Origin of the sequence: Caballeronia sp. LZ003, from assembly GCF_031451465.1 — a bacterium.
Lineage (GTDB): Bacteria > Pseudomonadota > Gammaproteobacteria > Burkholderiales > Burkholderiaceae > Caballeronia.
The window spans coordinates 317,723-374,119 of record NZ_JARUXJ010000003.1 but is presented as its reverse complement, the minus strand read 5'-3'; the positions used below and the strand labels follow the sequence as shown (position 1 = coordinate 374,119).

55 protein-coding genes and 1 pseudogene (1 of these 56 running past the window's edge) are annotated in these 56,397 nt (G+C 60.4%); 17 read left to right on the top strand and 39 right to left on the bottom strand.

The features are described from left to right. Window positions 1-163, top strand: the 3' portion of a protein-coding gene (locus tag QCE79_RS19745; RefSeq protein WP_309847156.1) for a helix-turn-helix transcriptional regulator. Its footprint begins 167 nt before the window's first position; 163 of the gene's 330 nt are visible here — the last part of the coding sequence; the start codon falls outside the window, past its left edge; it ends in the stop codon at window positions 161-163. 631 nt (window positions 164-794) lie between these two features. On the opposite strand, the gene QCE79_RS19735 is transcribed toward QCE79_RS19745, so the two are convergent. After that, window positions 795-1,601, bottom strand: coding sequence for a phytanoyl-CoA dioxygenase family protein (locus tag QCE79_RS19735; protein ID WP_309847153.1), 807 nt, complete (start codon window positions 1,599-1,601; stop codon window positions 795-797). A gap of 104 nt (window positions 1,602-1,705) precedes the next feature. On the opposite strand from QCE79_RS19735, the gene QCE79_RS19730 reads away from it, so the two are divergent. Next, a complete protein-coding gene (locus QCE79_RS19730) occupies window positions 1,706-2,614 on the top strand; it encodes a LysR substrate-binding domain-containing protein (RefSeq protein ID WP_309847150.1) in 909 nt (302 codons plus the stop codon). 488 nt (window positions 2,615-3,102) lie between these two features. Then, window positions 3,103-3,900, top strand: coding sequence for a PhzF family phenazine biosynthesis protein (locus tag QCE79_RS19725; protein ID WP_309847147.1), 798 nt, complete (start codon window positions 3,103-3,105; stop codon window positions 3,898-3,900). A gap of 339 nt (window positions 3,901-4,239) precedes the next feature. Here the strand turns inward: QCE79_RS19725 and QCE79_RS19720 are convergent, their stop codons facing one another. Then, window positions 4,240-5,313, bottom strand: coding sequence for a GlxA family transcriptional regulator (locus QCE79_RS19720; protein WP_250495225.1), 1,074 nt, complete (start codon window positions 5,311-5,313; stop codon window positions 4,240-4,242). Between the two features lie 200 nt (window positions 5,314-5,513). Between QCE79_RS19720 and QCE79_RS19715 the strand changes: the two genes are divergently transcribed. Genes QCE79_RS19715 through QCE79_RS19705 form a run of 3 tightly spaced genes read left to right on the top strand, consistent with a single transcriptional unit; the run spans window position 5,514 to window position 8,933 of the window. Beyond that, window positions 5,514-6,659 carry a branched-chain amino acid ABC transporter substrate-binding protein gene (locus QCE79_RS19715; protein WP_404989389.1) on the top strand — a complete coding sequence of 382 codons (1,146 nt, stop codon included), beginning with the start codon at window positions 5,514-5,516 and terminating at the stop codon, window positions 6,657-6,659. Window positions 6,660-6,690: 31 nt separating this feature from the next. After that, window positions 6,691-7,947 carry a D-amino acid dehydrogenase gene (locus tag QCE79_RS19710; RefSeq protein ID WP_309847141.1) on the top strand — a complete coding sequence of 419 codons (1,257 nt, stop codon included), beginning with the start codon at window positions 6,691-6,693 and terminating at the stop codon, window positions 7,945-7,947. After that, window positions 7,944-8,933, top strand: a complete 990-nt coding sequence (locus QCE79_RS19705) for an asparaginase (RefSeq protein ID WP_309847138.1) — start codon at window positions 7,944-7,946, stop codon at window positions 8,931-8,933. Before QCE79_RS19710 ends, QCE79_RS19705 begins: the two co-directional genes overlap by 4 nt. Window positions 8,934-8,973: 40 nt before the next feature. Here QCE79_RS19705 and QCE79_RS19700 read toward each other — a convergent pair whose 3' ends face one another. Beyond that, window positions 8,974-10,545 carry a DHA2 family efflux MFS transporter permease subunit gene (locus tag QCE79_RS19700; protein WP_250468313.1) on the bottom strand — a complete coding sequence of 524 codons (1,572 nt, stop codon included), beginning with the start codon at window positions 10,543-10,545 and terminating at the stop codon, window positions 8,974-8,976. A 425-nt stretch (window positions 10,546-10,970) separates the two neighbouring features. Between QCE79_RS19700 and QCE79_RS19695 the strand changes: the two genes are divergently transcribed. From QCE79_RS19695 to QCE79_RS19685, 3 genes are all read left to right on the top strand, one after another. After that, entirely contained in the window at window positions 10,971-11,771 is an 801-nt protein-coding gene (locus QCE79_RS19695; RefSeq protein ID WP_250468314.1) for an SDR family oxidoreductase, read from the top strand. A 38-nt stretch (window positions 11,772-11,809) separates the two neighbouring features. Then, window positions 11,810-12,742 (top strand): 3-keto-5-aminohexanoate cleavage protein, encoded by a 933-nt coding sequence (locus tag QCE79_RS19690; protein WP_309847133.1) that lies wholly within the window; start codon window positions 11,810-11,812, stop codon window positions 12,740-12,742. 166 nt (window positions 12,743-12,908) lie between these two features. Next, window positions 12,909-14,255, top strand: coding sequence for an MFS transporter (locus QCE79_RS19685; protein WP_250468315.1), 1,347 nt, complete (start codon window positions 12,909-12,911; stop codon window positions 14,253-14,255). Between the two features lie 225 nt (window positions 14,256-14,480). Here QCE79_RS19685 and QCE79_RS19680 read toward each other — a convergent pair whose 3' ends face one another. The 13 genes from QCE79_RS19680 to QCE79_RS19620 all read right to left on the bottom strand — a co-directional run bounded on the left by QCE79_RS19680 (window position 14,481) and on the right by QCE79_RS19620 (window position 27,201). After that, the gene (locus QCE79_RS19680) at window positions 14,481-15,095 is read right to left on the bottom strand and encodes an HD domain-containing protein (RefSeq protein ID WP_309847129.1); all 615 of its coding nucleotides are present in this window, start codon (window positions 15,093-15,095) and stop codon (window positions 14,481-14,483) included. A gap of 51 nt (window positions 15,096-15,146) precedes the next feature. Beyond that, on the bottom strand, window positions 15,147-15,992 hold the full coding sequence (locus tag QCE79_RS19675) for a BtpA/SgcQ family protein (RefSeq protein ID WP_250468316.1): 846 nt from the start codon (window positions 15,990-15,992) through the stop codon (window positions 15,147-15,149). Window positions 15,993-16,014: 22 nt separating this feature from the next. Continuing rightward, complete coding sequence (locus QCE79_RS19670) at window positions 16,015-16,920, bottom strand: ribokinase (protein WP_309847125.1); 906 nt, start codon at window positions 16,918-16,920, stop codon at window positions 16,015-16,017. Further along, window positions 16,917-17,057: a hypothetical protein gene (locus tag QCE79_RS19665; protein ID WP_309847122.1), complete on the bottom strand. Its 141-nt coding sequence runs from the start codon at window positions 17,055-17,057 to the stop codon at window positions 16,917-16,919. Before QCE79_RS19665 ends, QCE79_RS19670 begins: the two co-directional genes overlap by 4 nt. After that, window positions 17,054-17,818, bottom strand: a complete 765-nt coding sequence (locus QCE79_RS19660) for a glutamine amidotransferase (RefSeq protein ID WP_309847120.1) — start codon at window positions 17,816-17,818, stop codon at window positions 17,054-17,056. Before QCE79_RS19660 ends, QCE79_RS19665 begins: the two co-directional genes overlap by 4 nt. A gap of 2 nt (window positions 17,819-17,820) precedes the next feature. Further along, on the bottom strand, window positions 17,821-18,945 hold the full coding sequence (locus QCE79_RS19655) for a phosphotriesterase-related protein (RefSeq protein ID WP_309847118.1): 1,125 nt from the start codon (window positions 18,943-18,945) through the stop codon (window positions 17,821-17,823). Between the two features lie 2 nt (window positions 18,946-18,947). Further along, on the bottom strand, window positions 18,948-19,952 hold the full coding sequence (locus QCE79_RS19650; protein ID WP_244832415.1) for an ABC transporter permease: 1,005 nt from the start codon (window positions 19,950-19,952) through the stop codon (window positions 18,948-18,950). A 2-nt stretch (window positions 19,953-19,954) separates the two neighbouring features. After that, window positions 19,955-20,749 carry an ATP-binding cassette domain-containing protein gene (locus QCE79_RS19645; protein WP_250468321.1) on the bottom strand — a complete coding sequence of 265 codons (795 nt, stop codon included), beginning with the start codon at window positions 20,747-20,749 and terminating at the stop codon, window positions 19,955-19,957. A 25-nt stretch (window positions 20,750-20,774) separates the two neighbouring features. Beyond that, window positions 20,775-21,728 (bottom strand): substrate-binding domain-containing protein, encoded by a 954-nt coding sequence (locus tag QCE79_RS19640; protein ID WP_309847115.1) that lies wholly within the window; start codon window positions 21,726-21,728, stop codon window positions 20,775-20,777. Window positions 21,729-21,916: 188 nt separating this feature from the next. Next, on the bottom strand, window positions 21,917-22,930 hold the full coding sequence (locus tag QCE79_RS19635; RefSeq protein ID WP_250468323.1) for a LacI family DNA-binding transcriptional regulator: 1,014 nt from the start codon (window positions 22,928-22,930) through the stop codon (window positions 21,917-21,919). Between the two features lie 87 nt (window positions 22,931-23,017). After that, window positions 23,018-24,556: an efflux transporter outer membrane subunit gene (locus QCE79_RS19630; RefSeq protein ID WP_244832413.1), complete on the bottom strand. Its 1,539-nt coding sequence runs from the start codon at window positions 24,554-24,556 to the stop codon at window positions 23,018-23,020. Further along, window positions 24,546-26,075: a DHA2 family efflux MFS transporter permease subunit gene (locus tag QCE79_RS19625; protein ID WP_309847107.1), complete on the bottom strand. Its 1,530-nt coding sequence runs from the start codon at window positions 26,073-26,075 to the stop codon at window positions 24,546-24,548. Before QCE79_RS19625 ends, QCE79_RS19630 begins: the two co-directional genes overlap by 11 nt. A gap of 1 nt (window position 26,076) precedes the next feature. Beyond that, window positions 26,077-27,201, bottom strand: a complete 1,125-nt coding sequence (locus QCE79_RS19620; RefSeq protein WP_309847104.1) for an HlyD family secretion protein — start codon at window positions 27,199-27,201, stop codon at window positions 26,077-26,079. Window positions 27,202-27,376: 175 nt separating this feature from the next. Here QCE79_RS19620 and QCE79_RS19615 point away from each other — a divergent pair, with 175 nt between their 5' ends. Beyond that, complete coding sequence (locus tag QCE79_RS19615; protein ID WP_309847101.1) at window positions 27,377-28,033, top strand: TetR/AcrR family transcriptional regulator; 657 nt, start codon at window positions 27,377-27,379, stop codon at window positions 28,031-28,033. A gap of 149 nt (window positions 28,034-28,182) precedes the next feature. Here QCE79_RS19615 and QCE79_RS19610 read toward each other — a convergent pair whose 3' ends face one another. Further along, on the bottom strand, window positions 28,183-28,785 hold the full coding sequence (locus tag QCE79_RS19610; protein ID WP_309847099.1) for an NADPH-dependent F420 reductase: 603 nt from the start codon (window positions 28,783-28,785) through the stop codon (window positions 28,183-28,185). A 125-nt stretch (window positions 28,786-28,910) separates the two neighbouring features. Between QCE79_RS19610 and QCE79_RS19605 the strand changes: the two are divergent. Together QCE79_RS19605 and QCE79_RS19600 are read left to right on the top strand one after the other, a co-directional pair. Beyond that, a pseudogene (locus QCE79_RS19605) lies at window positions 28,911-29,093 on the top strand (LysR family transcriptional regulator); the annotation flags it as partial. Window positions 29,094-29,108: 15 nt separating this feature from the next. Continuing rightward, window positions 29,109-29,810 carry a substrate-binding domain-containing protein gene (locus QCE79_RS19600; RefSeq protein WP_309848249.1) on the top strand — a complete coding sequence of 234 codons (702 nt, stop codon included), beginning with the start codon at window positions 29,109-29,111 and terminating at the stop codon, window positions 29,808-29,810. Between the two features lie 24 nt (window positions 29,811-29,834). Here QCE79_RS19600 and csgH read toward each other — a convergent pair whose 3' ends face one another. The 6 genes from csgH to QCE79_RS19570 all read right to left on the bottom strand — a co-directional run bounded on the left by csgH (window position 29,835) and on the right by QCE79_RS19570 (window position 34,638). After that, window positions 29,835-30,167, bottom strand: coding sequence for a curli-like amyloid fiber formation chaperone CsgH (csgH, locus tag QCE79_RS19595; protein ID WP_250527847.1), 333 nt, complete (start codon window positions 30,165-30,167; stop codon window positions 29,835-29,837). Window positions 30,168-30,328: 161 nt separating this feature from the next. After that, window positions 30,329-31,663 (bottom strand): hypothetical protein, encoded by a 1,335-nt coding sequence (locus QCE79_RS19590; protein ID WP_309847094.1) that lies wholly within the window; start codon window positions 31,661-31,663, stop codon window positions 30,329-30,331. A 191-nt stretch (window positions 31,664-31,854) separates the two neighbouring features. Continuing rightward, window positions 31,855-32,328, bottom strand: a complete 474-nt coding sequence (locus QCE79_RS19585; protein ID WP_309847092.1) for a hypothetical protein — start codon at window positions 32,326-32,328, stop codon at window positions 31,855-31,857. 95 nt (window positions 32,329-32,423) lie between these two features. Then, window positions 32,424-33,344 (bottom strand): CsgG/HfaB family protein, encoded by a 921-nt coding sequence (locus QCE79_RS19580; protein WP_309847089.1) that lies wholly within the window; start codon window positions 33,342-33,344, stop codon window positions 32,424-32,426. 90 nt (window positions 33,345-33,434) lie between these two features. Beyond that, window positions 33,435-33,875 (bottom strand): curli assembly protein CsgF, encoded by a 441-nt coding sequence (locus tag QCE79_RS19575; RefSeq protein WP_244832457.1) that lies wholly within the window; start codon window positions 33,873-33,875, stop codon window positions 33,435-33,437. Between the two features lie 70 nt (window positions 33,876-33,945). Further along, window positions 33,946-34,638 carry a curli production assembly/transport protein CsgE gene (locus QCE79_RS19570; RefSeq protein WP_250495242.1) on the bottom strand — a complete coding sequence of 231 codons (693 nt, stop codon included), beginning with the start codon at window positions 34,636-34,638 and terminating at the stop codon, window positions 33,946-33,948. A gap of 462 nt (window positions 34,639-35,100) precedes the next feature. On the opposite strand from QCE79_RS19570, the gene QCE79_RS19565 reads away from it, so the two are divergent. Then, complete coding sequence (locus tag QCE79_RS19565) at window positions 35,101-35,769, top strand: LuxR C-terminal-related transcriptional regulator (RefSeq protein WP_309847085.1); 669 nt, start codon at window positions 35,101-35,103, stop codon at window positions 35,767-35,769. A gap of 99 nt (window positions 35,770-35,868) precedes the next feature. Here QCE79_RS19565 and QCE79_RS19560 read toward each other — a convergent pair whose 3' ends face one another. Beyond that, complete coding sequence (locus QCE79_RS19560) at window positions 35,869-36,960, bottom strand: lipopolysaccharide biosynthesis protein (protein WP_244832454.1); 1,092 nt, start codon at window positions 36,958-36,960, stop codon at window positions 35,869-35,871. A gap of 1,204 nt (window positions 36,961-38,164) precedes the next feature. Between QCE79_RS19560 and QCE79_RS19555 the strand changes: the two genes are divergently transcribed. Beyond that, window positions 38,165-38,596: an NUDIX domain-containing protein gene (locus tag QCE79_RS19555; RefSeq protein ID WP_309847081.1), complete on the top strand. Its 432-nt coding sequence runs from the start codon at window positions 38,165-38,167 to the stop codon at window positions 38,594-38,596. A 1-nt stretch (window position 38,597) separates the two neighbouring features. On the opposite strand, the gene QCE79_RS19550 is transcribed toward QCE79_RS19555, so the two are convergent. Then, on the bottom strand, window positions 38,598-40,142 hold the full coding sequence (locus QCE79_RS19550; protein WP_309847079.1) for an MFS transporter: 1,545 nt from the start codon (window positions 40,140-40,142) through the stop codon (window positions 38,598-38,600). 12 nt (window positions 40,143-40,154) lie between these two features. After that, entirely contained in the window at window positions 40,155-40,535 is a 381-nt protein-coding gene (locus tag QCE79_RS19545) for a tautomerase family protein (protein ID WP_309847075.1), read from the bottom strand. Between the two features lie 126 nt (window positions 40,536-40,661). Here QCE79_RS19545 and QCE79_RS19540 point away from each other — a divergent pair, with 126 nt between their 5' ends. Together QCE79_RS19540 and QCE79_RS19535 are read left to right on the top strand one after the other, a co-directional pair. Next, a complete protein-coding gene (locus QCE79_RS19540; RefSeq protein WP_250495247.1) occupies window positions 40,662-41,144 on the top strand; it encodes a MarR family winged helix-turn-helix transcriptional regulator in 483 nt (160 codons plus the stop codon). 29 nt (window positions 41,145-41,173) lie between these two features. Continuing rightward, window positions 41,174-41,623 (top strand): tautomerase family protein, encoded by a 450-nt coding sequence (locus QCE79_RS19535; protein WP_309847071.1) that lies wholly within the window; start codon window positions 41,174-41,176, stop codon window positions 41,621-41,623. Window positions 41,624-41,868: 245 nt separating this feature from the next. Here QCE79_RS19535 and QCE79_RS19530 read toward each other — a convergent pair whose 3' ends face one another. From QCE79_RS19530 to QCE79_RS19480, 11 genes are all read right to left on the bottom strand, one after another. Further along, window positions 41,869-42,348: a ribonuclease gene (locus QCE79_RS19530; protein ID WP_309847068.1), complete on the bottom strand. Its 480-nt coding sequence runs from the start codon at window positions 42,346-42,348 to the stop codon at window positions 41,869-41,871. 265 nt (window positions 42,349-42,613) lie between these two features. Then, window positions 42,614-42,832 carry a hypothetical protein gene (locus QCE79_RS19525; protein ID WP_250468339.1) on the bottom strand — a complete coding sequence of 73 codons (219 nt, stop codon included), beginning with the start codon at window positions 42,830-42,832 and terminating at the stop codon, window positions 42,614-42,616. A gap of 143 nt (window positions 42,833-42,975) precedes the next feature. Next, on the bottom strand, window positions 42,976-43,284 hold the full coding sequence (locus QCE79_RS19520; protein ID WP_250468340.1) for a hypothetical protein: 309 nt from the start codon (window positions 43,282-43,284) through the stop codon (window positions 42,976-42,978). A gap of 97 nt (window positions 43,285-43,381) precedes the next feature. Continuing rightward, window positions 43,382-44,233 (bottom strand): amidohydrolase family protein, encoded by an 852-nt coding sequence (locus tag QCE79_RS19515; RefSeq protein WP_309847065.1) that lies wholly within the window; start codon window positions 44,231-44,233, stop codon window positions 43,382-43,384. 25 nt (window positions 44,234-44,258) lie between these two features. After that, on the bottom strand, window positions 44,259-45,899 hold the full coding sequence (locus QCE79_RS19510; RefSeq protein WP_309847062.1) for a class I adenylate-forming enzyme family protein: 1,641 nt from the start codon (window positions 45,897-45,899) through the stop codon (window positions 44,259-44,261). A 57-nt stretch (window positions 45,900-45,956) separates the two neighbouring features. Further along, entirely contained in the window at window positions 45,957-47,051 is a 1,095-nt protein-coding gene (locus QCE79_RS19505) for an ABC transporter ATP-binding protein (protein ID WP_244832443.1), read from the bottom strand. A gap of 25 nt (window positions 47,052-47,076) precedes the next feature. Beyond that, the gene (locus QCE79_RS19500) at window positions 47,077-48,666 is read right to left on the bottom strand and encodes an NAD(P)/FAD-dependent oxidoreductase (RefSeq protein ID WP_309847056.1); all 1,590 of its coding nucleotides are present in this window, start codon (window positions 48,664-48,666) and stop codon (window positions 47,077-47,079) included. 19 nt (window positions 48,667-48,685) lie between these two features. Continuing rightward, on the bottom strand, window positions 48,686-49,537 hold the full coding sequence (locus QCE79_RS19495; RefSeq protein WP_309847054.1) for an ABC transporter permease: 852 nt from the start codon (window positions 49,535-49,537) through the stop codon (window positions 48,686-48,688). Beyond that, window positions 49,534-50,367: an ABC transporter permease gene (locus tag QCE79_RS19490; protein ID WP_250527861.1), complete on the bottom strand. Its 834-nt coding sequence runs from the start codon at window positions 50,365-50,367 to the stop codon at window positions 49,534-49,536. Before QCE79_RS19490 ends, QCE79_RS19495 begins: the two co-directional genes overlap by 4 nt. 25 nt (window positions 50,368-50,392) lie before the next feature. Further along, the gene (locus QCE79_RS19485) at window positions 50,393-51,469 is read right to left on the bottom strand and encodes an ABC transporter substrate-binding protein (RefSeq protein WP_309847049.1); all 1,077 of its coding nucleotides are present in this window, start codon (window positions 51,467-51,469) and stop codon (window positions 50,393-50,395) included. A gap of 31 nt (window positions 51,470-51,500) precedes the next feature. Next, window positions 51,501-52,994 (bottom strand): aldehyde dehydrogenase, encoded by a 1,494-nt coding sequence (locus QCE79_RS19480; protein ID WP_250495260.1) that lies wholly within the window; start codon window positions 52,992-52,994, stop codon window positions 51,501-51,503. A gap of 146 nt (window positions 52,995-53,140) precedes the next feature. Between QCE79_RS19480 and QCE79_RS19475 the strand changes: the two genes are divergently transcribed. Next, window positions 53,141-54,037, top strand: a complete 897-nt coding sequence (locus tag QCE79_RS19475; RefSeq protein WP_309847045.1) for a LysR substrate-binding domain-containing protein — start codon at window positions 53,141-53,143, stop codon at window positions 54,035-54,037. Between the two features lie 24 nt (window positions 54,038-54,061). On the opposite strand, the gene QCE79_RS19470 is transcribed toward QCE79_RS19475, so the two are convergent. Next, window positions 54,062-54,319, bottom strand: a complete 258-nt coding sequence (locus QCE79_RS19470; protein WP_309847042.1) for a hypothetical protein — start codon at window positions 54,317-54,319, stop codon at window positions 54,062-54,064. A 377-nt stretch (window positions 54,320-54,696) separates the two neighbouring features. Beyond that, window positions 54,697-55,881, bottom strand: a complete 1,185-nt coding sequence (locus QCE79_RS19465) for an acetyl-CoA C-acyltransferase (protein WP_309847040.1) — start codon at window positions 55,879-55,881, stop codon at window positions 54,697-54,699. Window positions 55,882-56,397 lie beyond the last annotated feature (516 nt).

The window sequence follows — 56,397 nt, the reverse complement described above, 5'->3', positions numbered from 1 at the left end:
GGATATCGATCCGTTCGACGTTCTCGCTTACGTCAACATCGAACGGTCACGCGACGAGACGCGCAAGGCACGCTGGGTGCATGCTTTGGAAAAATTTTCCAGGGGTTTTCGGTGGCTGGCGCTACCCGCTAACGCTTGTGGGGCTTGGCTCCCGCAGGTGTAACGCCAGCTGCAGTTAGCGAAACTTTTAGGATTATGTAAATTACCAAATGACCAATGTTCGTTGAACACAGCCCGACGGACTCTCGGTTAATCCAGAGCCACTAAACGGTGGCAAGCCGCGCTTTCAGTCAATCGCATACCTTCCCCTCGGCCCTCAAACGGCTTCCCGCCCGCACACATACAGCACCCGCTATTCGAGGCGGCGAAGGCACGCATTCTCGTGAAGGCGCGACGGCCGCTTTCCGGCGCCGCGGAACAACTGCTGAGTTGGATTCTTCAACGAATGAGCGTATTCGCGGCAAGCGCTTGAGGCCGCGCTCACACTTTCAGGACTGAGCGATGTCGCGAAGGATATGTTCACTTTCACTCTTGGCTTCCATCACGTATGAAATTCCGGAGGCCCGAAGCAGCCCACGCAGGTCTGCGTATGAGTCAAAAGTAATTGGACCGGGCGCACATTCCCTGTGCGTTGATGGATCAACGATGCCTTCATGCGAAGCGTTGTGCACGTGCCGCACGCGGCGGCGTCCAGTCCAGTTGATGCGATCCAACGATAGACCATGCGAGCATGCTGGCGCGTCGATAGACACGCTGCCACCTGCAGCCGACTCGGTAAAGTAAATCGATAGATTTCAGTCGATCTGAACTCTGTCGAGAATCTCGTCCGAACCTACCTCGAGAGGAGCGAAATTGGTCGAGCGCACATAATCCGGTCGCGGCTGCTTCACCTGTTCTGGCTTGTTCTCCACCTGGTTGTAGACAACATAGGCTTGCCATCGATCGTCACCTGAAAGGTTGTGACCGGATGAATGCACGATGTTTGCGTCGAAGAACACCACTGTTCCCGGTCGGCCGATGATAGGCACGGCCTTGGGATGGCTGGACAAGATATCGAGCATGGTCGGCTTGGGTACCACGTAAAAGCGATAACCGGTCGTCTCATCGAACGTTGGATCGAGTGAGCCTAGTTTGTGGCTTCCCGGAATAAAGTAGAGACATCCGCCCATTTCGGTCGGCTCATCGAGCATGACCAACGCGGTTGTCATATGCGGTTCTTTCACGCCGTCCATATGCCAGGTGCCGAAATCCTGGTGCCACTGCCAGACCGAACCGTCGATTGCCGTCTTCAAATTGCACTTTGTGTGATAGACGTAAAGTTGGGGATCGTTGATCAGTTGTTGTGCGGGTTCGAGCAATCTGGGCGAGCGCACTGCGGAGTGAAAAATCGGCGATGCCGTTGGACTGGCGGTCTCGTGAACTTTATAAATCGTTTTTGCAATGCCGCCCGTTTTTTCACGAACGAGATGGTCGGTGTCGATTTTTTGGATTCGGCGCAACTCGCTCTTCATATGCTCGACTTCTTCTTTCGAGAAAAGCTCTGGCAGAACCAAGAAGCCATCGCGCTCGTACGCTTCCAACTGCGACGTCGTAAGTTTCATGAGGGGATCTCCTGACTTGTTGGTGTGGTCTCATGATCCTAAAAGCGTTCGCATCCGATGTAAAAGATATAATAGGTTGCGTATCGATACTTAAAAGGTTCCAAATGGAACTGCGTCATCTCCGCTATTTTCTGACGGTGGCACGCACACTCAACTTCACGAAGGCGGCGGACGAACTGCACATGGCGCAGCCGCCGTTGAGCCGGCAGATACGGGAACTGGAAGAAGAAATCGGCGTAGCGCTTTTCGAGCGCCGAGGCAAACGCGTGTTTCTCTCATCGGCGGGCCAGGTCTTCGAGGAACGGGCCCGGCAGATTCTTAAGGACACGAACTCCGCAATCGTGGATTCGCAACGTGCGGCAAGAGGCGAAACCGGCCGGGTGGCGGTCGGGTTCTTCGAACACATTGCGTACACACTGCTGCCACCGCTCTTGCGTGATTTTCAACAGCGCTACCCTGCGGTGACCGTCGAGCTTCAATGGTTTTCCTCTGCGGAACAGATCAATGCCTTGAACCGAGGAGACGTCGATCTGGCTTTCGTCCGTTCGTTGCCGCCAAATAAGCAACTGAACAGTGTCTTGTTGCTCCAGGAGCCGTTTTACGTTGCCATCGCTAAAGACAATCCATTAGCAGCCAAACGACGCATTTCCATCAGGGACTGTAAGCAGTTGCGCGTCATTAATTATCGGAAGGATGTCGCGCCGGATTATCACGCCGCCATCAACCAGTTGTGCGCGCTTGCCGGATTTTCTCCCTCCACGAGCTTTGAAATGGGCCAGATCTACGCTTCCCTTGGCCTTGTAAGCGCCGGCTTTGGTGTGACGCTCGTACCGGCGTCGGTTCAACGAACGCACATGGAAAACGTCGTCTTTCGTCCTTTGCGCGAAGAGCACACGAAGAGCGAACTCTACCTTGCGTGGAAGGAGCCCAATTCGTCTGCTGCGCTAGGCGCTTTTGTCGAACTCGCGTGCAAGATAGCCGCGCATCCGCCGCGAAAAGCGAAGGTCGAGTAAGTGCAGCGGTACCGCTTCAATTGCGATCCAAAGCTTAGTTTGCAAGGCGAAACCGTCAGCAAACCCGAATGCGACCTTCTCGGAAAACTTCGCGAGAGCAAGACGTTCGTCACCTTTGGCGGTCGACATCGAGCTTCTCGCGTAATTCACAGTAAGTCCATCGGCGGCCATTACGTGGAGCACCACATTTGCATGGCTATCGGTCAAAGCCATCCGATCGTAAGTGGCAGCACCCTCACCCATGCTCAATGGCGTCCGCTGATGCGGTGATGGCAAACATGCGCCCTCTGCACTGAGTAGAAAGAAAAGATTTTTCGTGGACGGAACGACTATCCGGGGCACGGGTTTTGGCAAGTCGGGCGCGGCTACGCGATGGATTCGAGGCTGTCACTTTTCAGCGTGTCAGATGGAAACTGTGCATGTTCGCGAATCATTCAAGCCGATAGGATAGGAACGAACTAGCTCATCTCTCTTCGACTCTACCGCCCATGCAACTGAAGCTTTATCAGATAGACGCTTTCACCAGCGAAGTATTCAAGGGAAACTATGCGGCGGTCATTCCGCTCGACGCGTGGCTTCCCGCTTCGCTAATGCAAGCCATCGCCAGCGAAAACAACCTGTCGGAAACAGCGTTCATCGTGCGTCGAGACGATGGCGTTTTCGACATCCGGTGGTTCTCACCGATCAAGGAGATCGCCTTCTGCGGACACGCGACGCTGGCGAGCGCTTTCGTTCTGTTCAAACATCTCCCTCAAGACGATCTCCTCGTCTTTTATGCAGAAGCAACGGGCGCGTTCTCTGTTCATCGGCGCGAGCGGGGGCTGATCGAACTGAACTTTCCTCGACGACAAAGTGAACGGATTAAAGATATCCCGGACCAGCTCGCGTATGGTTTGTCGATCAAGCCAACGGCAGTCTTCATAAACCAGCAGTCATACATCGCCCTCTACGACACCGAAGCCGAGGTACGCGCCGTCGTGCCAAATCTGGAACTGCTCGCGCAACTTGGACCACTGGATGTCGCGATCACCGCTCCTGGCAACCAACACGACTTCGTCTCCCGATACTTTTGGCCAGCGAACGGCGGCGCCGAAGACCCGGTGACGGGGTCCATTCACGCGGCGCTTGCTCCGCTCTGGTCCGACATTCTTGGCAAGCCGAAGCTCGTCGCGTTACAGGCTTCCCAACGAAGCGGCGTTCTACATTGCGAGATCGAACCGGAGCGTGTGTTGATATCCGGTCACGCGGTTCAATATATGGAAGGAACCATCGAACTGCCCGAATAGCGCGCGCTTTACAATGCTGCGGCTCGACTGTGCGGAAACGGCAGCGCTGCCGCAGTTCAATACCCTCCAGAATCGAGGCGCGTTCCAGAGACTCGACTCAAGCACTTACTTCGCTACCTCAACCGGAATCATTCTTCTGCCGAAGTCCGGGCTCATCGTTTCCCAAGGCTGCGTCGTCGATTAGAAGTCACGCACGTCGGCCGGGCAACGCTGACGGGCGGCTGGATCGAAATGTTCATCTCGCGCGATGACTCACACTGAACTTTGCACGATTCATAGCAGACACAGCCAGCAACTAAGCGCACGTCAGAGTAAGCGAAGTCCAAATACCTCCGCACTTCACGTTCGGCTAAGCGACGCGCGCAGCTTACCCGGCGTCACACCGTACGCTTCGCGAAAGCCGCGAATGAAGTGCGCCGAATCCGCGAAGCCACATTCGTAGGCGATCGCGGTGACGCGCTTCGCCGAGTTCAAGAGTAGCCAGCGGGCGTATCGCAAGCGCATCGTCCGGTAGAACTCCTTCGGCGTCACGCCCATTTCAGACATGAACACGCGCTCCAGTTGCCGCGCATTTGAACCGGTCATCCTGGCAATCGCGGCGATCGTCAGCGGGGCTTCGAGATTCTCCTCCATCAGCACGATCGCGTGACGCAGCAAAAGACTATCGACGGCGAGGTAGCCGAGCGCACGGCGGCGTTCGACGAAGGACGTGCCGCTCTTGCGACTCACCGTCATCTGGTGAATGACCTTCGACGCGCGGTCGGCGCCGCAATGCACGGAAATCAACCGCGTGGCGAGTTCGATGGCCGACACGCCGCCCGCGCACGTAATGCGGTTGCCGTCGATCACGTAGTCGGCGTTCGTGACCACGCGCAGGCCAGGAAACATGGACTGATAATCGTCGTAGTGAAAGGAGTGCACGCACGCGACGCGGTCGTGCATGTAGCCCGCTTTCGCCAGCACGAAGCTGCCGGTGCACAGGCCGATGAGCGGCACGCCGGCTGCGTCGGCGTCGCGCAGCGCGTCCCAGTAGCGCGGGTCGACATGTTCGAGCCTGGGCAGCAAGCCGCCGATCACCACGAAGTAGTCGAATCGCGACGCCTTCCCGGAATACGCCCGAACTGGCACGCTCACGCCACAACTCGCTTCCACGGTGTCGTCCGTCGGCCCGAGCAAGGTCCACGTACACCGTAACTGGCGGCTCTGGTCGCCGAGATCCGCGGCGTGCCGCAGGCAGTCGCAGAAACTCGCGAGCGAAAGCAGCGGAAAGCTCGGCCAAAGTAGAAGGCCGACGCTGAGCTCGGCGCCCGCGCGTCGTGCAGATACCTTGCGATCCACGCCGTCCATGCGATCGAGCCGCTCGACAAGTCCGCGCCCGAGCGCCGCGGTATCGGACTTTTTTGCGTTCGCCATTGCCATCCATGCACTCCTTGAATGCAGTGAGGTCGTCGGCGCCAGTATAGGAGCGCCGAAAAGCGATCGGTGCGACTTGTCGCATTCGTTCTATTTTTCCGCGAGCGCGTGCAATGCCGGCCATTTCGTCGCCGTTACATTGAAGTCAGTTCCGGGGTGAAGACGGCCGGAAAGAACCGATTGAAAACAGGGAGTGCGTCATGTCAGCAGCGTTGCATCTGGCGGTTTGCGCCGCATTTGGAAGTGCGTTCGTCGTCCTGCATCCGGTCGAGGCGTGCGCCGATGAAGTAGTGAAGATCGGCCACGTCGCGCCTCTGACGGGGGCCAATGCGCACCTCGGCAAGGACACCGAGAACGGCGCACGGCTTGCCGTCGAGGAGATCAACAAGAAGGGCCTCGTGATCGGCGGACAGAAGATCACGCTTGCGCTGGATGCGCAGGACGACGCCTCCGATCCGCGCCAAGGCACACAGGTCGCGCAAAAGCTCGTGGACGACAAGGTGGCGGCCGTGGTCGGGCACATGAATTCCGGCACCTCCATTCCGGCCTCGAAAATTTATAGCGATGCCAACGTGCTGCAGATTTCGCCCTCGGCCACCAATCCGGTCTATACGCAGCAGGGGTTTCGCACGACGTATCGCGTGGTCGCCACCGACGCGCAGCAGGGTCCGGCGCTTGCCGACTATGCAGCCCGAGTGCTGAAGGCGAAGTCGGTCGCCATCGTCGACGACGCCACCGCTTACGGTCAGGGTTTCGCGAACGAATTCGAAAAGCGCGCCAAGGCGAACGGGATGAACGTCCTGTCGCACGACGCAACCACCGACAAGGCCGTGGACTTCCGCGCGATCCTGACCAAGGTGAAGAGCGAGCATCCCGACGTGATCATGTACGGCGGCATGGATGCGACAGGCGGCCCGTTCGCGAAGCAGGCCCGCCAGCTCGCAATCTCCTCGAAGGTACTGGCCGGCGACGGCCTGTGCGCAGCGTCGCTGTCGCAACTGGCGGGCGAGGCGGCGGACAACGTCGTGTGTTCCATCGCCGGCATGCCGCTCGCTAAAATGCCCGATGGCCCCGCGTTCGAGCAACGCTACGAAGCGCGCTTCGGGCAGAAGGTGCAGCTCAACGCCCCGTTCGCGTATGACGCGGTGTACATCATCGTCGACGCGATGAAACGCGCGAATTCCACCTCGCCGGACAAGATTCTCGCGGCGATGCCCAACACCGACTTCAAGGGCGTACTCGGCGAGACGCAATTCGACGCGCACGGCGACCTCAGGCAGGGAATGATCTCGCTCTATCATTACGTGGGCGGAAATCAAACGTTGCTCGACGTCGTCAAGATGTAATGGCCGCACATTCACAAGGACGACGCAAGCCATGAACATTCTGGTGATCGGCGCGGGCGTGATCGGTCTCACGACCGCATACCGCTTGCGCGAGGACGGCCACGAAGTGAGCGTGATCGACCGGCGCACGGAGGTCGCGGCGGAAGCGAGCCGCGCCAACGGCGCGCAGCTTTCTTACAGCTACGTGGCGCCGCTCGCTGGTCCTGGCGTGCTTGCGAAGCTTCCCGGCTGGCTCATGCGTCGCGACGCCCCGGTGCGCGTCTCGCCCGCCATCGACATGAATCAGTGGCGCTGGTGCTGGCAATTCGCACGGGCCTGTACTCAGGCGATGAGCGAATCGACCACGGCGCAACTCCTTGCGCTGTCCTTTCTGAGCCGCTCGCTGATGCACGAATTTACCGCCGCCCATCCCATGCTTGCCTTCGACTACGTCCGCGCTGGCAAACTCGTCATGCATCGAAGCGCAATGGCGATGTCGCGGGCCGCGTCCTTGCTGTCCTACCAGCGTACGCTCGGTAGCGAGCAGCAAGCGCTCGGCGTGAGCGATTGCGTCGCGCTCGAACCGGCGCTGGCCCAGGTGGCAGATCGATTCGTCGGCGGAATTTATACGCCGGGCGAAGAGGCAGGCGACTGTCACCGCTTCTGCGTGGGACTCGAAAGCTTGTTGCGCGAACGAGGCGTGGCGTTCGAGCTAGGTACGGCCGTGAGTTCGCTGTCCGTGTCGAACAAGGGCGAGGTCCGGGCAATCGCCGGAAGCCGCAGGTTGGACGCGGAACATGTCGTCGTGGCGTCGGGTTGCGACAGCGCGGCCTTACTGCGCACGATTGGCGTGCGGGTGCCGGTCTATCCGCTCAAGGGTTACAGCCTGACGCTCGATGCAGTCGCGGGAAAGGCTGCGCCCGCGACGAGCGTGACGGATTTCGACCGCAAGGTGGTGTACGCCCGATTGGGCGACCGTCTGCGCGTGGCGGGCATGGCGGACATCGTGGGGCATTCGAGTGCGATCGATGCGACCCGGCTCGCGACGCTGCGGCGCGAAGCGCAGGCCGTCTTTCCGCAGGCAGGCGATTATGACGCGGCAGCCGCGTGGGCGGGCTTGCGGCCGGCCACCCCGCGCGGGACGCCGATCATCGGAGGGTCCAAATACCGGAATCTCTGGCTCAACGTCGGTCATGGCGCGCTTGGCTTCACGCTCGCCATGGGCTCGGCGCACGTGCTCGCGCAACGGATGGCCGGGCGCCAACCTTCGCTCGACGACACCCCCTTCTCGCCGCGTGCTGCATCATGAATGCGCGTGTCGTCATTGTCGGCACGGGCGGCACCATCGCGGGACGCGGTGCGTCGGCCGCGCATACCGCGACCTACGACTGCTCTGTCGAAACGGTGGATGATTTGCTCGACGCGTTGCCCGGCGCGCGCGATCTCGCCGATATCCAAACGGCCCAGCTTTTCCAGACCGGCTCTGAAAACTTCGGCAATGAGGAGCTGCTCGGGCTCGCGCGGCATGTTCGCGCGCTTCTCAAGCGGGACGACATCGACGGCGTCGTGGTGACGCACGGCACCGATACCATCGACGAGACGGCATACTTTCTGCACCTGGTGGTGCCGAGCGCGAAGCCCGTCGTCGTGGTCGGCGCAATGCGCCCGGCGTCTGCGCTCAGTGCCGACGGACCGCTCAACCTGTATAACGCGATCGTGGTGGCGTCGAGCGCGGCATCGCGCGGCAAGGGTACGCTCGTCGTTTCGAACGACGAGATTCACTCGGCGCGCGACGTCGTCAAGACCAGCACCTTCAAGCAGGAAGCGTTTCGTTCGACCTTCGGTCCGCTAGGCTACGTGGTCGAGGGATGCGCGCGTTTTTATCGGCTGGTGGCGCGGCGGCATACGGTGGAAAGCGAATGGAGCATCGACACCATCCAAACCTTGCCCGAGGTCGCTATCGTCTACGCGCATGGCGGCATCAACCGAACGGTGGTCGAACACATGGCGTGCTCCGACGTGGATGCGATCGTGTACGCCGGGACGGGCAACGGCAACGTGGCGCACGAGTTGATCGATTCGCTCGTGAAAGCGCGCGCGAGACACATTCATATCGTGCGTGCGTCGCGCACGGGCAGCGGCATCGTCATCCGTAATGCCGCACAGCCGGACGATCGCTATGGATGGATCGCAGCGGACGATCAGGTCCCGCATAAGGCGCGAATCCTGATGATGGTGGCGCTCACGGGAACGAGAACCACGCACGCGTTGCAGGAAGCGTTCGTGACGTACTAGAACCCCGACCGCGCGCCGCAGGCATGCCTGTTCCCTAGCCTCAATGCGCCCCAGCCGCCTCCGCCGAATCTCCACCCTTCACCGGCCGCGTAATCCAGATAAGCGGAATGATCAAAATGAAAATGAACGTGGACGCATAGAAGAAATCGTCGAGCCCCATGACGGCAGCCTGATTCGCCACCATCAACTCGAACGATGCGTAAGCCGCACCCACATCGATATGAAGCTGCGACTGCAATGCCGCGATGGTCTGATTGAAAATCGGATTGTCGACGCTCGCCTGTTCGGTCAGCCGCACGTGATGTACGACCGTCCGATGATTCCATACGGTGCCCGCGATCGACGTGCCCACCGCCCCGCAGAAAATGCGCGCGAAATTCGACAACCCCGCCGCTGCGGGAATTCGTTCGGGCGGCAGGCCGGAAAGAATGATCGACACGAGAGGCACGAACCAGAGCACGGTCGGAATACCTTGAAGCAAGGTCGGTATGACGAGATGCCAAGCATCGACCGTACTCAGATACTGCGTGCGCATGAAGAACACACCTGACAGTCCCATGAACGCGACTGTCACGAGAACGCGGGCATCGAATAACTGTAAAAGTCGCCCGATAAAAGGCGAAAGCAATACCGTGAAAATGCCCACCGGCGCGGTGACGAGGCCGGCGTCATAAGCGCGATAGCCGAGATACTCCTGCATCCATTGCGGCAGCAGAACGAGGTTGCCGAAGTAGAGCGCGTAGGAAACGGAAATGGCTATGGTGCCGCTGCTGAAATTGCGCAATGCGAAGAGCCTCAGGTCGACGACCGGATGCGCCTCTGTCAACTCCCACACGAGAAAGAACGCGAAGCTGACGAGGGCGATCAGCCCCAGCGCAACGATGAAGGGCGAAGCGAACCAGTCGAGGTCCCTGCCCTTGTCGAGCATCACCTGAAGCGAGCCCACCCACACCACGAGCAACGCAAGGCCGACCGTATCGATGGGCAGTTTCTTCGTCGGCGTCTCGCGCTTGCGATAGATGATCCACGTGGCGCCCGCCGCAATAAAGCCGACCGGAATGTTCACGTAGAAGATCCACGACCAGCTGTAGTTGTCGGTGATCCAGCCGCCTAGCACCGGTCCTGCGATCGGACCGACCGTGGCGGTCATCGCCCAAAGCGCCAGCGCCATGTTGGCGCGCGCCTTCGGATAAGAACTCAGCAGCACGGCCTGGGACAAGGGAATGAGCGGCCCGGCCACGAGGCCTTGCAAGATCCGCGCGCCCAGCAGGAAAGGCAGGTCAGGCGCGATGCCGCAAAGCCACGAAGCGAACACGAACATCAGAATCGCGCCGACGAACAGGCGGATCTGGCCGATCTGCTGCGTAAGCCAGCCCGTCAATGGAATGGATACGGCATTCGCGGCCGCGAAGATCGTGATGACCCACGTTCCCTCGTCGACCGATACGCCGAGGTTTCCCGAGAGATTCGGCACGGCGACGTTCGCAATCGACGTATCGAGAACGGTCATGAAGGTCGCAAGCGCCACCACGATGGTGGCAATCACGAGCTGGCCGCCCTGCAACGGCGGATGCGGGACGGGTGCTGCGGGAGACGGCGATCCCTGCGTCATGACTGCGGTTCGGGGTTGATTGTTGTAAGCAGATGCGGTTCTTCAGTTGGGCGCGTCCTCGAAACGAGCGATTCAACCCGCTCGTCTCGCGCGCGCCGCAACTGTCGATGACGTGAGAATAGCGGAGCTCGCTGCTTTATTAAACGCCTATTTCATAAATTCGCCTAGGCGATTACTTCGCAGAAGGGTTATCCCCTAGGCAAACCGGATTGACACAGATCAGCAACAAACGCACACTGTGATCACAGATCACGGAATCAATCCGGCTCTCTTGCGCTGCCCATGGCGCGGACCAACGCATCAACATAAGCAAGATGCAAAAAGCGCGAAATGGGCAATGCGAGCAAGAACAGCACACGCCTATCACCATCGCCCACGCTTCGAAAAGCTGACCAAATAGCAACCGTCCTACAGGAGCCAACCACATGGATTACCTCAAACTGCTCGCCCCGCCCGCCGGATTGCGCGTGCTGATTACTGGCGGCGCGTCGGGCATCGGTTTGACGATCGCGCAGGCGTTCGTGTCCACGGGCGCGCGCGTGCATGTATGCGATGTTGACGCCAAAGCCATCGATGCCCTATCGACTCATGCGACCGAATCGCCGTCGATCACCGGTACTCGCGCCGACGTATCGAACAAAGCCGACGTCGCGCGCGTGTTCGACGACGTGAAGCGCGAACTCGGCGGCCTCGATGTGTTGATTAACAACGCGGGCATCGCGGGACCGACGGGCGGCATCGACGAGATCGAGTCGGACGACTGGGAACGCACCATCGACATCAATCTGAATAGCCATTACTACTTTTCGAGCCAGGCCGTGCCGATGCTGCGCGAAGCAAATGGCGGCGGCGTGATCGTTTTCATGTCGTCGGTCGCAGGACGTCTCGGCTATGGATTCCGCACGCCCTATTCCGCGACTAAATGGGCGATCGTGGGCCTCGCGAAGAGTCTCGCCATTGAACTCGGCGCGGACAACATTCGCGTGAATGCGGTGCAGCCGGGCATCGTCAAAGGGCCGCGCATGGAAGGCGTGATCGCCGCGCGCGCGAAGCAACTGAACATCAGCTATCAGGAAATGGAAGCGCGTTATCTGGAGAAAATTTCGCTGCGCCGCATGGTGACGCAAGAGGAGATCGCCGCCAGCGTGCTGTTCTTGAGCTCGCCAGCTGGCAGCGCGATTTCCGGTCAGGCGCTGTCCGTCTGCGGCAACGTCGAAACGCTCTGAATATCGCTTCAAACAAGTACGAGAGGAGATCGAACACCATGGCAAGCAAACGCAAAGTCATCATCACCTGTGCGCCGACGGGCGCCATCCACACGCCTTCCATGTCGCCGTATCTGCCGGTCACGCCGGATCAGATCGCCGATGCCGCACTCGCCGCCGCACGCGAAGGCGCATCGATTCTTCATTTGCACGCGCGCGATCCCGAAGACGGGCGGCCGACGCAAGACCCTGCGGTTTTCGAACGCTTTTTACCGCGCATCAAGGCGGAAACGAACGCGGTCATCAATCTCACGACGGGCGGCAGTCCGCATATGACGGTCGCCGAGCGCCTCAAGCCCGCGCATCATTTTCAGCCGGAAGTGGCATCGCTCAACATGGGATCGATGAACTTCGGGCTGTATCCGATGCTCGACCGTTTCAAGGACCTGAAGCACGACTGGGAACGTCAGCATCTGGAGAAGAGTCGCGATCTCGTATTCAAGAACACCTTCGCGGATATCGAGTACATCCTGAGCTCGTGCACGGCGAACGGCACGCGCTTCGAGTTCGAGTGCTATGACACCTCGCATCTCTACAACCTCGCGCATTTCGTCGATCGCGGGCTAGTGAAAGGGCCGTTCTTCGTGCAGACCGTGTTCGGACTGCTGGGCGGCATAGGCGCGCACCCGGAAGATCTCGCGCATATGAAGCGAACCGCCGATCGCCTTTTCGGTTCGGACTATGTGTGGTCCATTCTCGGCGCGGGGCGCAATCAGATTCCGCTCGCGTCCATCGGCGCGGCGCAAGGTGCGAACGTGCGCGTCGGCCTTGAGGATTCGCTGTGGATCGGTCCTGGCCAGCTCGCCGAATCGAGCGCGCAGCAAGTGCGCCAGATTCGCCAGGTGATCGAAGGCTTGTCGCTCGACATCGCGACGCCCGCCGAAGCGCGTCAGGTGCTCGCGCTCAAGGGCCACGACAACGTGAACTTCTGAAGACCGCACCGAAGCAAGCGGACGCGCGCCAAGCGACGTCCGCGCCATGACAACGAAAAGATACAAGGAGACAAGTCATGAAAGCCTACCTATCTCGCCGCGACGCTTCACCTCGTCGTCCATGCGCGCCCTGCTCTTCCAATCTGTCCTGACGCCGGGAGTCATCATGTCCACGCCCAGTTCTTCGCGTAACTCAACACATGCGTCACCCCATGCGTCGCTGAACGCGCTGCTGTTTCGCAAGCTCATGCCGCTGCTCGTGATCTCGTATGTGATCAGCTTTCTGGATCGCACCAACATCGCGCTTGCCAAGCATACGATGAGCATCGATCTTGGCCTGTCATCCGCCGCCTATGGGCTAGGCGCGGGGCTGTTCTTTCTGACGTATGCCGCTTTCGAGATTCCGAGCAATCTCGTGATGCATCGTGTCGGCGCGCGCTTCTGGATCACGCGCATCATGGTGACATGGGGCGTGCTCTCGGTGGCGATGGCCTTCGTGCGCGGCGAGACCTCGTTCTATGTGATGCGTCTTCTGCTCGGCGTGGCCGAAGCGGGACTCTTTCCCGGCGTGATGCTGTATCTGACTTACTGGTTCGGACGCGAGGATCGCGCGCGCGCCACCGGCTACTTCCTGCTCGGCGTGTGCGTGGCCAACATCGTCGGCGGCCCGCTTGGCGGTGCGCTGCTGGAAATGGATGGCGTGCTCGGTTTTCACGGCTGGCAATGGCTGTTCATGGTCGAAGGCGCGCCTGCCGTGCTGCTCGCGATCGTCGTGTGGAAGATGTTGCCCGACCGGCCGACACGCGCTTCGTGGTTACCGCGCGAGGAAGCGCTGGCGCTGGAGCGACGTCTTGCCGCCGAACAGGAAGCCATCGGTACCGGTCACGGCGGTCATACGTTTCGCGCGGCGCTGGCGGACAGACAGATCTGGCTCTCGATCTTCGTCTACTTTTGCCATCAGTTGACCATCTATACGGTTATCTTCTTTTTGCCAGGGATCATCGGATCTTCGGGGCACTTCTCGCCATTCGTCGTCGGCGTGCTGACGTCCACGCCGTGGGTCGCCGCCGCACTCGGCGCCGCCCTTTTGCCGCGCTTCGCGAGCAATTCATCGCGCAGCCGCCGCATGCTCGTGGGCGGCCTGCTGATCATGGCCGCGGGCATGCTGGTCGCCGCCTATTCGACACCCGTCATCGGCTTTCTCGGCGTGTGCGTGTCCGCTTCGATGTTCTTCGTGGTTCAGTCGATCATCTTCACGTTCCCGTCTTCGCGGCTTTCAGGCAGCGCGCTTGCGGGCGGACTCGGGCTCGTCAACACGTGCGGATTGCTCGGCGGCTTCGTCGGGCCCACGGTCATGGGGATCATCGAGCAATCGACCGGCAAGGCGATGAACGGGCTGGTGTGTCTTGCTGTCGCGCTGATTGTCGCGGCAATATGCAGTGTGCGGTTGCGGCACGGCCATGAAACACGCAAGACGAGCGATGCGGATCGACGGGCGACGAACGCGGCTTGAACGATTGATGGCTTTCCTGGATGCGGAATCGGCGAGCGGGCTTGTTAAATCCGCTCGCCGATGGCACGGTTAACTTCGGCTCGTCAGGGACATGTATCGGGCACGCGTTGAACATGGCGATGAGCGACCCTAGCAAAACGGGTCGCCTCAACCAAGGTGGCGATCATCGCCAACTACGACACTGCGGATGCATCTCGCCGTCATTCAACGCCATTCGCCACGGCATCAGTCGTCTTTCCGGCGAGCGACGTCACCGGAAAAGTGCGCGCCGACAAGCTCACGCGCCGCTTCCCACAACTGCGACGACCCGCGTGCAATCACAGGCCCGTACCGCTCCACGACCTGTTGCTCGTTCACGCCGTTCTCCGTCCACGTGCCTCCGCCAGTCAAGGTATTGATCAGCAACGGCTGCAGCCGATCGAGCGATTTGGCGAAGATCGCCTCCGGTGTCTCAGCCGCCTCGAATTCCATCCATAGTTTGCGCAGTTCGCGCCCTTGATCGTCGGGCAATAACCCGAAGATTCGGTCTGCGGCCCGTTGCTCCGATTGCTCGATCGACGCGGAATCCGCGCCTGGCGCGTGCAGCGGATGATCGCCGGCATCGATCTCGACGATGTCATGCACGAGCAGCAGTTTGATGACATGAAAACTGTCGACCTCCTTCGCGCAATCCGAAAGCACCAGCGCGAACATGGCCAGATGCCACGAGTGCTCCGCCGAATTCTCCCTGCGGCTGCGGTCGATGAGCGGCGACTGCCGCATAACCGATTTCAGCTTGTCCAGTTCGATGAGAAACCCGAAGCGCCTCGAGAGCGGCTCGACCTCTTTGTCTTGGTTCAAATTCACTCTCCCGGAAGACGGTTGCACACGAGGAGAAGTCTACCGCTCGTCCTAACCTCCTCGCGCCGCGTGCACGAACCGCCGCACCTTGTCTTCATCGACGGGATTCCACCACACGCCGCCCACCTTCAGCGAACTCGCGACGATCACCGCATCCACGACCGACAAAATCTCCGCGACGTTGGTTTCCGTGCAGCCGCTGCCCACCAAAAGCGGAAGCCTGGTCGCGGCGCGAATCTGCCGAAGATAATCAAGGCTCGCGACATCGCCCGTGCGCTGGCCGGTGGCGATGATCGCATCGGCATCGAAGAATTCGACATCGCGCACGAGTTCCTCGAGCGCACGATCCGCGACGATTGCATGCGCGCCGTGCTTCACGTGCGCGTCCGCAAACACGCGGATGCCTTCCGCGCGCAACCGCGCACGATATCGCAAGGCCCGCGCCGCCTCGCCTTCGATGATGCCTTCGTTGGCCACATAAGCATTCGCCCACTGATTGACGCGCACGAACGCGGCATTGCTCGCGGCCGCGATGGCAAGCGCCGGCACCGAAGCGTTGGCAAGCACGTTGATGCCGATAGGCAGGCCCGTCTCGCGCGCAATCCGGTCCGCGCTCACGGCCATGAACGCCGATGTTTCCGGTCCGATGTCATCCGGTTTTGCGAACGGCACGTCGCCATGATTTTCGACGATGAGACCATCGACGCCGCCTGCTGCATACGCGCGGGCATCGGCAAGAGCGGTTTCGTATAGCGCCTCGCTCGTGCCTCCGTCGTAGCGCGGCGCGCCGGGAAACGCCGGGCAGTGAATCACGCCTATGACCACGCCGCGCGGGCGGCCGAAAATATGCGCGATGCTGTCGGTGCGTCCGCGTCCAACCTCGTGTCCGGTGTCCATGAGAATCCTGTCGAAGTATCGGTCAGATGAAGCGCGCGAGTTCGAGCATGCGCGCACGATCCGGAAAACTCGCCTGCGTGCCGTGCCGGCCGACCACATAGGCGGCAACGGCCATTGCGCGAGGCAGGATGTTGCGCAGACGATGGCCGTGCGCGAGCCCAGCCGCGAGCATGCCGCAGAGTGCATCGCCTGCGCCGACCGTGTCCACGGCAATGACTTCAGATGCGGGCATCTGCTCGATGCCGCCGTGCGCGCCGCACCAGACGACGCCGCCCGCGCCGAGCGTGACCAGCACCTCGGTCGCGCCTGCCGCGTGCAGTGCGAGCGCCGCGCGGCGTGCATCGGCGTCGCCCGACAGCATTTCGGCCTCGACGCTGTTGACGACGAGCACATCGACATCGGGCAGCAGCGCGTTGACCTCGAATTGCACCGGTCCCGGATTCAGAAGCGTATGCCGCCCGCCGCGACGCGCCGCGCGCAACCACGTCGCCGTCACCGTGCGCGCCAGATTGCCTTGCAGCACGATCCAGTCGCCCGGCGCGCTCACGGCGTCCAGCAACGCGGCATCCGGTGCGTAGCCGCTGGCGGCTTCGTTGCGCGTGACGATGGTGTTTTCACCGGCAGCATCGACGGTGACAATGGAAAGGTCCGTCGGGCAATCGAGATGGTCAACGTGCCGCGTATCGATGCCTTCCTCACCGAGCATGGCGACGATGCGCGCGCCGTCGGCGTCGCGTCCGACAGCCGCAAGCAACGTCACCTGCGCGCCCGCGCGTGCAGCGATCACCGCCTGATTCGCGCCCTTGCCGCCGAAGTCCAGCGTTATACCAAGCGCAATCGACGTCTCGCCGGGCTTCGGCAACGAAGCCACGCGCAGCGTCATGTCCATCGCCGCGTTGCCGATCACGCAGACGCGCGCGCTGCTCACGATGGTGCCATCCGGTAGCCGGACATCGCTCGATACGAGCCGAGCGCCTCACGCGGGCGAGCGTCGCGGCAAGCCGCGCATGCCGCGCGCGCGAGGTCGAGGTCGAGGTCGAGGTCGGCGATACCGAAATACATCATGCCGCGCGCGCCTCGGTCAGCCAGTCGAGACACTGCCGCCAAAGCCGTCCATAACCGTCCCACGCGGAGAACTCGGGCGGCAGCCAGTGCACGGACATGTCGCTTGTCCAGGCAAGCGTGCGGCCCTCGCCATACTGCCCCGCCACGAGCAACGGATGGCCCGTGTCCGGCACGGTTGCGATGAGCGTCGCACCCGGCTTCAACTCGACTTCGTTGTAGCCGAGCAGATGCGGCCATTGCGTGCCGAGGCCCTCTATCACCGGATGCCGCGCGACGATACTCGGCGTGAACCCCTCGGGCACTTCAACGCGGTCATCCCACGCGAGGCACTTCACGGGCAGCACGTCCTCGACGGGCGTATTGCGAAAGCGCGCACTGCCGTTGATGCCCTGAAAGCTCAGATAGCCACCGATCATCATGAGACCGCCGCCTGCCTCCACATACTCGCGCAACAACTTCAGGCGGTTCGGCGTGCGCTTGCTATGCACCCACGTATCCGGATGCAGCAAGAGCGTATTCGCGCCGATGTCGGAAAGAATGATCGCGTCATACTCCTCGAGCCCTTCGAGCGTCGTGGGAAATCGCGTCTGCGCGTCGTGACTCGGCATGTGCGTGACCGCGTACCCGGCGCTGTCCTTGAAGAGCGCGAGAAACTGCTCGGAGCCGGTGTGATACGTCACCGACGCGAACAGATCGAAACCCTTCACATGGGTTGCCGTGCTGGTCCACGACTCTCCGGCGAGCAGGACTTTCTTCGTCATTCTCAATCTCCTTGAACGCGACGGCTCGTCACGCCAGATGCCGCCGCCGAGAACACGCGAGCGGGATTGGTCACGAGCATGGTTTCGATCTGCGCGTCGCTCACGCCGTGGCGTCTGAGTCTCGGCACGAAGTGTTCGAGGATATAGCCGTAGCCGAAGCCGCCGTAACGCGTGAGCATCATCTTGAGGAACACGTCCTGCGAGAGCAGCAGATTGCCGATGAACCCCGCATCGATGAGCGCGCGGATAGCGCGCGCGTTCTCTTCATCGGACGGCGATTGCGCGTCTTCGTCGGCGTAGTAGTAGTCCATGCCGATCATGTCGTATTCGAGCCACGCACCGCGCCGCGCGATGGAATGCTGATACTCGATATCCGCGTGGCTCGGGTTCATGTGACAAAGCACCGTATGCGCGAGATCGGCGCCCTCGCGCTCGACGATATCGAGCACGCGATGTCCATGCCGCACCCATCCCGGCAGATGCACCGAAAGCGGCACGCGCGTGGCGGCGCTCGCGCGAGCCGCCGCGCGCAGCGACTTCTCTTCTTCCGCCGTGAACGCCGCCGACACGCCGATTTCGCCGATGAGCCCCGCGATCACATCTGGCTTGCGCTCGGCGCCGCCCACGTCGAAGATCATCTGCGCGGCGAGTTCGTCGATGGAACGCTCGCGCACGTACGCCGGATGCGAAGGCTCCAGATAAAAGCCCGTCGACATGACGATGTTGAGCCCCGTGCGCCGCGAAATGCGCTGCAGCGCGAGCGGATCGCGGCCAATGCCGAGGTTGGTCGGATCGACCACCGTCTGGCCACCCAATTCGCGGAACTTCATCAGTTCCTCGGTGGCGGCATCGGCATCGAATAGCTGGCAGTTGTCGCGGTTCATGAGCGGATTCATGCGCAGCGCGCCCAAAATGCCGACATGCACCTTCTGCTCGCCGATATGCCGTTCGCCGCAACAAGCCGGCGCGACCCATTTGCCGGAGGCATCGACCAGAATATGCTCGTGCATCAGCGTGATGCCCATTTGCTCGACCGGTAGCGGACCGAGCACCGTCATCACGTGGCCGCTGCCGACACCTATGGGCAGCGTCGCCGGATGACCGAATACGGGTTTCGTCGACATCATGTTCAGCCCTTCTTTCCACGCCGGGCGGAAAAGATGCGCGTGTTCAGCCAGATCGCGAACAGCATGATGGCCCCCTGGATGATCTGCGTATAGAACGGCGACACGTGAACCAGAATCAGCCCGTTGCCGAGCACGGCAATGGTCAGCGCGCCGAGGAGCGTGCCCAGAATGGTGCCGCGGCCGCCGAACAGATTGGTGCTGCCGAGCACGACCGCCGCGATCACCGCGAGCTCGAAGCCGACGCCCTGATTCGACGAACCGCTCCCGAGCCGCGCGGTCGTAATGAGCCCTGCGAGCCCCGCCGCGATGCCGCTCAGCACATACACCTTGATGATGACGCCGCGTGTATCGACGCCCGCGCGCCGCACGCCTTCCGCGTTCGTGCCGATCCCGATGATGTAGCGCCCGAAGCGCGTATGACGCAGCACGACCCATCCGGCGAGCATCACGGCCACCGCGATCACGGCGGGCAGCGGAAGTCCCAGGAACCACTCGCGGCCGAGCGCGACGAACCAGCCGTTGCCATCCACGGGCACGGAATAGCCTTGCGTGATGAGAAGCGCCGCACCGCGCACGATCGACAACGTGCCAAGCGTGACGATGAACGCGGGCATGCCCGCGATCGCGATGAAGTAGCCGTTCGCGAGCCCGATGACCCCGCCGAGCACGAGGCCGCCGATCAGAACGAGCGTATCCGGCATGCCCGCGTGCAACGCGATGGCCGCGAGCGCGCCGACGAACGCGAGCGTCGAGCCCACTGAAAGGTCGATGCCCGCGGTGGTGATGACGAGCGTCATCGTCGTGGCGACGATCAGCAACGGCGCACTCTGACGCAGCACGTTCAGGAGATTGCCGGTGGTGAGAAAAGTGTCGGTGGCGATGCTGAACGCCACGACGCAGATCGCGAAGAAGGCCGCGATGCTCGCGACGCCTGCACGATGGCCCAGCCGGTGCGACAGCGAAAGCGCGCGCCGTGCGGAAGATTCGGAGGACACGGTGGTACCCATGATCAATGTTCGGCGTGTGGACGCGCGGAGCGCGCGTTGAATTTGTGCCCGACGATCAGATCGACGATCTCCTGCAGATTCGTCTCGCCGATAGGCCGGTCCGCGATGGCGGTGCCTTCGTACATCACCGTGATGCGGTCGCAGACCAGAAACAGATCCTGCAGCCGATGACTGATGAGAATCACGCTGACGCCGCGCGCGCTTACGGTTCGCACGACATCGAGCACCGCTTCGACCTCCGCGACGGCGAGCGCGGCAGTCGGCTCGTCCATGATGAGCACTTTCGGATCGAACGAAACCGCGCGCGAAATGGCGATGGCCTGACGCTGTCCGCCCGACAGATTTTCCACGTCTAGTTTCGTGTCCGGAATGCGGATGCCGAGCCCGTCCAGCATGGAACGTGCATCGCGATGCATCTTCGCGTGATCGAGCATCGGCATGCCGAGCACGCGGCGCATGGGCTCGCGGCCGAGAAACAGATTGCCCGCGACATCGACCGTATCGCACAAGGACAGGTCCTGATAGACCATCTCGATGCGATGCGTGCGGGCATCGCCCGGATTGTCGAAATGGACCGTCTTACCGTCGATCTCGATCGATCCGCTGTCGGGCACGACCGCACCCGACAGCACTTTCGACAGCGTCGATTTGCCCGCGCCGTTGTCGCCGACGAGGCCCAGCACTTCGCCCGGCGCGACATCGAGATTCACGCCGCGCAGCGACTGTATCGCGCCGTATTGCTTGGTGATGCCGCGCATCCGCACACGCAGCGGCGCGCCTGTGTCCACACTCGACATGAGGCTCTCCCGGTTTGGACGCGGCCTACTTGAACACGCTGCGATACTTCGCCACGTTCGCCTTGGTGACGATGGTCACCGGAACGGAGATGTTCTTCTCGACCGGTTGCTTCGCGATCAGCTTGAGCGCGGCGTTGACGGCCGCCTTGCCTTCGCCTTCCGGGTCCTGCTGCACCACGGCCACGACAAAGCCCTGATCGATGCCCTTGATGGCCTGCGCGCTCAAGTCCCAGCCGAAAATCTTGACGCGATCCGTCGCGCGTTGCGCCGACACGGCGGCCACGAGACCGCGCACGGCCGGTTCGCCGGTTGCATAAACGACCTGCATGTTCGGGTTGCCGGAGATGAGATTTTCGGCGGCCGTCTGCGCCTGATCCTGCACGTTCTGGCCATCGACCGTGGACACGATCTTCGCATTGGGCGCGCCCGCGAGACCGGCCTTGAAGCCGTCCAGACGCACGTTCTGAATGTACGAATTCAGCGCGCCGACCACGCCCACGCTTGCCTTGCCGCCAAGCGACTTCTTGACGTAATCGGCCGTGTAGGTGCCGATGTCCTTGCCGACCTTGAGATTGTCGACACCGACTTGCACGTCGTTATCGCCGTTCACGATAGCGTCGATGGTGACGACCGGAATGCCGGCCTTCTTTGCTTCGGCAATCGCCGGCTTGATCCCGTTCACGTCGATGGCGACCACGAGAAGCGCATCCACCTTCTGCTGGATGTATGTCTCGATGGCGTTGTTCTGCGCGTTCGGGTCATTGTTCGAATTGAAGATGGCGAGGTCCGCACCCGCGGCCTTCGCGGCCTTTTGCGCGCCGTCATCCATCTGGGTGAAGAAGAGCGCTTCCTGATTGATCTGGACCAGCGCGATCCTCTTCTTGTCGGCGGCGTGCGCGCCGCCCGATAGTGCAATCAGCGATCCGGCGGACATCACGGCGACCGCGGACATGATCCGGCGTGACAGCATGGCGTTCATCACAGCTCCTCCATCGCAAAGGCGCAGAACGAGCGACTCGTCGGCTGGTCCTGGCATGGTTGAAACTTCAGAGGGCGCGGATGAAAACGCGCCGCTTTGTAAACCGGTTTACTTAGGCTACGGCCGACGCCCCTTTCGTGTCAACCGGTCAAAATTAGAATTTGCGTGGAGTGGCGTTGACGCTGAGTTCAGCGCGAACGTGGCGGCGCGACGGACGCGCGTTGGATCAGACTCACGGGCAGCCGCCGCACGGCGGACGGTCCGCCGCCCGAAAGACGCGCAAGCAGCAACTCGACGCCCGTGCGGCCGAGATCGCGCGCGGACTGCCGAAGCGTCGTGATGGGCGGCATCAGCAGGCTCGCAAACTCCATGTCGTCAAAGCCGACGATCGACATATCGCGCGGCACGTCGATGCGTCGATCGCGCAGCGCTTCGAGCAGGCCGACCGCGAGGTAATCGCTCGCCGCGAAAATCGCCGTGGGCGGCGACGGCAGCGCAAGCAGACGGCCGAGCGCCGTCGCGCCGAACTCGCGCTCGTACGAGCCGAAACAGACGAGCGTTTCATCGAATTCGATATTCGCCTGCGCCAACGCCCGTCGATACCCTTCGCAACGCTCCTGCACGGTGAAAAGACCGAGCGGGCCGCTGATATGAGCAATACGCCGATGCCCCGCCTCGATCAGATGCTGCGTGGCGAGATAGCCGCCCTGCACGTTATCGACGAGCACTTTGGGCACGTCCGCGCCGGGCACGTCTTCGTCGATCACGACGATATTGCCGCGCGTGCCGATGAGGGTGCGCAGCGTGCCGTCGTCGGGACGGTTGGAGACGAGGATCAGGCCGTCGAGATGCTGAATGTCGAGCCAGCCGACATACAACGATTCGCGAGCGAACTGGTTGCGCGTGATGCACAAGGACAGACCGTAGCCATGCTCGGAAGCGGCCAGCTCCACTTCGTCGGCGATCTCCGCGAAGAAAGGATTCGCCACGTCCGGCATGGCCAAGCCGATAGTCTCGCTGCTGCCGAGGCTCAGGCGCCGAGCAAGGCTGTTTTGCCGGTACTTCAACGCCGCGATGGCGGCGTCGATGCGTTCGGCTGTGTCCGGCGGCAACGCGAGGCTGCCGTTCAGGTAGCGCGATACGGTTGCCTTCGAGACCTTGGCATGTTCCGCCACTTCGCGAATCGTGGACACTTTGGGCACAGCGCGTTCCGGCTTGGAAAAGCCTGAGTGTAGCCTCGTTCTCGCGCAAGCCGTCATCGAGGCATCGCGAACGCGCGCTTGTGCGCCTTATTCCTGCTTGGCGGAAAGCGCCGCATACGCGCCGTCTTGCGTATCCCAGCCGCCGCCGAGCGCCTTGTACAACGCGACGAGATTCGTCGATACCGTCGCGGTGCTGTCGACCCATTGCTGCTCGGCGGTGAGCAACGCCTTTTGTGCCGTCAACACGTCGAGGTAGTTCGACAGGCCACGAATGTAGCGCTTGTTTGCAATGTCGAGCGCGCGTTTGGACGCTTGCACGCTTGCCTCCAGGCGATCGCGGCGGCGCTGTTCGGCGGCGAATCCCGTCAGCGCGTCATCCACTTCCTGGAATGCCGACAGCACGGTCTTGCGGTACGTGATCGCCGCTTCCTGTTGCTGGGCTTCCCGCAACGCGAGCGTCGCACGCAGGCGGCCACCCTCGAAGATGGGAAGCGAAAGACTTGGCCCCGCACTGTAGCTGCGCGCGCCCCAACTACCGAGATTCGTGAATTGCGTAGCCTGAATGGCGACGCTTCCCGACAGCGTGATCTTGGGGAAGAAGTCCGCCTTCGCCGCGCCGATGCTCGCCGTTGCCGCATGAAGCTGCGCCTCCGCCTCGCGGATATCCGGCCGCCGATGCGCCAGTTCCGATGAAAGCCCGACCGGCACGCGCGGCGGCGCCATCGGCACGGCGGATGGCGGCGACAGCTTCGCCGCAAGCGCTTGCGGATACTCGCCAAGCAGCACGCCGATGGCATTGATCAGCTTCGCTTCCTGCTGCTCTTCCTGCGGAATATCCGCGGCATTCGATTCGGCCTGGCTCTGCGCATTGGCGACATCGAGATCGGTAGCGAGTCCATGCTTCGCGCGCTCCTCCGTGAGTTGCACGGTACGCTCTGCAAACGCCAGATTCTCTCGCGTAATACGCAGCTTTTCCTGCGTCCCACGCAGATTCAGATAATCGCGCGCGACTTCGGCGGCGGTCGAGACGATCGCATCGTGCCGCGCCTCGTTCTGCGCTTCGACCGTGGCGCTCGCGCTTTCCGTCGTGCGTCGCACGCGGCCCCAGAGGTCGAGTTCCCACGATGCATCGAAACCATACTGATACAAATTGAACGGCGGCAGTGCGTTTTGCGCCGCGCTCGACGTCGGAACACCGCCTTGCCGTCCGCCGAGCCCGTTCGTATCCGTGGCCGATGACCCGCCGCCGCCCAGCAAGCCGATGACGCCATCGGCGCTCTGCAGCTCGCGCGTGTAGGAAGCGTTGCCGTTTAGCGTCGGAAGCTCGTCGGCCTTCGTCTGGCCAAGCTGCGCACGCGACTCCAGGAGCCGCGCCGCCGCGACCTTGATGTCGAGATTGCTGTCCATCGCGCGCGTGACGAGCTCGGTCAGCACGGGATCGCCGAAGCTGTTCCACCATTGCGGATCGACAGGTTCGGGCACCGCGACCGACCGGTTAGCCTCGCTCGTGGACTGCGTTTCGGGCCACGGCGCCGGTGTCTGCAATGCAGGACGCTGAAAGTTCGGGCCGACCGTGCAGGCCGACAGGAACGCGACAAACGGAATCCATCGATAATCAATGCGCATTGACTTGTGCCCCCTTCGGCAGCTTCGGCAACAAGATACAGACGGGACACAGCACGAGGGATATGACGCCGAGCATGATGAACACGTCGAGATAACTCATGACGGACGCCTGTTGCTCGACCCGTCCGGCGATGGAGCCGAGCGCATTCACGAAGCCGTTATACGGCGTGATGTGCTCGGCGAGCCGTGCATGATGAAACTGATCGCGCCACGCCAGTTGCGTCGTCACGAGCGACACGCCGAAGCTGCCGCCGAGATTGCGCATCATGTTGATGAGCGCGGATGCGTTGTTGTTCTCTTCCGGCGGAATGCCGATGAACTGCACGGTCGAAAGCGGAATAAAGAGGAACGGCAGCCAGATGACCTGATAAAGCCGCGACAACGAGACGTCCCAGAAGCCGATGTTCAGATCGAGACCCGCCGAATGCAGTAACGCGACGCCCGTGCCCGCAAGCGACATCATCACGAGCCATTTGGGCTGGAACACGCGCCCGGTCACGATGCCCGCCACGGGCATGAAGAACAACGTGACGAGACCACCCAAGCCAAGTGTGAGGCCGGCGTTGGTGGCATCGTAGCCAAGTAGTTCCTGCGTGAATTGCGGCAGAATCTGCGTCGTGCTGTTGATGATGAACCCGAACGCGAACATGACGCCGCAACTGATGGCGAATGCGCGCGACTTGAAAAGCCGCAAGTTCACGATTGGTTGCGCGGTCGTCAGTTCACGAAAGACCAGCGCCACCAATGCGACGCATGCAACCGCCGCGAACGAGCAGATGAAGTTCGACGAGAACCCGTCCTCGCGCTCGAATTTATCCAGCACGATCTGCAGGCAGCCGAAGCCGACCGCCACCAGAAAGAAGCCGAGATAGTCGATGCGCAAGCCTCGGTCGAGCAGCGCGCGACGCTCTTGCTGAACGAGCTTGCTGTCGCTTACGAACATCCACGTCAGGACGAGCGAAACCATCCCCACCGGCAGGTTGATGAGGAACACCCAGTGCCACGAATAGTTCTCGGTGATCCAGCCGCCAAGCATCGGTCCGATGGCGGGCGCCGTGACGACCGTAAAGCCATACAGCGCAAACGCCATCGCGCGCTTGTCCGGTGCGAACGTGTCCGCGAAAATGCTCTGCTCGACCGGCGCGAGACCGCCGCCGCCCAGTCCTTGCAGCACGCGAAAGACGATCATCATCGGCAGCGAGGTGGCGAAGCCGCACGCCACCGAACTGACCGTGAACAGGAACACGCAGATCATGTAGAAGCGCTTGCGCCCGATCACGTTCGCGAGCCATCCGCTGATAGGCAAGACGATTGCGTTGCTCACCAGGTAGCTCGTCGTGATGTACGTGCTCTGGTCGAGGCTCGCACCGAGTCCGCCCGCGATATGCCTGAGCGCCACGTTCGCAATGGTCGTGTCGAGCACTTCCATGAAGGTGGCAATCGACACGATGACCGCGATGAGCCACGGATTGAAGGGCCCCGCCGCCGACCTCGGCAATGCTGCGTGCGTAGCGGCCATGTCAACGTACCGTCACGCGCGGACTGACGGAGAGACCCGGCGCGAGCGGCATGTTGCGCCAGTCGTCGCCATTGAAGACGATCTTCACGGGCAGACGCTGCACCACTTTCACGTAATTGCCCGTGGCGTTTTCCGCAGGCAGGCTGCTAAACACCGAGCCCGTACCGCGTTGCAGGCTCTCGACATGCGCGTGGAGAACCTTGTCCGGATAAGCATCCACGGTGACATCCACGGGTTGTCCCACGTTCATGTGAACGAGCTGCGTTTCCTTGAAGTTCGCGGTGACCCACATCTCGTCGGGCACCACTGCAACGAGCGCCTGTCCGGGCGTCACGTAGTTGCCAAGGTTCACGGTGCGGCGCGTCACCTTCCCTGCCTGCGGTGCGACGACTTCCGTGTAGCTCAATTGCAGCTTCGCGTTATCGACATCCGCATGCGTCTGACGCACCGATGCCTGAGCGGCGTCGATCTTGGTTCGTTGCGACGCGACCTGCGCTTCGCCCGCCTGAACGGCCTGCTTCGCGCTATCGAGCCTCGCGAGCGCGCTCTTGGTGGTCGCCTGACTTTGTTCGAGTTGCTGACGCGTGATGGCGGCCGGGTCCGTGCCCGTATAGCGCGCGAGATCCTGCTGCGCCTGCAGTAGATCGGCCTGCGCGACGCGCACCTGCGCGGTCTGCTGCGCGAGATTGGCTTGCTGATACAGCAGGTCGGCATGCGCCTGCGCAACTTGCGCAACGGCATTGGCTTCCTGTGCCTCGGCTTGTTCGAGCTTCACTTCGAAGTCGCGTGGATCTATGCGCAAGAGCGGCTGATTCTTTTCGACGTGCTGGTTATCCGCCACCAGCAATTCGATCACGCGACCGTTCACCTGCGATGCAATCTGGCTTTGATTGCTGTCGATGAACGCGTCGTCGGTACTCTCGTAGTGCCGGCTATGGAGCCAGTACGCAACGCCTCCAGCCACACAAATCAGTAATACCGTTCCGCCGATGATGGCATTCATGCGCTTGCGCTTCGGGCTCATCGGCTTGGACGTTTCCTCGCCCGGCTTCTTGTCGGCTTGCTCGCGGTCGCCTTCTCCGGCATCGCCGGAGGGCTTGCTATCTTCGCTTTCACTTCCGGCCATTGCAGTCTCCCAACGAATATTGAGATGCATTCTACAATAGAACGGAACGGTCTCGTTCTTTTTTTAATAAGCGGCGTCTGTGTTAATCTTGCGCTGGAGATTTATGCAAGGATCAGCCGTGAAACGCACGATGAAAGATGGCAACGGACATGCCTCCCTATGCCCCATAGGAGCCATGTTCTCGCGGAAGAAAGGCCGTCCGTCCAACGCGATGGCAGGCGATGTGGAAGAGCGCATTCTGGACGCGGCGAGTACCGTCTTTCTGCAGCAGGGTTTCGCTGGAGCGTCGCTGGAGCGCATCGCCGAGGCGGCGGGCGCAGGCAAGGCAACGTTGTACAGTCGGTATCCGAGCAAGGAAGCGCTCTTCGCCGAAGTGGTCAAACGAAATTGCGAGCGGTGCTTGCGTCCCGTGTTCGAGGCGCCGCAATCCTCTGCTCTCGTCGAGCAACTCGAAGGGGTGACGCGCGCGCTCGTCACACGCTTGCTCGACGACGAGGTGATCGGGTTGATCAGAGTGGTGGTAGCCGACGCGCCGCGATTTCCGTCGCTGGCGAAAATGACACGCGAGGCGGGGCGCCTGCGCGGCATCGATGCGGTCGCGAGCTTGATGGCGGAACATTCGCAAATTGCGCGCGACGCCAGTACGCGCGCTGCCATCAAGCGCAATGCGTTGATCATCGCCACTCAGATGCTCGATGCAATCGTTCCGCCAATGCTCATGAGAGCATTGATGGATGAAAACCTCGATGATCTTCGCAACGAGATCCGCTCGCATGTCAAGCGGACTATCGCTGTATTCGTCACGGCGGGTGCGCTGAATGCGTTTTTATAGAGGCACGCAGTAGTCGCTCGACCCCTACTTTGCATCGACGAGCAACTTCCACACGACTTCAAGCGGCGCCTTTATATGTCATCGAGCGCACGGATAGGCGACCTTCCCCGGTCATACGGCTTGGGTCCGATGACATGATCGTACAGGGCTCATTGCTCCTTCTTAAACAGGTCCTGAAAGATCAACGCCGCCCAATGCTTGTCACGGGCCTGCACGAGTTGTCCGCCTTCGGCGAGCTTGCCGAGACTGACCGGCGCATAACCGAGCCGTTCGACGAGCGCCGCGACGGTTGCATTGGCGCCCTCATCATCGCTCGATAAAAAGAGCACTCGGCGTCCCGCTGAAGTCGCGGGTTCCTGCGCAAGCAGGCGCGCGGGCAGATGGTTGAACGCCTTGACCAAATGCGCGCCCGGCAGCGCCTTCGCCACGACCGCCGAGGAAGGCAGATCGTCCAGTTCGTTTAGCGGCACGCCATAGGCATTTGTGGCGTCGATGACGACTTTGCCTTGCCAGCTAGCCATAGCCTTGGCGACATCGCGATGCGCCCAGAACGGAACCGCGAGAATGATCACGTCGGCCTTGAGCGCGTCCTGCAACGTCATAGGTACGATCTTGTCGCCGAGCTCTTGCGCGATAGGTGCGATGGATTCCGGCCCGCGCGTGTTCGCGACGCCTGCCGTGATGCCGCTGCGAGCGAATTGACGGGCAATCGCGGCGCCTACGCTGCCGCTCCCGATGATCGAATAAGTCATGAGAATTCCTTTTTTGGTTGGTCACGAGTACGTCGTTGCTTAAGTAGATCGTGTCAGTGCGTGAACGATCTGGGAAGACGGCATATCGAGATACAATCCATCACGCTCGGAGATGGATAGCCGCCATGCTCGATGGAATATCGCTGGACCAACTCAGAACCTTTATCGCCGCCGTGGATGAGGGCAGCTTTTCGGCGGCGGCGCGAAAACTCAATCGCGTTCAGTCGGCGGTAAGTGGCTGGGTCGGAGGATTGGAAGATCAAACGGGCGTCATTCTTTTCGAGCGCTCTGGACGATTCCCGAAGCTCACGCCAGAGGGCGCGTTGTTGCTCGCGGATGCTCGCAATATCGTCGCCGGGGTGGATGCGTTGAAGGCGCGTGCGAGGCTCATGACATCGGGCGTGGAAGCCGAACTCTCGGTAGTGGTCGACGTTTTCTTCCCGACTGACGTGATCAGTGCAGTCGCAAAGGCCTTCGCCGAGCAGTTTCCACTGACGCCGCTACGTCTCTTCGTCGAAGGACTGGGAGCGGCTTATCTACCCGTTCTCGACGGCCGATGCAGTCTCGGCATACTACCGCCGCTGCCACAGGCATTTTCATCGCTGACGAGCGAGCGGCTCGGCGACGTGCCCGTGGTCGCGGTGGCTTCGGCGCAGCATCCGCTTGCAGCCATCGGTCGCCGAATAACACGGCGTGAGCTTGGCCGCCACGTTCAACTGGTGCTGACCGACAGATCCGATCTCACGGCAGGTCGCGACTTCGGTGTGGCCTCCGCTTCAACCTGGCGCTTGGCGGACTTGTCCACCAAATATGCGTTTTTAAAGGACTGCGTGGGCTGGGGAGGCATGCCTTTTCATATGGTCGAAAAAGACATCGCCGCAGGGACGCTGGTTGTTCTCGATACGGACGAGATGCCGCCCAGCGGCTGGCTTTTGACGATGTCCATCTTTCAGCAGCCTTCGCAGCCGCCCGGACCGGCAGGCAAATGGTTCATCGAACGATTGAAAACTCAGTGGCAAAGTTGATGGTTCAAACGGCCGCTCGGGCTTTCAACGAGTCGCCTGGTAAGCGCTGCCAGTTCCGCAATCCGTGCTGACCGTACGGATCACACGCCCGGCCTGCATCAACGTGATGCTGACCTTGCAAGCCTCCCCTTTCGCCGATGACACGGCAAGCGTCGAGACCGCTCGGCTCTCGCCACCGCGCAAGTGCAAACTGCCCGACTGCGACACGTTCGACGTGCCTGACGCTCCCGACTTGAGCACGTGCAAGTCGTAGTCGAGGCCGGTGTCGTACACGCTGACGACGTACGGAACGACGCGGATCGAACCGTTGGCGGAAGTGACATCGAAGGACACGGCGACATCGGAGAACGCGATCATGATCGGCTCCTTCAAGGCAAAGCGCGTCTGAATGAAAAAGCACCCGGCGTGGTGGCTATGAATATCGACCGGCACCACGCGGGGTGAAGGAGAGCATCGATCAAACGGCCGGGGGCTCGGCCGTTCGAGTCGAACACACACAACGATCTTTACTACGCCCCTTAGTGCTGAGCGATCGTCGTCGAGTTGTGGATGCCTGTTTGCGTCACGGTGGCGATGTTGCCTGAACCGGCTTGCGTGACCGATGCGTAATTGCTTCCACCAACTTGCGTCGATGCAATGCGGTTGCCGCTGCCCGATTGCGACGAGTACAACTCGTTGCTTACGCCATCTTGCGATGCCAGCAGCGTTTCTTCCATCCCGGCCTGATACGCCACCGCATTGTTGCCGCTGCCATGTTGGAGCACATCGAGCTTCGAGCCGAATGCGCCGACTTGCGAAAGGCCCGCCGTGTTGACGGCCGTGCCAGTCGAAACCTGGGTCGACGTGATCTCGTTGCCGCTGCCGTTGTGCTGCAACGTGCTGACATTATTCACGCCTGAGCCACTTTGCGACACGGTCGCGCTCGAACCTGCTTCGCTCACCTGCGAAACCGAGGCCTGACTCTTCGAGCCCATCTGCGACACCGTGACGTTGCCGCCTAGCGCAAGCATCGTCGAGACGGCCGCGTTGTTATTCGAGCCGGTCTGCAAGATGGAAGTCAGGTTGGCCGCCGACAAAGTCTGTGCGACGTTTACCGTGTTGCTCGGACCGGTTTGCAGAATCTGCGTCGTGTTGCCGAGCGCGCCGAGTTGCGAGACCGTTGCCGTCTCCAGCGAGCCATGCTGCGCGATGTTCGTGGTGTTGTCGTAGCCGAGCGTCTGAGAGACCGTCGCGTTGCCGCTGGCGCCATCTTGCTGAACATTCGTGTTGTTACCCGACGACGAGGCCTGGCCCACCGATGCCACGCCAAGCGCGCCGGTCTGGCTGATGATTGTCGTGTTATCCGAACCGACATTCTGCGCAACGCTCGCCGAATTCACGCCGGTCTGATAGATCGAAGTCGTGTTGCCGGTGCCATTGTTCGAGTTCACGTTGGCGCTCGAACCACTCACGAAGCCGGTCTGCGTGATGTTGACCTTGTTCTGCACTTCGCCCGTCTGCACGACCGACGCCTTGGCCGCGGTAAGCACACCGCTCTGATCGATGTTCGTCGCATTGCCCGCACCGCCGCTCGTATTGACCGATGCGTTGTTCAGCATACTCGACTGGTTGATCACAACTGTGTTGTCGCGTGAGCTCGATTCGGTGACATTCGCGCGGTTGCCGGCCGCGATAAGGCCGCCCTGCTGCGATATTGCGACGTTATCGCCGTTCGTGTCCTTCTGGTCAACCAATGCATTGTTGTATGTACCGGTCGTGGTCACGGTGACGGTGTTGTTGATGGCTTCGGCGAACACGCTCGACGAGGCCAGTGCCAGAAACCCCATTGCAACGACGGATGCTTTGATCTTCATGATTGGTCAACCCCTTATATGAACCAGTGAACGATGGTTTCGTGTTTGTGCTTTTGCTTTCATTTCAGCGGTCCGGCCTGCTTGGCATTTTTCATGGTGTGCACTTGCCGCCTTTCCCCTGCTGCTGCCGCTACTTCACTCGTCGTTTCATCGAATGGCTGCTCCTTGATTCGTTGCTCGTTGTTGTATGCTTATCGGGCGATCACCAACGCTTTTGCTCCGTTACCCGTTTGCTGGACCTGAATGCCGCTGCCGGCGCCTCCTTGAATGATGGTTGCCTGATTACCGTTGCCGCGTTGCGCCACCGATGCGTCGTTGCGAGACCCGTATTGCGTAACCGACGCGTAGTCGCTATTGCCTCGTTGCGTCACGCTGGCCGTGTTGTATGACCCCGATTGCACGCCGACATACTGATTGCCGTTACCTGATTGCACCAGCGACTGCCAGTTCTGCGTCCCGGTTTGCTGCGACGCCGCCACGTTCGCCACGCCAACCTGATTGATGGTGATCGCGTTGACGCCGGTTTGCCGGGCCTGCACCGTGTTCGCTGAACCCGTCTGATTCACCGTCGCACTTTGGCGGCTCACCGTGAAAGCCGGCTCCCCTGCACCGAAGTCCGAGATGAAGGACAGGTCAGCGGCACTCGCGGTCGACGCAACAATCATAAGCATTCCGTATATTTTATGAGCGAGCGACTTCTTGATTCTTTGGTTCTTCATTTACGGCTCCTGATGCGAGCTACTAATCGCGTGCGCCGGAATCAACCGCCCGACGATGCCTTTTCCGGTTCGACCTTCGACGGGTCATACGAGGTGTTGACCTTGTCCATCTCCGCGACGTAGTTCTGGTTTTCCTGCAGATAACGCTGAACTGTCTGGTCGTACCAGTCCTTGTCGTCCTTGAGCGCCCAAGTCTGGTTCTTCAGTCCCTGCACGATCAGATGAACCACTGCGGATTCGATCGCTTCCTTGACGCATAACTGCGCCGGCTCATTGCGCGTCAAGCCTGCTTCAGCCTGGAGCAGATCCTTGAAGCCAACGAACTTGTAGACGCCGACATCCACTTGATACGAGTAGATGGTTTTGGTCGTCGAGACGCTATTCAGGATTTGCCCGTTGCGTATATCGACGGTGCGTAAGTTCACGGTCACCTGATCCACGCGATATTGCTGCGAGCCGCTGATCCCGAGATACGCCACGCCCGCGCCGCCGGTCTTCACATTCGAGTCGTACGCCACGATCCCGCCTTCGAGGATGATGCTGGCTGGCGCCAACGCGCCGATCTGCGGAATGACGCGGTTCTTGTCGTCCGGTGTTTCGAGCGCGCGCATGATCTTGCGTTCGGTCAGCAGGTCCTGAAGATTCTCGCGCTCGACCGGCGTGAACCAGCCGGAATCGCGCATGGCGGCAACGAGGAACGACGCTCCACCTTGCGTAACCTGCGATGAAAACGAACTGTCGGGCGACGGCTTGTACTGACCGGTCAGATCACGAAAGCCATAGACGGCAGCGAGCACGCGGCCCTTGGGCGGCGGCAGATGCACGAGGTCGCGGGTCACGCGCGTGGGCGGCGTGAGCGTCGCGTTGCCCGCCACATTCTGCGGCGATACCGCGCAGCCTGAGAGCGTGAGCACGGCGGCGCTGACGAGCGCGAGCGTTGCCCGGAGTGCGAATCGGTTCATGATATTCCCCGTGTCTTGCTGTTTCTTGTTGGTATCGATCTGGATGACGGCTGGTCGCAGCCCTCGCTCCAGCATTTGGCGTAGGCTGCGTTACTGGCCGCCGCTCACCACGAAAGTCGTTGAAGCACCCGAGGTCTTGTCGGTCGTCGTCACTTGCAGATTGCCGTTCGCTATCTGCGCGATGTTGATCGAGAAGTTGCCCGTGTTGATGGTGCCTGGCTTGAGCGATCCATCCGTGCCCACGATCGAACTCGTCACCGAACTCGCCACGCGTGACAGAATGGCCTGCTGCAACTGACTGTTGAATTGATCGAGCGTGGACTGCGAACTGGTCAGGCTCGCCAGACTCGGGTCCTGATGCTTGTTCTGTGCGGTCGCCTGATCCATGAGAACAGGACCATTCGCGGGATTCCCGCCGAACGTCGGATTGATGGGCTCGTACACCAGCGGCGATGCATACGCTCCGCCGATCAGTCCCGCGTTGGCAATCGCGGTAAGCAGTATCCGCGTGAAGGTCTTTTGGTTAGTCATCCCGAATTCCTCGAACTCTCTTTTATCGTTTGAATGCTGTCTTTGTCTTTCTGCTACCGTATGCCGCGACTTACATTTCATCCGATGCGAGATCGGCTTCATGAAACAGCAGGCGCGATATATCCGCCTGCAGCACTGTCTGCAACGCGCTCGCCGCCGCGCTTTCGGCAATAGGCCGCACGTTCGCCCGGGCAATAGGCAAGAACGCCTGAAACACGCGACGCTGATCGTATTCGACCCAGATCAGACTGCCGTATCTTGCAGAGGGACGCTCATGGACCGACACGTTATAGCGTTCGCTCATCGGCATCTGCGTCCATGCCTGAGCAAAAAAGTTATAGAAGTCTTCGCCTACCAGCGTCACCGCGTCGTTGGTAACGATCCCGCCAAGCGTATCCACGAGTGGAGATCTGGCATCCGGCTTGGCGGGCAATGTGTTGCTGCCCGTGATCGTCGACTGGCGGCTGACCGTCGCACTGTCGGTGAGTGCAGGCGACGCCGCTTGCGGCCGGACCCTCGTAAGCGGACTCGGCGTCGGCGGGTTCGGCAGCGTGACGAGCGCACGTGCTTCATTACCCGAAGCGGAGCCATGAGCGCTCGACGGCGAATCGGCGTCCTGCGCGCCTTGAGCATATGCCGCGTTATCGACCATGTTGCCGAGTAGCGCGGCCGTGGTCACGAACGTCATCGACGCGACCCAGAACTGCGGCATGCGCCACGCGCCCTTCGTCGAGATCCTGTTTGCATCGCCGTCGTGTCGCATACGAGCCTCTCGTCGTCATTCCTGCAAACTTCGTTTGGCCGAAGCGATGCAGTGGTATGGAACGCATTCTGGCGGATGGCGATGGCGGATGTCGATGGGTCAAATGAACACCTCTCGCTGCCATGAAACTTCCGCGACTCGTGTCGCGGGGAACACGTTACGGTGTTACGAGAACGCACGTGCGGCGGGCGTTTGAGACGCTCGTTCGGTTGAGTCGATCGTCCTTAAAAGCCGCTGCGCAAACGTTAGCGACCGAAAGCGGGACGTTCGTGGCTGAAACAGTTTTGGTCCACCTGGTTCAAATTCGTGCGGATTTCAACTAGCGGTGATCGGCTTGTTGGAAACCTCTTGTCCAACACGGCTTCGCAGGATTTGGCATACAAATTGCCTCTGCCTGGTCGATGCAAAAGTGCCAACGTGATGGCTCCAATGCCGGCCTAAAAAAACACCGAAGGGGATGAAATGCTGGAATGTATCGTGGCATCGGAGATGAACGTGGCGGTTTCGATCAACGCGCAGGAAGCGATGTCGGACGCTCGGACGGTCAAGGCCGTCGCGCTCGAAAGCAGCGATGCCGCAGCGCTGGTCGATTATCTGTTCAACGAAGAGACCACGGTCGTCGCCGTCGATGCCGATCTGAACGTCATGTGCAAGATGTCGAACGCGTTGGCCCTACTTGGAGACCAGGGTGGTCTCGCTATCCGCAATGGACAGCTCATGCATCCGAACGCGAAGGCCTACGAAGGACTCAAATCTAGCGTAGCGAAGACGCTGGCTTGCGGTCAGTGCAGCACGATCGTCGTGACTGGAGCTTGGGGACATGCGTGGCATATGGTGATCACGCGCGCGGACGATCTTGTGCTTTCCTCACGGCCGCGAGCGGTATTGCGCATTGAGCGCCGTCATATTTTTCGCCGGCCGGAGGTAGCGACACTCCAAAGTGTGTTGGGCTTATCGCAGGCTGAAGCGCGGATGCTGTGCGAGTTGATCTGCGGTCACAGCGTCAATGAATGCGCAGCGATTCTTGACGTGTCGATTGCGACCGTACGCAAGCACCTTGCCGCAACGCTCAAGAAAACGTCCTGCTCGCGTCAGTCGGAATTGATGCGGCTAGCGAGCATCGTGACGTAACGTGCAACCTGGTGAACGTGACCATCGGTTGAATGGGAACGGGCCTCAACGCTTACCGAACAAGAAAAGAAAGAGCCCGAAGGCCCTTTCTGACTCGCTTTACTTCGGGTGACTTGCAATGAAACTCTTGACTGCGGTGAAGGCAGGCTTTTGCGTCTTGCCATCGCTCGTCATAAGACCGTATGCGCCTTCGCTGTCGTCGTACATTTCGAAAGCCTGAATCGACTGGATGTTGTACTTTGCCGCGTTGTTGTAAAACTGCTGCATCATCAAGCTGCCGGTGAAGTACGACGCGATTGCCGAGTACGTACCGTAGGTCGGACGCACACCGTACTCGTTGATCCAGACCGGTTTGCCAAACGAGTTCAGCACGCCGAGGATGTCATGGCAACCTGTGTTGCCGCAAGCGTGGGTCATGTCGCCCTGGTCCGAGTACCAGTGCCATGCCGTGATGTCCCAGCTGACAGTCGGGTGACCATGCGTGCCGTCCGGCTGCGAGCCGTCCGCAAGCATCTGAAAGAACGCGGTGTGCTTCCACGTGCCGTCGACGATGATCTTCGCCGAGCTATTGACCGACTTCACGCCCGCGATCATGCCGCGAATCAACCCGCGCGCGACTGTGAACGGCTGATTGCTGTAATGGTTCCAGACGTTGCCGTCGTAGTTGCCAGAGAGCGTGTTTGCTTCGAGCTCATTGCCGACTTCGTAGTACGTGTAGTTGTACGTCTGCGCCGTCTGCTGGCCCATCGTGTAGCCCGCGTTATAGGCGGCCTGCTCGCTGTTGTAGTTCAGGCCCAGCAGCATCACCGGATAAACCTGTACGCCGCCTGCCGCAAACTGCTTTGCGACCGTGGCGAGAACCTTCGCCGATGCCTGGCTGTACACGTCGTTACGGTAAATCTTCACGCCGAGATTTTGGAGTTGCGAAAGCTGCGTTGCGTACGACGTGGTGTCATACGCGCCGCCGTTCGTGATGTGGCCGTTTGCGCCGTAGAAGATGGAACTGGTGGTTGCGGCCTTTTCGGTCGATTGCGGCGTGGCGGCAGACTTGTCGACTGCGGCATCGACTGCGCTTTCGCCGCCGCCACCGCAAGCTGCTAGCAACGTGGAAGCGACCAGAGCAGTGGCAAGCGCTGCGGCTTTAGTTTTCGACAGAACTTTCAGGAAATGGGAAGACTGATTTTCATTCATGTTAGTTTGCATAACTAATTGCCGGGCTAGCGCCCGCACATGTTTAAAAGGTTGCCGGCACTTTCCGCCGACAGCTAGCACACAGTTCGCTAGTTGCGAGGTTCGCCGTAGCACCACGTCGACTGCGCGACGAGTCACGGCTTTCCGCGGATTGCTTTGTACTCAGCACGTAAGCAAACGATTGCTTTCGATACTGCAGGAACTGCCGATCGAAGCTACCGAACGTAAGACACAAGAAACCGCGTTAGATGTTGCAACTATTACCGTATTCGGCTGTGCGAATTCTTGCTTAAAGCAAGATATGCCGAATCGGTGAGAACGGAAGCAAGGTTATCGTCTTATGAGATGACTGTAAATGTGAAATTAAGAAAAAAATGCGTTAAGTTTTCCTGACAGTGAAACATATACCGATTGATATGAAGTTTTCATTTCGAAAGAATGGCGGCGGTTTCAGGGCTACAAAAGTTGGACACAGTTGGTCTTAAAGGCGTTGTGCGACATTGCGCAATTGTTGGATCGACGCGTAGCCCGTTAGAACGGTAGAGAGCGCACAGGGCGTAGGCGCTAGCGTCGAGTCGCGAGACGTTGCCATATGTGATGGAATCGACGCGACAGGCCGACGAGTTTTGCTAGCGCAAGCTGCTTAGAGGATCGCTAAAGACAGCGACCCCTATCGCACTTCTTAGGGGAAGAAATTCGGCCGGGCCATTTGCGAAAGCCGGTAATCTCAGGCTCTCAACCGCCCGCAACGGCTAGAGCGTTACTCTAGAAGCAAAGCGCAATGCCCCCTGTCATCCCGATGCTCGAAAGCTGGGTAACAAAGTTGACTAAGCGATACTTCTTAGCGACCTCTCGATAACATCGCGAAGCATCGTGATGGCAAAAGGCAAAGTGGAATCGCATGCGCTATGCATGCTGAATGGATGACCCGCATTAAAGGGCCGTTCGAGGACTCCCAACTATTCAATTCCGCTTCATTGGCAGGGCTGCTTTGTGCGCTCGCTTCGGGAAATACTGAGAGGATGAGTTCCAACATAGTGCACGCCGGATCAGGATTCAACCGAAGTCGCCGTCGAGGCTCGACGCAATCAGCCTGAATCATCGCCGCCAATATTAATAAGCCGTCTCGCGGTTTAAACTTGCGCTCGCCGCTTCGCGACGTAGGATCGCGAACCGAACATCAGCTTCTTCCACGGTGCACAAGATGAGCCGAATGCAAAGCGTTGTCGACGTACATGTCCTGTTCAAGAACGACAATAACGAATATCTCTTCATCCAGCGCGCAAATACTGGCCATAGAGACGGTCAGTATTCGCTGGTCGCCGGTCATCTCGAACCTGGGGAATCCATCGAGGAATGCGCGATCCGCGAGTCGAAGGAAGAAGCCGGCGTGAGCATCGCGCCAGGTTCTCTCGACTTCAAGTTGGTGATGCGACGCGATTCGGAACAGAACCGAATAAGCTTCTTTCTGACATGTCGTTCTTGGGAAGGCACCCTTGTGAACATGGAGCCGCACAAGTGTTCTGCGTTTGTTTGGGCGCCGCTGGACCATCCGCCTGAGCCGACCGTCGACTACATAGCCCATGCGCTTGAAAATATTCGCAACGGCGTGATACTGGCTGATTTCAAGCCTTGATTCAGCGTGCTAAAGTCGGCGGTGTCTCAGCCGGATTCACGAGGCGCCAAGTCAACGCTGCCGACAACAACATGAACAATGCAGCCACGACGAACAGCGCTTGATATCCTTTGGCGAAGCTAATCGCACCGAGTGTATGCAACGCGGCATCGCTCCAACCTGGCAAGGTTGCGCGCTGAAGATGCCCTGCAGTGATATCCACTACGAGATGAAGGCGCTGCTGCGAATCGACGGAAGGCATCGAATTCGTAATGACATTTTGGACACGCGCAAACATCACCGCGCCGAGCATCGCGATTCCAATGACGAGTCCGGTAAAACGCGTCGTGCCCGACACACCCGACGCCATGCCGGATCGCTCCTTCGGGATCACGGTCATCGAAACCTTGGTCGTCTCGCCGTTGAGCATGCCCGCGCCGATGCCCGTCACGATCATGCCTACGATGAGAGGCGCATAAGCAAGCATGGTCACGACCGCCGCGAAACAGACGAGCCCGATGCACACCGTAAGCAACCCGAGCGTAAGCAACGCGCGCCCTGTCAGGCGATGCGCGAGATGACGCGACACGAGACGCGGCACGATAAAGAGTGGCCCGACCATCGGCAGCATCATGAGACCCGCGCTCGCCGATGTCGCGCCGAGACCGCTTTGCAGAAAGATCGGCACGAACGTCAGCATCGTGAGCATGCCGATGGAAAACGCAAACTGCGCGAGCGTCGCACCGAGAAACGTCCGATTGCGGAAGTACGTTAGGTCGAGCATCGGCCGCGTCTGACGTCGCTCGACAATGACGAACAACACGAACAGCACGCCAGCGCCCACGAATTCAGCGATGATCCAGCGATCATGCCAGCCGCGCCGATTGCCTTCGATAAGCGCAAGCGTCGTTAGAAAGAGCGCCGTTCCGAAGCATGCGACGCCTGGCAGGTCGAGTCGCATCGAGTGTGGATCGCGCGACGATTCGATCACGCGCAAGATCAACGCAAGCAATACGACGCCTATCGGCACGTTGACATAGAACGCCCATTGCCAGCCGAACGCCTGCGTGATGAGTCCACCGACCACCGGACCGCTCGCGATCCCGATGCCCACTACGGTGCCCCAAAACGCGAACGCTCGCGCCCGTGCTTCGCCGTGGAATGCGTGCGACAAGGTGGCGAGTGCGGCGCTCAATTGCATGGCCGCGCCCGCGCCTTGCAACGCGCGCGCGGCTATCAACATCGGCAAGTTCCACGCGGACCCGCATAGCAGCGATGCAAACGTAAATAACATCAGCCCTGTAACGAGCAAGCGCTTGCGTCCGAAGCGGTCGGCGAGCGCGCCTGCTGGCATCAACAGCGACGCGAAGCTCAACATGTACGCCGTGATCACCCACTCGATGCCCGCGAAATCCGCATGCAGCGAGCGCGCAATGGAGGGCAGCGACACCGACACGATGTTCGCATCGAGTTGCAGCATGAAGGACGGCGCCGAGGTGCAGATGAGCACGAGCCACTCATGCCGCTTCGTCGCGGCGTCCGGTCTGCTTGCGAGTGAGCGATCCATGCGGCGCGCTCCTCAAACCGCGTATTGCGCTATGCCGTTGCCGAACGACCAGTTCTCTTTCTTCACTTCGACCAGATTGATGAAGACGTTCTCAGGTCGTATGCCCGGCGCTGTCGAGAGTCCCTCGGCAATTGCGCGGTAGAGCGCTTTCTTTTGATCGGTGCTACGTCCTTCGTTCCACGTGATTTGGATGATGACGAGGTCGTCGTCGCGCGCAATGCCAAGATACGTCGGATCGAACATGAAGTTGGCGTCTTCATGCTCGTTGATGACCTGGAAGCGGTCGTTCTGTGGCACACCGACACTGAGCATCGCTTCATAAACGACGAGGCCGATCTTCTGGCGATAGTCGGCATCCTTTCCCTTCTTCAAGTCGATACGAACAAACGGCATGATGGAGCTCCATTTGATGAGGACCGGTGCGGCAAATTATCAGCATATGCTTGCAATCTGTCAATTGCCTGCATATGCTGATAATGGAATAATGACTCTGCAGGAAACTTCGCAGAGGAATGAGTGATGGCAACGAAAATGGCGGCAAAGAATGTGAATCGCGGGCGACCCGGTTGCAGTTGCACCGCACTGCGCAAGGCCACGCGACGTATTTCACAACTCTATGACGCGGCAATATCGCCAAGCGGCCTGAAAATCACGCAGCGCGCGGTGCTCGCTCAGATCGGGCGATCGGAGCCGACCAACGTCGGCAAGCTCGCTGCAGCGCTGGTAATGGATTCGGGCGCGCTCGCGCATACGCTCAAGCCGCTTGAGCGTGACGGCTTCATCTCACTTGCGGTGAACCCTGACGACCGGCGGCATAAATCGATTGGTCTCACGCCCGAAGGACGCGAGAAGCTCGCTGAATCCGACGTTCTGTGGCGCAAGGCGCAAGCTATCTTCGATTCATCATTGGGCCGCGCCGAAGCCGAAGTATTGCGCGGCGTGCTGGACAAGCTCTTATCGGATGAATTTGCGGAGCGCTTCGAAAAGAACATGCAACGCTAGCGGATAAACGCTAATTAGGGAGACGCCATATGCCGACTTACCTCGTATCTGTCACGGACGGACTGCTTTCCGATGACGCGAAAGCAAACATCGCGCGCGAAATCACCCGAGCGCATAGTCAAGCCACGGGTGCGCAAACTTTCTTCGCGCAGGTCATGTTCAGCGCGATTTCACGAGGCGCTCATTTCATGGGCGGTAAGCGGATCGATACGAATCAGATTTTCGTGCATGGACACATTCGCGCAGGAAGAACGCCTGAGCAAAAGGCCAGGTTGCTTGCCGATATCGTGGAATCCCTTCATCGAATCTCGAAGTTGGAAAAGCGTTTTTTATGGGTTTATCTCTCCGAGTTGCCGCCTGCGAACATGATCGAATATGGACAAGTCTTGCCTCAGCCTGGAACTGAACAACAGTGGCTTGACGGGCTACCTGAGGCAGATCGCGCCTATTTGCTAGGGCTTGCGGGCAAACCGGACTGATCGTCGACTCACGCTCTTCGATTATGTTGGCGGGTCATACGAAGTTATTGCCTGCGACTTGCCTCAAGAATCACTTACGCTCGTCGATATGGACGGGGATGCCATCCGACGCTTCAACCCTATAAAAGTATGACAATAGCATTCCCCACCGCCATTACCAACGTCGAGCAGCGCGCCTAAGAACCGCTGAGAAGCAATCGAGGTCCTCTAAAAAAGCGCCCCAGCGCATTCCCGCTTTTTCCAAATCAATCTGCAATACGCTTGAAACTGACGTAGTAATCTTCAGTGTAATAGCAGTCGTTAGTCTGTTTGCGCTGTCCACCGCACACGATGCGTCGTTGCCCGCGATCCGTCGCGCCCGGCGTGCGCACGGTATAGGCGCGGTAGTAGCCACGCGGATGTTGCGGCAGCAGTGCGGCGCTATTGCGGAACATGACACCGTCCTCGGCGAAGGGGAACGGACCACCGGCCTTGATCAGACGCAGTGTCTCAGTCGCCTCGCCTGGCAATTGCGCTTTGGTGATAACGGTGACGGCGGCTGGCGCGCTGTGCTCCTGCGTGGCCGATGCGGCTTGCGTACCGCTCGCGACCTGTCCGGGTTGGACTGGCGCCTGACTCGCTGATGCGCCCGCATCTGGAGTCGCGCTTCGCGATCCGTCTTTGTTGCATGCGCAGAGGACTGCGCTCAAGGTAAAAATACAGCAGAAAGCCAGAGTTCGCTTCACGAAGTTGTTGTCCCCGGATTGACCAGCATTCGATTACTGCAAGCGGTTCAAGAATAGCGCTAGTAGCAGCCTGAGGCAATGTTCGCGCGTGGTCGACGAAACCGCACCAACGATGCTTTAAAAACTCAACCAGGAAGCGCAAACGAAAACGGCCTAAAGGCGCAGGTATCGCGCCTTTAGGCCGCACTTCGATTACTCCGTCACCTCATTCGATCGTTTCAACTCTGAACCACTACCGAACGAAGCGAATTCGACACCCTAAAGCTTAGGGCTTCGGTGCCGACGACGGGATCGGGGCAGCCTTCGTCGTGTTCTTGTGATGCTTGCGGTGATGCTTTTTAGTCTTGGTTCCACTTGCGGGCTGCGCGGCGTCGGCCGTCGTGGCAGCCGGAGCTGCAGGGGCTACGGCAGGCGCCGAAGCTTGTGCGAATACACCAACGGAAAACAAAGCGGCGATCGATGCGGCAACGAGTTGCTTTTTCATGGCGGTCAGGCCCTTCGTGGTTGTTTAACAGTGTCGCGGCTTAAGTACCGCGAGTACTTGCTTAACGCCTCGCCACGCTGTGTGTTGACACGCATCGAAAAAAAATTTCCGGTCCTTGTTGGAAGACATCCCTGACAAGCCAGCTACTTAATCTCCTTCAATGTTGTAAGGTCTACCACGCCATTCTGACTGGTAAACGCAGGGCCATGCCCTGCGCTACTTCCTTGCGACACCCCGCTAATGCGATGGTCCGCGCTGTCATAAGTCTTTAACGTGCCGTTGTCTTCGATTAAAAGTCGCTTCGCATCCGCAAAGAAGGCGTAGCGCAGACCGTTCTGTGCACCACTCGTTTGCGGCTCGCCGAGATTGTCCGGCCACCAATGTTCCATCGGCTTCATGGGCTCCATCGGTTGCATCGGCGTCATGGGTTTCATGGGCTTCATCGGTTCCATCGTGTTCCTTGTGGGCTGAGCGCTGGTTTGAAGGTCAGACGACGTTCACTGTCAGCAACACGCGTACCGCCTTTCATTCATTCACGACGCGGGCGCTTTAGCCTCCAAGGAACTGCACCGCATTGTTGCAGAGCCAATCCTCGCGAACCTGATCCGCCATTCCAAGCGCATCGAACTCCTGCAAAGCCTTATCGACCGGCATCATCGGAAACGCGGACCCGAAGATCATGCGCTTCTTAAGCACTGTCTTGCCGTATTGCAAAAGCGGCTCGTAACCCGAGTGCGCGGTGGCAAGTAGCTTCGGCCGCACAGCCACGGTGCCTATCCATACATTCGGATGCCGCCACGCCACCGCAAGCAGTTCATGCACCCACGGCCATCCCGGCGGCGAAGCGCATACCCGCAACGCGGGCAACGACATCATCACGCGGTCGAGCGCGGCAGGATGGCCATGCATCATCGAGGTATGCGTCGAGAAGTTCGTGCCGCAATGAATATTCACCGGCACGTCCAATTCGACACATTTGCGATAAAGCGGAAACAGCAAGGGATCGTCGATAGCCAACTTATGCTCGAAGCCCTGCACATTCAACCCACGCAGACCGAGTTCGCGCACCGCCGTCTCGAACTCCGCGACCGCCGCATCGCCTTTATGCGGATCGACGCCTGCAAAGCCGATGTAGCGCTCGCCATGCGTGTGACAAAACGCAGCCACGTGCTCGTTCGCTATCTTCACGCCGAACGTGCTGGTGAGATCGCGCGCCTTCAACACGACATATCGCGCTTTCAGTCGCTCGTAAGTCGCGAGATAGTCGTCGAGTGGATCGACACCATTCGCACTCGCGACTTGACGCTCCGTACCCTCGTACACGCGCCGATAATTCGCCAGATGACTGACAGGACCGTCGAACTGCAACGACGGAGGACGGCTCGAAAAGTCCACGAACATGGGCAGCTCCGGCAAGCGTCTGGCGTTACCGCCAACGCGACTCCTGACGATCGAAGGTATCGACGAACGGATCGGTTGTCTCGGCAATCAGGCGTTTTTTCGCGATCTTGCGCGAAGGCGTACGCGGAAAATCGCCGACGATATATTGCAGATAACGCGGCACCTTGAACGACGCGAGATGCAGCGCGCAATGCTCGAACACCGCCGCGGGCGGAACGTCGCTATGCGTGAGTCCTTCGCGCAGCTTGAGGTACGCCTTCACTTCCTCGCGCCGCAGCGGATCGGGCACCGGCACGACTGCGGCTTCATCGATCGCATCCATGCTGCGTAGAACGGTCTCGACTTCGGTTGCCGAGACATTCTCGCCCGAGCGCTTGATCATCTCCTTGATGCGTCCCACGATGAAATAAAAGCCCTTTGCATCGCGTCGAAACAGATCGCCCGTGCGAAACCAGTCGCCATCGAAACTCTCGGCGTTGGCCTCTGGACGCTTGTAGTAGCCCCATAAAATGCCGCGCCCGCGAATCCAGAGTTCACCGACTTCATCCATATCGGCGATACTGCCGTCATCGCGACGAACCTGCAGTTCACGAAACGGGGCAGGCAGACCGCAAGTGCGTTCGAGCGCCTCTTCATGGGCCCACGCGGGCACGAGTGCGCCCGTTCCTACTTCGGTCATGCCGAAGCCTTCGCGGGCAATCACGTTGAAGCGCGCCTGCACTTCTTCGCGCGCGCTTCTGGTCCATCCGTAGATGCTCACATACTTCAGGCATACATCGGCGTCGCGTTCGCTCCGTGGATGCGCGCTCAAGGCAGGCTCGGGAAAGATGCAGTAGTGAATCCGATAATCGATGAGCCACGACATGAAGCGCGTGAGGCTCATGCGCTCGGCAATGTACGCGGTGCCGCCGAGCTTAAGCGTCATCAGGAACTGCCACATCGGGTCCATGTAGAAGAACGGCGCCCAGATCAACACGTTCTCGATGCCCGCTTCCGGCCCGCGCCTGTTACGCGCCGCACCGTGGCAATGAATCATCCAGTAATCGTGAGTCAGCATGCAGCCCTTCGGAAAGCCCGTCGTGCCTGAGGTGTATTGCAGATTCAACAGGTCGTTGCGCGACACCGTTCCGGGCGCATTGAACATGGCGCTGCCCGCATCGAGCAAAGCCTGCCATTGCAGCGGATGCTCGCTCTCGCCGCACACGATCACACGTTCCCATGCAAGCAGTGCGGGCAGCGTGGGCGCATCGGCGAGACGCGGTAGGAATTCGGTGTCGATCACGAGGTACTGCACGTCGGCATCGGTAAGGACGAACATCATTTCGTCCTGCGTGTAGGCGGTGTTCACGGGTACCATGACCGCGCCGATACGACCCAGCGCGATCCACGAGATGGGAAACTCGGGCGTGTTCTTCAACATCAGTCCAACGTGACAGCCCTTGCGAATACCGCGCCTGACGAATGAATCGGCAAGCTGTGAAGCCGCGCGATCGATTTGCGCATACGTCATCTCGATACCGCGATCGAACCACACCGCAGCGGTCTTGTCGCCATATAGCGCGGCCTGTTCGCGCACGAAATCTCCGAGCGATTCAGGCAATGCGAGTTGCTCCTGACGCTTTCGACGGACGAGTTCGTCCGCCACGGTCGGCGACTGTGTCTTCATACATGCTCTCCACGAAATTCGAAACCTCGCACGGCGAGGCGCGCCTGTCGCGCGTATTTAGTCTTGAAGAATGATCTGGCAATCCTCCGGCGCCCAGTCGACAAGCACCGGTGCGCCGCGCTCATGTTCGGCGCGCCGCCGTGTGCCCTGTTGCTGGACGACGATCTGCGTATCGTCGGCAAGACGCACGTGATGACGCACGACGCTGCCGAGCGTGATCGAGTCTTCGAGGGTGCCGGAATGACAGATGCCATCGACAGCATGATCGTCAGGCGGCCGATGCGCGGACGTCATTCGCACGCTTTCCGGTCGCACCAGTAGCTTCACGGCCGCACCGCGCGACATCGTCTGCGATGCCGTCGCGGCGCGCAGCATGCCAAGCGGAGTCGACACGACCACATGCGTCCCGATGTCGTCCTGCACGGTGCCCGAGATCAGATTGGCCGTGCCGATAAAGCTCGCCGCGAACGCAGTGCGCGGCGAACGATACAGCTCGTCGGGCGTCGCGATCTGTTCGACGCGCCCCTGATTCATGAGCACGATGCGGTCCGACATCGAAAGCGCCTCGTCCTGATCGTGCGTGACGTTGAGCATCGTGATGCCGAGTTCCGCATGCAGCCGGCGAATCTCGAGTTGCATCTGTTCGCGCAGCTTCTTGTCGAGTGCGCCGAGCGGTTCATCGAGCAAGATCAACGCCGGGTTATAGACGATGCAACGCGCAAGCGACACACGTTGCTGCTGGCCCCCCGACAGTTCCTTCGGCTTGCGCATCGCGATGTCGGGCAAGCGCACCATGTCGAGCACGTCCCTTACCTTGCGGCGAATCTCGTCCTTCGGCATCTTGCGCACGCGCAGCGGGAACGCAATGTTGTCGAAAACGGTCATGTGCGGCATCAGCGCATAGTTCTGGAACACCATGCCGAGTCCGCGGGCACTCGGCGGCGCGTTCGTGATGTCGACGCCGCGCACGAAAATCTGCCCGGACGATGGCGTGACCATGCCCGCTATCACGTTGAGCAGCGTAGTCTTGCCCGAGCCGCTAGGGCCGAGCAGCGTGACGAACTCGCCTTGCTTCACGCTGAAGTCGAGCGGCGCGAGCGCCTGCACTTCGCCGTAGCGCCGCGAGACCTGCTTCAGTTCGATCATGTTCATCGTCGGATTCCGTGAATGATGCCGCTCAGTGACGCTCGCTGCGCATCACGACTTGCGCCGCGTTGTGGCCAGGCACGCCCGTCACGCCGCCGCCCGGATGCACGGATGCCCCGCATTGATAGAGTCCCTTCACCGGTGTGCGATAGTCCGCGGCGCCCTGCACCGGCCGCCTGAAGAAGATCTGATCCGCGCTCAGTTCACCGTGATGCACATGACCGCCCGGCAGCGCGAAGATGCGCTCCAGATCGGCGGGCGAAAGCACTTGCGCATCGTCGATGCAGTCGCGAATATCGGGCGCATGCAGCGCAAGCGTATCGAGCACGATATGAAAGAGACGTTTGCGCTGCGTGTCCCATGTTCCTTCGCGTAACGTATAAGGCGCATGCTGGCCGAAGATGCTCATCAGATGCTTGCCCGCAGGCGCGACGCTTGGGTCCATCGCGCTTGGCGTCAACACGACGAGCGGCGGTCGCGGCGATATCTCGCCATACTTGGATGCATCCCACGCGCGTTCGAGATACTCCACCGAAGGTCCGATACGAACTTGCGCCGGATAAGCAAAACCTGCTGCATTGGAATCGAAATCCGTGAAAGTGGGCAGGCGTCGCAACGCGAGATTCACTTTGAACGCGGTAGAACGGTCGCGTATCTGCGCGACACGCGCGAGAAATTCGGGCGGCACGTAACCCGCATCGACGAGTTGCTGAAACAGGATCTTGGTCGCCACGTTCGATATGACGCAACCCGCTTCGATCGATTCGCCCGATGCGAGCCGCACGCCCGTCGCTCGTCCGCCGCTTATCTCCACCGACGCCACCGGCGCATTGCAACGCACCTCCATGCCATGCGCCCGCCCCGATGCCGCGATGGCTTCGGAGATGGAACCCATGCCGCCACGCACGAAGCCCGCCGGCCCCTCGCTCGTGGTGTGATCGCGAATGAAGCCGCGCAGCAACACATACGCCGAGCCGGGCGAGCAGATGCTCGTGGCCGCTCCGCCGCACGACGCGTAGAAGCCCAGCGCCGCGATCATCTGATCGGACTCGAACCAGCGCGACAGGTAATCGCGCGCGCTCAACGTGAGTACGTCGTACAAGTCGTAGAACTGCTCGCCCATATCGCGGAAACGCCAGGCGAATCCAAGCAAACGCCCGCGCGCGCCGAGCGCGGCATCGGCGGGATTGGGCGGAATCTCCCAGAGCATCTCGGCGACGACCTTGCCGAGCCGAGCCATATGCGCGCGATACTTACCGTATGCATCGGCATCGGCGCGGCTAAAGCGCGCGATATCCGCATGAAGCCGTTCGCCTTCCCCGCGAAACACAAGGCTCTTGCCATCGCCATAGAGATGCAGCATGGGCGGCGGCACGACGATCTCGTAGCCGTACTTCGCAAGCTCGAGTTCGCGGATGATACGCGGCTGCAACAACGCCATCGTGTAGGACGCGGTCGATACGCGATACCCCGGCCACACCGCTTCGCTGACGGCCGCGCCGCCTGCGAGTTCGCGCCGTTCAAGCAGACATACCTTGAAGCCTTTGCGCGCGAGATAAGCACCGCACACGAGGCCGTTGTGTCCCGCGCCGATGATCACCGCGTCGTACCTGTTCGCCATGTTGGTCTCTAGTTCAAGATTAGTCGGCGAACGCGTCGCGCCGTTGCAAAGCCATGATGCCGATGCACACCAGAAGCGATATCAGCGTGAGCAGCGTCGAGACGGCGGCGAGCACCGGCGATACTTCCCAGCGGATCGCGCTGTACATCTTGACCGGCAATGTCGTGGTCTGCGGTCCCGAGATGAAGTACGCGACCACCACTTCGTCGAATGACAGAAGGAACGCGAACAGCACGCTCACGGCCACCGACGCGCGTATCTGCGGCAACACCACTTGAAAGAAGATGCGCACGCGGCTTGCGCCCATCAGAAGCGCGACGGCTTCGAGCGATGCATCCGCGTGACGCAAGCCCGAGCCCACCGCAATGATCACGAACGGAACGACGAGCACGGCATGAGCGAGCGCAAGTCCCCATACCGTGTTGACGAGCGAGAGCATCGAGAACTGCTTATACACGCCAAGACCGAGCACGACGACGGGCACGAGCATGGGCGTGATGGCGAAGGTTTCGAGTATGCGCTTGCCCGGAAACCGGCCGCGTGCAAGCGCATAAGCGCCTGGCACACCGGCCGCTATCGAGATTACCGATGCCAGCAGCGCGACCATCACGCTCGTCACACACGCGCCCCACCATGCCGGATCGGCGAAGAACTGCCGGAATAGCGCAAGCGAGAGGGTCTTCGGCGGAAACGTCAGTTCGCTGCCGCCGCCGAACGAAATCGGCACGATCACGAGGCTTGGCAGCAGCAGGAACAAATAGCCGCACCATCCGCCGATGGAACCGAGCACGCGCATGAATACACGCGAGTCGCGGCGCTTCGGTTCGGGCTTGACGAATTCGTTGCTGACACGCGTTGCGGTATCCATCATGCGAGCGCCTCCGTGCCGCGCTGAACACGTCCGAGCACCGCGATCAGCGCCCCGGACAGCACGAGCAACATCATCGCGATGGAAGCGGCCAGCGTCCAGTCGAGCGTCTGCCGCGTGTAGAAGTCGATGAGGTTGGCGAGCATCATGTCGCGCGGCCCGCCGAGCAACGCGGGCGTGATGTACATGCCCATGGAGAGCGTGAGGCACATGAGAACGCCTGCGAACACGCCGGGCATCGACAAAGGCAACGTGATGCGCGCGAAGATCATCGCGGGACCTGCGCCCATGAGTTCGGCGGCGAGCTTGAGATTGCGGTTCTGCGTGGTGAGGCTCGTGAGAATGGGCAGCACCATGAACGGCAGAAGATAGTTGGTCATTCCTATCACGACGCCAGTGCGGTTGAACATGAGGTCGGGATGCCATGTATCGCCACTCAACCATCCCGCGAGTTTCGCGACGATCCCCGCGCTGCCCAGCACGACGGTGAAGGCATAACTCTTCACGAGCACGCTGGTCCAGAACGGCAACATCACCATCACGAGATACGGCGCGCGCTTCGACATGGGCATGCGGGCGAGATGCAGCGCGACGATATACCCAAGCACGAGACTCGTCGCCGTGGCGAGCGCGCTGATGATCATCGTGTTGCCGAGCACGCGATGAATGAGCGCGCTCGTCAGCACCTGTTCGTAGCCGCGCAGCGTGAACGCGTGTTCGTAGATGCTCGACCAGCCGACTACGCCGAGCGGCCACAGAAAGAACACCGCGAGCAGGCCGTAGAGCGGCAGCAGCATCACGACGACAGCCTTCAGGTTCAGCGTGTAACTCATCGCGCGCCCCTTGTTTTACGCTACTTTATGTCAGCATCCAGGTCGTAAAGCGGTTCTGCAACGCGTCGTAGTGATCGCCCCACCACGTGTCGTTGATGATCACGCTGTTCGGATCGTGCATGTCCGGCATGCGCGCCTTGGCGGCGGCGGATACGAGCGGCATGGCCTGCACCGCGTTCGGCGCGAACTCGACCATCTCGCAGAATGCGGCCTGGCGGTCGGGGCGCAGACAGAACGCCACGTATTGCATGGCAGCCTGCGTGTTCTTGCCGTACTTCGGCACCGCGAGATATTCGAGGCTGTTGAGCGTCTGCTTCATCGACATCTGGACCGACGTACCCGCTCTTTGCGCGGGCAAAACGCGACTCAGATACGTGTACGTGAAATCGAGTTCGTTACTCGCGATAAGCGTCACCGTCTCCGGCGTCGTCTCGATCCACTTGCGCACACCCGGCTTGATGCGGTCCATCGCCGCAAAGGCGCGTTCGACATCGAGCGGGTAGAGCTTGTCGGGCGCGACGCCATCCGCGAGCAACGCCATCTCCAGGTTCTCGCTCACCCGTGGGCGCAAACCCCGACGACCCGGAAACGCTTTTACATCCCAGAACTCCGCGTAGGTCGTCGGATGCTTGCTGCCGCGCTTCGGGTCGAAGCCGATCCCGCCCGCATACGAATACGTGCCGACGAAGTCCGCGCCCGTCTTCGTGATGAGGCCATCGGTCTTGACGATAGCCCGGTCCAGCTTCTCCCACATGCCCTGACGCGAACCCGCGACGATCTGCGGTCCAATGCTGTCGAACACATCCCACGACACATTCTTCGATTCGACCTGCACCTTCATGCGCGCGAGATCCGCGCTGTTCACAAGATTCACCGCGATGCCCGTCTCTTTCGCAAAGGGTTCGGCGAACGAGGCACGCACCGCCGCCTCATAGGCGCCGCCCCAGCAGGTCACGCTGATGCTCTTTGCCTGCGCACGCACAATGGCCGGTGCGCCGAGCAGCGCGGTGCCGGCGAGCGCGCCGGCTTGCAGCAGGAAGGTGCGTCGTGAAGACGACGGACTGGTCGATACGGTATCGGCTTGAGATAGTGGCGCGTTCATGTCGGTCTCCATGCGAGGTCGGGGCACTGCTTCATCCGGCGATCCAGATCGCCTTCCAGTCCATGTATTTGTCGAAGGCGTGCATCGACTTGTCGCGGCCGAATCCGGATTGCTTGAAGCCGCCGAAGGGCGAGGACATGGTGCCGCGATCGAAGCAATTGACCCACACCACGCCCGCCTTCAATTGACGCGAGACCTGCTGCGCCCGCGCGATGTTCGAGGTCCACACCGCGGCGGCGAGGCCGTAGATCGTGTCGTTGGCGACGCGCACCGCTTCCTCCGGCGACTCGACCGTGATCGCCGACAGCACCGGTCCGAAAATCTCCTCGCGCGCGATACGCATGTCGTTGCTCACACGATCGAACACGGTCGGCTCGATGAAGTAGCCGCCCGATTCCGGCCGCGCGGTACGCCCGCCAGCGATGACACGCGCGCCATCGGCACGACCCGCATCGATATACGACATGACCGACTCGTGCTGTGCCTGGCTCACGATCGCACCCATCTTCGTGGCGGGATCGAGCGGGTCGCCGGGCACGAGGTCCCGCGCGATGGCCGCGACTTTCTCCAGCAGTTCGTCGCGTACCGCCGCGTGTACGATCAGCCGCGAACCCGCGTTGCACACCTGTCCGCTATTGGCGAAGATACCGGCCGCCACGGCGCGCGCGGCGGCGTCGAGATCGGGGCAGTCGTCGAGCACGATATGCGGGCTCTTGCCGCCGCATTCGAGCCCGATGCGCTTGATATTCGACTGACCCGAGTACTGCATGAACAACTTGCCGACAGCGGTCGACCCGGTGAAGCCGACGGCATCGACATCCATGTGCAGACCGAGCGCGCGCCCCGCCGTTTCACCGTAGCCCGGCACGACGTTGAGCACGCCTGGCGGCAAACCCGCTTCGGCCGCGAGCGCGGCGATGCGAATCGCGCTCAACGGCGATTGCTCCGCGGGCTTGAGGATCACCGAGTTGCCTGCGGCGAGTGCGGGGCCGAGCTTCCAGCTTGCCATCGAGAGCGGATAGTTCCACGGCACCACGGCCGCGACCACGCCGAGCGGCTCGCGCACGATCATGGTGGTCACGTCGGGTGCGGCGGGCGCGGTTTCGCCATAGAGCTTGTCGATGGCCTCGCCATACCACTGGATGCAGGTGGCCGAACTCACGATGTCGCCGTTGTAGGCATTGGTGATCGGCTTGCCGACATCGAGCGATTCGAGCAGCGCCAGCTCTTCGCGATGCGCCATGATCAAACCCGCGAATTTGAGCATGACGGCTTTGCGTTCGGCAGGTGCGGCGCGCGACCAGACGCCGGATTCGAAGGCGCGTCGCGCGCTTCTGACCGCGACGTCCACGTCTTCCGTTCCGCATTCGGCGACTGCGGCGATGGTACGGCCCGTGGCCGGGTCGATGGTCGCAAAGAGCTTGCCGGAGAGCGCGTTCACATAGCGCCCGTCGATGAACGCGCGGCCCTCGGGCCGGATTTCTTGCGCGCGGGCGCGCCACACCGATGCGTCGGGAATGCTCACTGCAAAGCTCCTTGAGTTGGGTCGATTGCCTGCGTGCCTTTCAACATCCAGCGTTGAAATCAAGTGTAGGGTTTCAAAAGTATGAAAACCAATACATTCTGATAACCTTGTTCCTGCCAGAAAGTTATACCTTCGACGGGTCCGCCATGCTCAAAGTGCGTCATCTGGAAATCTTCCGCGCGGTGGTCAAGGCGGGCAGCGTGTCCGCTGCGGCACGTCTGCTTTACGTGTCCCAGCCTGCCGTGACCAAGACTCTGCGCATGCTGGAAGAAGACATCGGGCTTACGCTTTTTCTGCGTGTGAAGGGGCGGCTCGTATGCACGCCCGAGGCGGAGGCAATCCTGCCGGAGATTGAGCGGTTGTTTGGCAGCGTGCAATCGATTGCGCAGACCGCACGCGAGATTCAGGAGGGCCAGCGCGGGTCGATTCGCGTATCGACAGTCTCCATGCTCGCAACCACTATCGTCGCGCGCGCGGTCGGCAAGTTCCGCGAGACGCATCCGCAAGTCGAGTTCGATATCAGGGCGTTGCCTACGCGTCACGTCGTCGAATACGTGAACAACAATCAGGCGGATTTCGGCATTCTGGATGTAGCCGCGCCTTCAGGCACGCTCGAGGTGGAGGAGTTCTGTCGCGCCGAACTATGCTGCGTGATGCGTGCGGAGCATCCGCTTGCTGCGCGCAAGACGGTCACGCCTCGCCTGCTGGATCACGAGACGCTCGCGACCTTCGGGGAAGACACGTTGACGGGATGGCGCCTGCGCGAAGCGTTCCGCGCGCAGGGACGAGTCTTTACGAGCGCGTTCGTGTCCAACAGCACGCCGGTGCTGTGCGCGCTCGTGCGGGAAGCCAATGCGGTGGCGCTGGTAAACCCCTTCTCGCTGATGAGCCGTTCGTTTCCGGACTTGATTGCACGACGATTCTCGCCGGCCGTACCGGTCGAACCGCGCTTTCTCTTTGCGCCCGGCAGACCGCGGTCGGTCATCGTCAATCAATTCGTCCTTCAATTGAAGGAGACTGCGGCGGAGTTCGTGATGGGGTGAGTCTTTAGGTGCATGCGTTAGGGACTAAGGCCGACTCGTGCTTGCAGCGAGCGCCGAAGTATCGGCTGTCATGCGATTCTCGTCCGTTTCGATCTTGCCGACGGCGACAGCGCCACTCTCCGAATCACCCGACGTGCGAGTGGACCAGAGCGTAATGCCTGCCAGTGCAACGAGGCAGACCGTCGTCCATGCGGCTACGGTGCTCAAGCGATCGCGCAGACGCCTTGGCATCCGCAAAGCAGGCTTGCTGGCCTCGACGATCTCGGGTGCCGGTTTCTCCATCACGAATCCGCATCTCGGGCAGTTCGCTACTTCCGTGCGTGCTTCCGCGCCGCATTCCTTGCATATGATGGAAAACATCCGTACCTCTGTCCGCCTCGTGTGATCGCTTCTGAGGTAACGACACGGCGCGCGCGATCTTTAGCTTTCTCCCTTGAAACGTGAGGTTTTATGGGTTTTCGGTTGATCCGGTGCGGCGCCTTTCGACGGGGCAAGCCTGTGCGCAGCGCCGACGACATCGCCCGAACGCGATGCCTTCGTCACGCGTATGGCGGCGTGAATCGCGTGCTGTAACGCACGGCCCGCGCGTCTCGTCAAAAATGTCATGCTGCTCGACGGATTTCGGCCCGGCATTCCTGCCGGACTTTTTGCGCTATGCCTTAAACACTTTCGAGCGCGAGCGCGATGCCCTGCCCTCCGCCGATGCAAAGCGTCACGATGCCTCGCCGCACGCCATCGCGACGCATCGAGTGGATTAGACGCGTGGTGAGCACCGCGCCCGTGGCGCCGATGGCATGACCATGCGCGATAGCGCCGCCATCCACGTTCACGATGTCCTCGGGAATCCCGAGTTCAGCTATGACGGCGAGCGGCACTGCAGCGAAAGCCTCGTTGATCTCGAAGCGCTCCACGTCGCCCAGCTTCCAGCCCGCGCGCTCCAGTACCTTTGTCACGGCCGGGGCCGGTGCGATGCCAAACAGCCCCGGCTCGACCGCCGATACCGCGAAAGCAACGAGCCGCGCCGAAGCGACTACATCTAACGATTCAGCCGTGGCACGACGCGTGACGATCATCGCCGATGCGCCGCTATTCAGGCCCGGCGCATTGCCTGCGGTGATGGTGCCGTCCTTGCGAAATGCGGGCTTGAGCCGAGCAAGCGTTTCGAGGTTGGTATCGGGACGCGGTTGCTCGTCTGTATCGAATGGGGACACGCCTTTTTTGCCATGAACGTTGACGGTCACGAGCTCGTTTGCGAAGTGACCTGCATCTCGCGCATCGCTGAAGCGCCGTTGCGAACGTTCTGCCCAGCGGTCCTGCGCCTCGCGGCCGATGCCGTACTTGCTGACGAGGTCTTCCGTGTGCCAGCCGGAGTGCTGGCCCGAGAACGCGTCGTCGAGTCCATCGCGCAACATGCTGTCGATGACCTGTGCCGCGCCCATGCGTTGACCCCATCGCGCCGCAGGCAGCAGATACGGCGCGCGATCCATGTTCTCCATGCCACCGGCGATAACCACGTTCGAGATATCGAGTGCTATTTCCTGAGCCGCCGATGCAATTGCCTGCGCGCCCGACCCGCATACCCGATTCACCGTGACAGCAGGCGATGCCACCGGAATGCCGCCGTTGATCGACGCCTGGCGCGCGGGATTCATGCCGCTGCCTGCCTGGATGACGTTACCCATGATGACTGCATCGACCTTTCGCGGCGCCAGACCCGCGCGACGCACGCTCTCGCGGATAGCGGTGGCGCCCAGCTCCGTTGCCGCCACTTCTTTCAAGCTGCCGCCAAAGGCTCCGATTGGCGTGCGCACCGGCGCGCATAGAACGATTTCGTCTTTGAACATGACATTCTCTCCATGGTTAGTGCATATGCACATTTTTCCATGGATTTGAGAAGCTTGCAGAGACGATGGGTGGTTGAGCGTTCGACGTCGGGACGACTCGATTAGGGCCAGGATGACTCCAAATAGCACTCTACGCGTTAGCAAAGTTGAGTTGTTTCGATATTCGGAGTGTGGACGGCGGTAGCCAAGGACTCGTGAGACTTGGCTGAGACTAGATTTAATTCACGTCTCTGTCTTGCGGACCAAGAGGATCTTCCACTGTCTGTTCAGGACAGTCATCTTCGAAATTTATGTTGGCTCCATCAAAACACAAATGTTTTACTGATCTTTCTCAACCTGATCGAAGCGTGCGACCAATTCAACTTTTATTATTTTAAATCAATCATTTAGACAGTCAAACCAAATTTATTTGCGTCGTTGGCATGCCTCTCGCATATGTAGCTGCGAGCGCAACAAATCAACGCTCGACCAACCAACCACTTAGGAGATTCACCATGCTGACGATCAAAGACCTCG

Bases quoted from the DNA above. Each gene is read 5' to 3' on its own strand.
- QCE79_RS19505 (WP_244832443.1), bottom strand. From the start codon at position 47,051: ATGAACATGATCGAACTGAAGCAGGTCTCGCGGCGCTACGGCGAAGTG.
- QCE79_RS19620 (WP_309847104.1), bottom strand. From the start codon at position 27,201: ATGGCCGGAAGTGAAAGCGAAGATAGCAAGCCCTCCGGCGATGCCGGA.
- QCE79_RS19570 (WP_250495242.1), bottom strand. From the start codon at position 34,638: ATGCGACACGACGGCGATGCAAACAGGATCTCGACGAAGGGCGCGTGG.
- QCE79_RS19720 (WP_250495225.1), bottom strand. From the start codon at position 5,313: ATGGCGAACGCAAAAAAGTCCGATACCGCGGCGCTCGGGCGCGGACTT.
- QCE79_RS19540 (WP_250495247.1), top strand. From the start codon at position 40,662: ATGGCAACGAAAATGGCGGCAAAGAATGTGAATCGCGGGCGACCCGGT.
- QCE79_RS19715 (WP_404989389.1), top strand. From the start codon at position 5,514: ATGTCAGCAGCGTTGCATCTGGCGGTTTGCGCCGCATTTGGAAGTGCG.
- QCE79_RS19695 (WP_250468314.1), top strand. From the start codon at position 10,971: ATGGATTACCTCAAACTGCTCGCCCCGCCCGCCGGATTGCGCGTGCTG.
- QCE79_RS19550 (WP_309847079.1), bottom strand. From the start codon at position 40,142: ATGGATCGCTCACTCGCAAGCAGACCGGACGCCGCGACGAAGCGGCAT.
- QCE79_RS19730 (WP_309847150.1), top strand. From the start codon at position 1,706: ATGGAACTGCGTCATCTCCGCTATTTTCTGACGGTGGCACGCACACTC.
- QCE79_RS19510 (WP_309847062.1), bottom strand. From the start codon at position 45,899: ATGAAGACACAGTCGCCGACCGTGGCGGACGAACTCGTCCGTCGAAAG.
- QCE79_RS19575 (WP_244832457.1), bottom strand. From the start codon at position 33,875: ATGACTAACCAAAAGACCTTCACGCGGATACTGCTTACCGCGATTGCC.
- QCE79_RS19710 (WP_309847141.1), top strand. From the start codon at position 6,691: ATGAACATTCTGGTGATCGGCGCGGGCGTGATCGGTCTCACGACCGCA.
- QCE79_RS19525 (WP_250468339.1), bottom strand. From the start codon at position 42,832: ATGAAAAAGCAACTCGTTGCCGCATCGATCGCCGCTTTGTTTTCCGTT.
- QCE79_RS19500 (WP_309847056.1), bottom strand. From the start codon at position 48,666: ATGGCGAACAGGTACGACGCGGTGATCATCGGCGCGGGACACAACGGC.
- QCE79_RS19625 (WP_309847107.1), bottom strand. From the start codon at position 26,075: ATGGCCGCTACGCACGCAGCATTGCCGAGGTCGGCGGCGGGGCCCTTC.
- QCE79_RS19565 (WP_309847085.1), top strand. From the start codon at position 35,101: ATGCTGGAATGTATCGTGGCATCGGAGATGAACGTGGCGGTTTCGATC.
- QCE79_RS19660 (WP_309847120.1), bottom strand. From the start codon at position 17,818: ATGACGAAGAAAGTCCTGCTCGCCGGAGAGTCGTGGACCAGCACGGCA.
- QCE79_RS19675 (WP_250468316.1), bottom strand. From the start codon at position 15,992: ATGGACACCGGACACGAGGTTGGACGCGGACGCACCGACAGCATCGCG.
- QCE79_RS19655 (WP_309847118.1), bottom strand. From the start codon at position 18,945: ATGATGTCGACGAAACCCGTATTCGGTCATCCGGCGACGCTGCCCATA.
- QCE79_RS19485 (WP_309847049.1), bottom strand. From the start codon at position 51,469: ATGAACGCGCCACTATCTCAAGCCGATACCGTATCGACCAGTCCGTCG.
- QCE79_RS19490 (WP_250527861.1), bottom strand. From the start codon at position 50,367: ATGAGTTACACGCTGAACCTGAAGGCTGTCGTCGTGATGCTGCTGCCG.
- QCE79_RS19470 (WP_309847042.1), bottom strand. From the start codon at position 54,319: ATGGAGAAACCGGCACCCGAGATCGTCGAGGCCAGCAAGCCTGCTTTG.
- QCE79_RS19610 (WP_309847099.1), bottom strand. From the start codon at position 28,785: ATGACTTATTCGATCATCGGGAGCGGCAGCGTAGGCGCCGCGATTGCC.
- QCE79_RS19585 (WP_309847092.1), bottom strand. From the start codon at position 32,328: ATGATTGTTGCGTCGACCGCGAGTGCCGCTGACCTGTCCTTCATCTCG.
- QCE79_RS19615 (WP_309847101.1), top strand. From the start codon at position 27,377: ATGTTCTCGCGGAAGAAAGGCCGTCCGTCCAACGCGATGGCAGGCGAT.
- QCE79_RS19725 (WP_309847147.1), top strand. From the start codon at position 3,103: ATGCAACTGAAGCTTTATCAGATAGACGCTTTCACCAGCGAAGTATTC.
- QCE79_RS19690 (WP_309847133.1), top strand. From the start codon at position 11,810: ATGGCAAGCAAACGCAAAGTCATCATCACCTGTGCGCCGACGGGCGCC.
- QCE79_RS19590 (WP_309847094.1), bottom strand. From the start codon at position 31,663: ATGAAGATCAAAGCATCCGTCGTTGCAATGGGGTTTCTGGCACTGGCC.
- QCE79_RS19735 (WP_309847153.1), bottom strand. From the start codon at position 1,601: ATGAAACTTACGACGTCGCAGTTGGAAGCGTACGAGCGCGATGGCTTC.
- QCE79_RS19685 (WP_250468315.1), top strand. From the start codon at position 12,909: ATGTCCACGCCCAGTTCTTCGCGTAACTCAACACATGCGTCACCCCAT.
- QCE79_RS19515 (WP_309847065.1), bottom strand. From the start codon at position 44,233: ATGTTCGTGGACTTTTCGAGCCGTCCTCCGTCGTTGCAGTTCGACGGT.
- QCE79_RS19645 (WP_250468321.1), bottom strand. From the start codon at position 20,749: ATGTCGAGTGTGGACACAGGCGCGCCGCTGCGTGTGCGGATGCGCGGC.
- QCE79_RS19545 (WP_309847075.1), bottom strand. From the start codon at position 40,535: ATGCCGTTTGTTCGTATCGACTTGAAGAAGGGAAAGGATGCCGACTAT.
- QCE79_RS19705 (WP_309847138.1), top strand. From the start codon at position 7,944: ATGAATGCGCGTGTCGTCATTGTCGGCACGGGCGGCACCATCGCGGGA.
- csgH (WP_250527847.1), bottom strand. From the start codon at position 30,167: ATGATCGCGTTCTCCGATGTCGCCGTGTCCTTCGATGTCACTTCCGCC.
- QCE79_RS19535 (WP_309847071.1), top strand. From the start codon at position 41,174: ATGCCGACTTACCTCGTATCTGTCACGGACGGACTGCTTTCCGATGAC.
- QCE79_RS19555 (WP_309847081.1), top strand. From the start codon at position 38,165: ATGAGCCGAATGCAAAGCGTTGTCGACGTACATGTCCTGTTCAAGAAC.
- QCE79_RS19465 (WP_309847040.1), bottom strand. From the start codon at position 55,881: ATGTTCAAAGACGAAATCGTTCTATGCGCGCCGGTGCGCACGCCAATC.
- QCE79_RS19475 (WP_309847045.1), top strand. From the start codon at position 53,141: ATGCTCAAAGTGCGTCATCTGGAAATCTTCCGCGCGGTGGTCAAGGCG.
- QCE79_RS19495 (WP_309847054.1), bottom strand. From the start codon at position 49,537: ATGATGGATACCGCAACGCGTGTCAGCAACGAATTCGTCAAGCCCGAA.
- QCE79_RS19560 (WP_244832454.1), bottom strand. From the start codon at position 36,960: ATGAATGAAAATCAGTCTTCCCATTTCCTGAAAGTTCTGTCGAAAACT.
- QCE79_RS19630 (WP_244832413.1), bottom strand. From the start codon at position 24,556: ATGCGCATTGATTATCGATGGATTCCGTTTGTCGCGTTCCTGTCGGCC.
- QCE79_RS19700 (WP_250468313.1), bottom strand. From the start codon at position 10,545: ATGACGCAGGGATCGCCGTCTCCCGCAGCACCCGTCCCGCATCCGCCG.
- QCE79_RS19665 (WP_309847122.1), bottom strand. From the start codon at position 17,057: ATGATGTATTTCGGTATCGCCGACCTCGACCTCGACCTCGACCTCGCG.
- QCE79_RS19520 (WP_250468340.1), bottom strand. From the start codon at position 43,284: ATGGAACCGATGAAGCCCATGAAACCCATGACGCCGATGCAACCGATG.
- QCE79_RS19640 (WP_309847115.1), bottom strand. From the start codon at position 21,728: ATGAACGCCATGCTGTCACGCCGGATCATGTCCGCGGTCGCCGTGATG.
- QCE79_RS19580 (WP_309847089.1), bottom strand. From the start codon at position 33,344: ATGAACCGATTCGCACTCCGGGCAACGCTCGCGCTCGTCAGCGCCGCC.
- QCE79_RS19650 (WP_244832415.1), bottom strand. From the start codon at position 19,952: ATGGGTACCACCGTGTCCTCCGAATCTTCCGCACGGCGCGCGCTTTCG.